Annotated in this window: 50 protein-coding genes and 1 riboswitch (2 of these 51 cut by a window edge); of the genes, 31 read left to right on the top strand and 19 right to left on the bottom strand. The window is 35.5% G+C overall.

Annotated features, from left to right (window positions below; all coding sequences use genetic code 11):
• The 7 genes from ACHRV5_RS02765 to ACHRV5_RS02735 form a co-directional block, all read left to right on the top strand.
• Nucleotides 1-273, top strand: the end of a protein-coding gene (locus ACHRV5_RS02765) for a S1 RNA-binding domain-containing protein (RefSeq protein ID WP_047777419.1). Its footprint begins 585 nt before the window's first position; 273 of the gene's 858 nt are visible here — the last part of the coding sequence; the start codon falls outside the window, past its left edge; it ends in the stop codon at nt 271-273.
• Between the two features lie 1,098 nt (nt 274-1,371).
• Nucleotides 1,372-2,205 carry a 1,4-dihydroxy-2-naphthoyl-CoA synthase gene (locus ACHRV5_RS02760; protein ID WP_035681238.1) on the top strand — a complete coding sequence of 278 codons (834 nt, stop codon included), beginning with the start codon at nt 1,372-1,374 and terminating at the stop codon, nt 2,203-2,205.
• 207 nt (nt 2,206-2,412) lie between these two features.
• A complete protein-coding gene (gene menA, locus ACHRV5_RS02755) occupies nt 2,413-3,375 on the top strand; it encodes a 1,4-dihydroxy-2-naphthoate octaprenyltransferase (RefSeq protein WP_047777421.1) in 963 nt (320 codons plus the stop codon).
• A gap of 28 nt (nt 3,376-3,403) precedes the next feature.
• The gene (locus ACHRV5_RS02750) at nt 3,404-4,081 is read left to right on the top strand and encodes a metal-dependent hydrolase (protein ID WP_047777423.1); all 678 of its coding nucleotides are present in this window, start codon (nt 3,404-3,406) and stop codon (nt 4,079-4,081) included.
• Between the two features lie 79 nt (nt 4,082-4,160).
• Entirely contained in the window at nt 4,161-4,685 is a 525-nt protein-coding gene (locus tag ACHRV5_RS02745; protein ID WP_395425657.1) for a DUF2199 domain-containing protein, read from the top strand.
• A gap of 4 nt (nt 4,686-4,689) precedes the next feature.
• On the top strand, nt 4,690-5,895 hold the full coding sequence (locus ACHRV5_RS02740) for a tetratricopeptide repeat protein (RefSeq protein WP_395425838.1): 1,206 nt from the start codon (nt 4,690-4,692) through the stop codon (nt 5,893-5,895).
• A gap of 549 nt (nt 5,896-6,444) precedes the next feature.
• Nucleotides 6,445-7,491: an o-succinylbenzoate synthase gene (locus ACHRV5_RS02735; protein WP_395425837.1), complete on the top strand. Its 1,047-nt coding sequence runs from the start codon at nt 6,445-6,447 to the stop codon at nt 7,489-7,491.
• Nucleotides 7,492-7,538: 47 nt separating this feature from the next.
• Here the strand turns inward: ACHRV5_RS02735 and ACHRV5_RS02730 are convergent, their stop codons facing one another.
• Together ACHRV5_RS02730 and ACHRV5_RS02725 are read right to left on the bottom strand one after the other, a co-directional pair.
• Nucleotides 7,539-8,090 (bottom strand): hypothetical protein, encoded by a 552-nt coding sequence (locus ACHRV5_RS02730; RefSeq protein WP_047777426.1) that lies wholly within the window; start codon nt 8,088-8,090, stop codon nt 7,539-7,541.
• A 19-nt stretch (nt 8,091-8,109) separates the two neighbouring features.
• Nucleotides 8,110-9,015, bottom strand: a complete 906-nt coding sequence (locus ACHRV5_RS02725) for an OmpA family protein (protein WP_395425656.1) — start codon at nt 9,013-9,015, stop codon at nt 8,110-8,112.
• A gap of 199 nt (nt 9,016-9,214) precedes the next feature.
• Between ACHRV5_RS02725 and ACHRV5_RS02720 the strand changes: the two genes are divergently transcribed.
• Together ACHRV5_RS02720 and ACHRV5_RS02715 are read left to right on the top strand one after the other, a co-directional pair.
• Complete coding sequence (locus ACHRV5_RS02720) at nt 9,215-9,688, top strand: CYTH domain-containing protein (RefSeq protein WP_395425655.1); 474 nt, start codon at nt 9,215-9,217, stop codon at nt 9,686-9,688.
• Between the two features lie 7 nt (nt 9,689-9,695).
• Entirely contained in the window at nt 9,696-10,664 is a 969-nt protein-coding gene (locus ACHRV5_RS02715; RefSeq protein ID WP_395425654.1) for a YpdA family putative bacillithiol disulfide reductase, read from the top strand.
• A gap of 430 nt (nt 10,665-11,094) precedes the next feature.
• Here the strand turns inward: ACHRV5_RS02715 and ACHRV5_RS02710 are convergent, their stop codons facing one another.
• Together ACHRV5_RS02710 and msrA are read right to left on the bottom strand one after the other, a co-directional pair.
• Entirely contained in the window at nt 11,095-12,663 is a 1,569-nt protein-coding gene (locus tag ACHRV5_RS02710) for a YdiU family protein (RefSeq protein WP_395425653.1), read from the bottom strand.
• A 102-nt stretch (nt 12,664-12,765) separates the two neighbouring features.
• Nucleotides 12,766-13,299: a peptide-methionine (S)-S-oxide reductase MsrA gene (gene msrA, locus ACHRV5_RS02705; RefSeq protein ID WP_395425652.1), complete on the bottom strand. Its 534-nt coding sequence runs from the start codon at nt 13,297-13,299 to the stop codon at nt 12,766-12,768.
• Between the two features lie 182 nt (nt 13,300-13,481).
• On the opposite strand from msrA, the gene ACHRV5_RS02700 reads away from it, so the two are divergent.
• On the top strand, nt 13,482-14,969 hold the full coding sequence (locus ACHRV5_RS02700) for an aminotransferase class V-fold PLP-dependent enzyme (protein WP_395425651.1): 1,488 nt from the start codon (nt 13,482-13,484) through the stop codon (nt 14,967-14,969).
• 68 nt (nt 14,970-15,037) lie between these two features.
• Here ACHRV5_RS02700 and ACHRV5_RS02695 read toward each other — a convergent pair whose 3' ends face one another.
• The 6 genes from ACHRV5_RS02695 to ACHRV5_RS02670 form a co-directional block, all read right to left on the bottom strand.
• Complete coding sequence (locus tag ACHRV5_RS02695) at nt 15,038-16,780, bottom strand: APC family permease (protein WP_395425650.1); 1,743 nt, start codon at nt 16,778-16,780, stop codon at nt 15,038-15,040.
• A 144-nt stretch (nt 16,781-16,924) separates the two neighbouring features.
• Nucleotides 16,925-17,395: a nuclear transport factor 2 family protein gene (locus ACHRV5_RS02690; protein ID WP_395425649.1), complete on the bottom strand. Its 471-nt coding sequence runs from the start codon at nt 17,393-17,395 to the stop codon at nt 16,925-16,927.
• Nucleotides 17,396-17,447: 52 nt separating this feature from the next.
• Nucleotides 17,448-17,972, bottom strand: a complete 525-nt coding sequence (locus tag ACHRV5_RS02685; RefSeq protein WP_395425648.1) for a hypothetical protein — start codon at nt 17,970-17,972, stop codon at nt 17,448-17,450.
• Between the two features lie 11 nt (nt 17,973-17,983).
• Nucleotides 17,984-18,457, bottom strand: a complete 474-nt coding sequence (locus ACHRV5_RS02680; protein WP_230002073.1) for a hypothetical protein — start codon at nt 18,455-18,457, stop codon at nt 17,984-17,986.
• Between the two features lie 6 nt (nt 18,458-18,463).
• Nucleotides 18,464-19,141, bottom strand: a complete 678-nt coding sequence (locus ACHRV5_RS02675) for a peptidoglycan DD-metalloendopeptidase family protein (RefSeq protein WP_395425647.1) — start codon at nt 19,139-19,141, stop codon at nt 18,464-18,466.
• Between the two features lie 9 nt (nt 19,142-19,150).
• Nucleotides 19,151-19,816, bottom strand: a complete 666-nt coding sequence (locus ACHRV5_RS02670; RefSeq protein WP_395425646.1) for a spermidine synthase — start codon at nt 19,814-19,816, stop codon at nt 19,151-19,153.
• Nucleotides 19,817-19,881: 65 nt separating this feature from the next.
• On the opposite strand from ACHRV5_RS02670, the gene ACHRV5_RS02665 reads away from it, so the two are divergent.
• Entirely contained in the window at nt 19,882-20,433 is a 552-nt protein-coding gene (locus ACHRV5_RS02665) for a 1-acyl-sn-glycerol-3-phosphate acyltransferase (RefSeq protein WP_395425645.1), read from the top strand.
• A gap of 84 nt (nt 20,434-20,517) precedes the next feature.
• On the opposite strand, the gene ACHRV5_RS02660 is transcribed toward ACHRV5_RS02665, so the two are convergent.
• Complete coding sequence (locus ACHRV5_RS02660; protein WP_395425836.1) at nt 20,518-20,994, bottom strand: helix-turn-helix transcriptional regulator; 477 nt, start codon at nt 20,992-20,994, stop codon at nt 20,518-20,520.
• A 313-nt stretch (nt 20,995-21,307) separates the two neighbouring features.
• Between ACHRV5_RS02660 and ACHRV5_RS02655 the strand changes: the two genes are divergently transcribed.
• The 4 genes from ACHRV5_RS02655 (at nt 21,308) to ACHRV5_RS02640 (ending at nt 26,256) form a co-directional block, all read left to right on the top strand.
• Nucleotides 21,308-22,462, top strand: coding sequence for a M14 metallopeptidase family protein (locus ACHRV5_RS02655; protein WP_395425644.1), 1,155 nt, complete (start codon nt 21,308-21,310; stop codon nt 22,460-22,462).
• Nucleotides 22,463-22,539: 77 nt separating this feature from the next.
• On the top strand, nt 22,540-23,019 hold the full coding sequence (locus ACHRV5_RS02650) for an Lrp/AsnC family transcriptional regulator (RefSeq protein WP_007805990.1): 480 nt from the start codon (nt 22,540-22,542) through the stop codon (nt 23,017-23,019).
• A 90-nt stretch (nt 23,020-23,109) separates the two neighbouring features.
• Complete coding sequence (locus tag ACHRV5_RS02645; RefSeq protein ID WP_395425643.1) at nt 23,110-25,695, top strand: phosphoenolpyruvate carboxylase; 2,586 nt, start codon at nt 23,110-23,112, stop codon at nt 25,693-25,695.
• Between the two features lie 45 nt (nt 25,696-25,740).
• Nucleotides 25,741-26,256 carry a DinB family protein gene (locus tag ACHRV5_RS02640; RefSeq protein ID WP_047777456.1) on the top strand — a complete coding sequence of 172 codons (516 nt, stop codon included), beginning with the start codon at nt 25,741-25,743 and terminating at the stop codon, nt 26,254-26,256.
• Between the two features lie 511 nt (nt 26,257-26,767).
• On the opposite strand, the gene ACHRV5_RS02635 is transcribed toward ACHRV5_RS02640, so the two are convergent.
• Nucleotides 26,768-27,169, bottom strand: a complete 402-nt coding sequence (locus ACHRV5_RS02635; protein ID WP_395425642.1) for a glyoxalase — start codon at nt 27,167-27,169, stop codon at nt 26,768-26,770.
• Nucleotides 27,170-27,239: 70 nt separating this feature from the next.
• Here ACHRV5_RS02635 and ACHRV5_RS02630 point away from each other — a divergent pair, with 70 nt between their 5' ends.
• Both ACHRV5_RS02630 and ACHRV5_RS02625 read left to right on the top strand, forming a co-directional pair.
• Nucleotides 27,240-27,623, top strand: a complete 384-nt coding sequence (locus tag ACHRV5_RS02630; protein WP_047777460.1) for an acyl-CoA thioesterase — start codon at nt 27,240-27,242, stop codon at nt 27,621-27,623.
• 14 nt (nt 27,624-27,637) lie between these two features.
• Nucleotides 27,638-28,069 (top strand): hypothetical protein, encoded by a 432-nt coding sequence (locus tag ACHRV5_RS02625; RefSeq protein ID WP_047777462.1) that lies wholly within the window; start codon nt 27,638-27,640, stop codon nt 28,067-28,069.
• A 471-nt stretch (nt 28,070-28,540) separates the two neighbouring features.
• On the opposite strand, the gene ACHRV5_RS02620 is transcribed toward ACHRV5_RS02625, so the two are convergent.
• The gene (locus ACHRV5_RS02620; protein WP_047777464.1) at nt 28,541-29,797 is read right to left on the bottom strand and encodes a mechanosensitive ion channel family protein; all 1,257 of its coding nucleotides are present in this window, start codon (nt 29,795-29,797) and stop codon (nt 28,541-28,543) included.
• Nucleotides 29,790-30,077, bottom strand: coding sequence for a DUF3817 domain-containing protein (locus ACHRV5_RS02615; RefSeq protein WP_047777466.1), 288 nt, complete (start codon nt 30,075-30,077; stop codon nt 29,790-29,792). Before ACHRV5_RS02615 ends, ACHRV5_RS02620 begins: the two co-directional genes overlap by 8 nt.
• A 103-nt stretch (nt 30,078-30,180) precedes the next feature.
• On the opposite strand from ACHRV5_RS02615, the gene ACHRV5_RS02610 reads away from it, so the two are divergent.
• From ACHRV5_RS02610 to ACHRV5_RS02545, 14 genes are all read left to right on the top strand, one after another.
• Nucleotides 30,181-30,714, top strand: a complete 534-nt coding sequence (locus ACHRV5_RS02610) for a DUF6155 family protein (RefSeq protein ID WP_395425641.1) — start codon at nt 30,181-30,183, stop codon at nt 30,712-30,714.
• Between the two features lie 108 nt (nt 30,715-30,822).
• On the top strand, nt 30,823-32,361 hold the full coding sequence (locus ACHRV5_RS02605) for a DEAD/DEAH box helicase (RefSeq protein WP_047777470.1): 1,539 nt from the start codon (nt 30,823-30,825) through the stop codon (nt 32,359-32,361).
• A gap of 269 nt (nt 32,362-32,630) precedes the next feature.
• Nucleotides 32,631-33,965 carry a DEAD/DEAH box helicase gene (locus ACHRV5_RS02600; RefSeq protein ID WP_395425640.1) on the top strand — a complete coding sequence of 445 codons (1,335 nt, stop codon included), beginning with the start codon at nt 32,631-32,633 and terminating at the stop codon, nt 33,963-33,965.
• Between the two features lie 86 nt (nt 33,966-34,051).
• Entirely contained in the window at nt 34,052-35,311 is a 1,260-nt protein-coding gene (locus ACHRV5_RS02595; protein WP_395425639.1) for an NAD(P)/FAD-dependent oxidoreductase, read from the top strand.
• A gap of 477 nt (nt 35,312-35,788) precedes the next feature.
• A riboswitch (cobalamin riboswitch) is annotated at nt 35,789-35,996 on the top strand.
• Nucleotides 35,997-36,112: 116 nt separating this feature from the next.
• The gene (locus tag ACHRV5_RS02590; protein WP_395425638.1) at nt 36,113-38,161 is read left to right on the top strand and encodes a TonB-dependent receptor; all 2,049 of its coding nucleotides are present in this window, start codon (nt 36,113-36,115) and stop codon (nt 38,159-38,161) included.
• Nucleotides 38,158-39,303, top strand: a complete 1,146-nt coding sequence (locus ACHRV5_RS02585) for a DUF5074 domain-containing protein (protein ID WP_395425637.1) — start codon at nt 38,158-38,160, stop codon at nt 39,301-39,303. The genes ACHRV5_RS02590 and ACHRV5_RS02585 overlap by 4 nt, the downstream gene beginning before the upstream one ends.
• A gap of 12 nt (nt 39,304-39,315) precedes the next feature.
• Nucleotides 39,316-40,602, top strand: coding sequence for a cell surface protein (locus ACHRV5_RS02580; RefSeq protein WP_395425636.1), 1,287 nt, complete (start codon nt 39,316-39,318; stop codon nt 40,600-40,602).
• A 37-nt stretch (nt 40,603-40,639) separates the two neighbouring features.
• Nucleotides 40,640-41,887: a hypothetical protein gene (locus tag ACHRV5_RS02575; protein WP_395425635.1), complete on the top strand. Its 1,248-nt coding sequence runs from the start codon at nt 40,640-40,642 to the stop codon at nt 41,885-41,887.
• A 4-nt stretch (nt 41,888-41,891) separates the two neighbouring features.
• Entirely contained in the window at nt 41,892-43,121 is a 1,230-nt protein-coding gene (locus ACHRV5_RS02570) for a hypothetical protein (protein WP_395425634.1), read from the top strand.
• A 77-nt stretch (nt 43,122-43,198) separates the two neighbouring features.
• Entirely contained in the window at nt 43,199-44,146 is a 948-nt protein-coding gene (locus ACHRV5_RS02565) for a DUF4465 domain-containing protein (protein WP_053004275.1), read from the top strand.
• Nucleotides 44,147-44,984: 838 nt separating this feature from the next.
• On the top strand, nt 44,985-45,479 hold the full coding sequence (locus ACHRV5_RS02560) for an SRPBCC domain-containing protein (RefSeq protein WP_395425633.1): 495 nt from the start codon (nt 44,985-44,987) through the stop codon (nt 45,477-45,479).
• 65 nt (nt 45,480-45,544) lie between these two features.
• On the top strand, nt 45,545-46,180 hold the full coding sequence (locus tag ACHRV5_RS02555; protein WP_395425632.1) for an MgtC/SapB family protein: 636 nt from the start codon (nt 45,545-45,547) through the stop codon (nt 46,178-46,180).
• A gap of 226 nt (nt 46,181-46,406) precedes the next feature.
• The gene (locus ACHRV5_RS02550) at nt 46,407-47,600 is read left to right on the top strand and encodes an imelysin family protein (RefSeq protein ID WP_047777481.1); all 1,194 of its coding nucleotides are present in this window, start codon (nt 46,407-46,409) and stop codon (nt 47,598-47,600) included.
• Nucleotides 47,601-47,665: 65 nt separating this feature from the next.
• Nucleotides 47,666-49,075 (top strand): di-heme oxidoredictase family protein, encoded by a 1,410-nt coding sequence (locus tag ACHRV5_RS02545; RefSeq protein WP_395425631.1) that lies wholly within the window; start codon nt 47,666-47,668, stop codon nt 49,073-49,075.
• Between the two features lie 570 nt (nt 49,076-49,645).
• On the opposite strand, the gene ACHRV5_RS02540 is transcribed toward ACHRV5_RS02545, so the two are convergent.
• The 5 genes from ACHRV5_RS02540 to ACHRV5_RS02520 form a co-directional block, all read right to left on the bottom strand.
• Nucleotides 49,646-52,072 carry a TonB-dependent receptor domain-containing protein gene (locus ACHRV5_RS02540; RefSeq protein ID WP_395425630.1) on the bottom strand — a complete coding sequence of 809 codons (2,427 nt, stop codon included), beginning with the start codon at nt 52,070-52,072 and terminating at the stop codon, nt 49,646-49,648.
• Entirely contained in the window at nt 52,053-53,420 is a 1,368-nt protein-coding gene (locus ACHRV5_RS02535; RefSeq protein WP_395425629.1) for an HTTM domain-containing protein, read from the bottom strand. Before ACHRV5_RS02535 ends, ACHRV5_RS02540 begins: the two co-directional genes overlap by 20 nt.
• A gap of 2 nt (nt 53,421-53,422) precedes the next feature.
• Nucleotides 53,423-54,538 (bottom strand): imelysin family protein, encoded by a 1,116-nt coding sequence (locus tag ACHRV5_RS02530; RefSeq protein WP_395425628.1) that lies wholly within the window; start codon nt 54,536-54,538, stop codon nt 53,423-53,425.
• 55 nt (nt 54,539-54,593) lie between these two features.
• The gene (locus ACHRV5_RS02525) at nt 54,594-55,838 is read right to left on the bottom strand and encodes a DUF4856 domain-containing protein (protein ID WP_395425627.1); all 1,245 of its coding nucleotides are present in this window, start codon (nt 55,836-55,838) and stop codon (nt 54,594-54,596) included.
• Between the two features lie 386 nt (nt 55,839-56,224).
• Nucleotides 56,225-57,671, bottom strand: the final stretch of a protein-coding gene (locus ACHRV5_RS02520) for a hypothetical protein (RefSeq protein ID WP_395425626.1). It continues 7,097 nt past the right edge of the window; the window shows 1,447 of its 8,544 coding nt (coding positions 7,098-8,544); its start codon lies beyond the right edge, outside the window; it ends in the stop codon at nt 56,225-56,227.

Genomic DNA, 57,671 nt, shown 5'->3' with positions numbered 1-57,671 from the left:
GGTTTTATTAAAAATATCCGTCCTGACAATAAAATTGATGTAGCCTTGCAAGTGCAGGGATATCAAAGCATCGAACCTAATGCAGATAAGATTCTGGACGAATTGCGAGCCAATCGTGGATTCTTGCGTCTGAATGACAACTCGCATCCGGAAGATATTAAAACTGTATTGAAAATGAGTAAAAAAACCTTCAAAAAGGCTATTGGAGCTTTGTACAAAGAGCAACTCATTGAAATTAAAGAAGACGGTATTTACCTGATAAAAGAGAGTTAAAACCTTACGTTTAAATTCCAAATAAAAAAATCCAAATCCCAATACTATTATAGGGGATTTGGATTTTTTTTGTTCTGAACGAATTGATTAAAAGACCTATTTCTTGCAACCCTGTCATTTCGACGAAGGAGAAATCACACGCGCAAATCACCAAAGATTGGCGATTTTCTATACGGAATTTTTGGTGTGATTTCTCCTTCGTTGTTTAGGCTCGTATGGCTAGAGAATGAAAAGTTATTTTTTAGATTTTAGAGAATAGTGATTAGAGGAATGTTATTTCTCGCAAAGACGCTGAGTCGCAAAGTTAAAAAAAAACAGAAGAAAAACATGGCGACTCTGCGACTCTGCGAGATTTTCACTTCTCCAAAAGTTTTTGTACTTGATCAAATACTGGTAACAAGAAAGGCTACTCATTACAAGTAGCCTTTCTCTTTTTTATTCTAGTTTTAAAAAAAATTGTAATTAAAAAAAAACAGAAATAAAATAATTCGAATCCATTAAAAAAATAATAGCTTTAAAAATTTTAGAAATTACTTCTTTATATGGGTATGTCTTTAAACAATTGATACATTCATTTTAAAAGCAAAAAATCAAATTCACGGCTAAGCCATTGGTTGTATAGAATAACTTTTGGAAAGTATTTAATTAGTATTTTTTCCTCTTTTCGTATTCATTTTTGTACTAACACGGATACATTTCCAGCATTTAACCTTAGGTGTTACTATTTCCTCCTTGAAGTTTTAACAAATGCATAAATCATTTGCTCATTAATTATTGGTTTACTAATAAAAACCGTAAAAAAATGAGCGACAAATTTTTTAAATTTTCTCAAAAAAAGTCATTTTTTAGGTTAATAAATCAGTGAAAGAAAATCAATCAAATAACAACAAAATAAAATGTATCTTGCTGATTATAAGGGTGTAAAATTACTTATTTTTTTTTAAAACAAATGTTAAATAGTGTTATTTTTTGTAGGGAAATACCAATTGTTAACATTTGGAGCCGGTTTTAGTAAACACCAAAAACCAAATAGAGTAGGTAAAAATGTAAAAATGGTTTATTTTTACACTATAAATTATTAAAATTAAACAAATAGAAATGGATTGGATCACTGCCAGAGAATTTGAAGATATAACCTATAAAAAATGTAATGGAGTTGCAAGAATTGCTTTCAACAGACCAAATGTTAGAAATGCTTTTCGTCCAAAGACAACTTCAGAATTATACCAGGCTTTTTACGATGCACAAGAAGATACTTCGATTGGAGTAGTGTTACTTTCTGCAGAAGGACCTTCGACTAAAGACGGAGTGTATTCTTTTTGCAGCGGAGGAGATCAGAATGCTCGTGGACACCAAGGGTATGTAGGAGAAGACGGTCAACACCGTTTGAATATTCTTGAAGTGCAGCGCTTAATCCGTTTTATGCCAAAAGTGGTTATTGCTGTTGTTCCGGGATGGGCAGTGGGTGGCGGACATAGCTTACATGTTGTTTGCGATATGACTTTGGCAAGTAAAGAGCATGCTATTTTCAAACAAACCGATGCCGATGTAACGAGTTTTGACGGTGGTTACGGATCTGCGTATCTTGCTAAAATGGTAGGTCAGAAAAAAGCACGTGAAATCTTCTTTTTAGGACGTAATTATTCTGCTCAAGAAGCAATGGATATGGGGATGGTAAATGCTGTCATTCCACATGACGAACTGGAAGATACCGCTTATGAGTGGGCACAGGAAATTCTTCAAAAATCACCGACTTCTATAAAAATGCTAAAATTTGCGATGAATCTAACGGACGACGGAATGGTTGGACAACAGGTTTTTGCAGGAGAAGCAACTCGTTTGGCGTATATGACAGAAGAGGCAAAAGAAGGAAGAAATGCATTTTTAGAAAAAAGAAAACCAAATTTTGGAGAAAACAAGTGGTTGCCATAATAAATTTTAGATTTCTGATTTTAGATTGTAGATTTTTTGAATCCAATAATCTAAAATCTACACTCTAAAATCTAAAGTAATAAAAAGTGGTTACCATAATACATTTTAGATTTCTGATTTTAGATTGTAGATTTTTTGAATCCATAATTTAAAATCAGAACCCAATAATCTAAAATCTACACTCTAAAATCTAAAATAAAAAAAAGAATGAAACATTGGATTGAAGCCGCAAGATTGCGCACGTTGCCATTATCAGTTTCGGGAATTATAGTTGGAAGTATTTACGCTTTATCCAACCCAACAGAAGCTATAAATACACCAACAGAAGTTTTTAGTTGGAAAATTTTAGGTTTTGCACTTCTAACAACGCTTGGTTTACAAGTTTTGTCCAATTTCGCAAACGATTATGGTGATGGAGTAAAAGGAACGGACAATGAAGACAGAGTAGGGCCCAAAAGAGCGATTCAGAGTGGTGTGATCACCCCTCAGGAAATGAAAAAAGCGATAATAATCACTTCGATTTTAACTTTATTATCTGCGATTACCTTAATTTATTTTGCTTTCGGGGAGTCGAATTTTGGTTATTCTATCTTTTTTCTTTTGCTTGGAGTTGCCGCTATCGTTTCGGCTATTCGTTATACAGTAGGAAATTCAGCCTATGGATATAAAGGTTTCGGAGATGTATTTGTTTTTGTCTTTTTCGGATTAGTAAGTACACTGGGCGTTAACTTTTTATATTCTAAAGAAGTTGATCCGCTTTTGATTCTGCCAGCCATTTCGATTGGTTTATTGAGTGTTGGAGTGTTAAACCTGAACAATATGCGTGACGAAGAATCAGATCGTAAATCGGGTAAAAACACGATTGTAGTTCAAATGGGGGGCAAAAAGGCAAAAAAATACCATTTCGCATTGATTGTTACAGCAATGATTTTAGTAGTCGTTTTTGCTATTTTAAGTGATTATAATTTTGATCAGTACCTGTTTTTATTGGCTTATATCCCCTTAACAAAACATTTGATTACGGTTGCCAAAAATCAAGAGCCTAAATTATTAGATCCGGAGTTAAAGAAATTAGCCTTGAGTACCTTTCTTCTTTCTTTGTTGTTAACGGTATGTATGATTTCTTTAATCTCAGACATTATTGTTAATCTTTTCTTAGGCGGAAGATAAAAGAAGTTCAACTTAAATTTTTATAAAAATGAAAATTACTTTTTACGGACACGCATCATTAGGAATTGAAGTTGGAGGAAAACATATTATTGTTGACCCTTATATAACAGCGAATCCACAAGCTTCTGATATTGATATAAACACATTAAAAGCAGATTATATATTGCTGACACATGCACATGGTGATCATGTTTTAGATGTTGAAGCTATTGCAAAGCGAACCAATGCCGTTATCGTTTCTAATGCGGAAATTGCAAATTATTATACCAAATTAGGTTTCACTGCTCACCCGATGAACCATGGCGGAAGCTGGAAGTTTGATTTCGGAAAAGTGAAATATGTAAATGCGATTCACTCAAGCTCTTTCCCAGACGGAAGTTATGGTGGAAATCCGGGAGGTTTTGTAATTGAAGGAGAACATAAAAACATCTATATCGCCGGAGACACAGCGCTTACAATGGACATGAAATTAATCCCGCTGCGAACCAAATTGGACTTAGCGATACTTCCAATTGGGAATAATTTTACGATGGATGTAGAAGATGCTATAATCGCATCAGACTTTGTAGAATGTGATAAAATCCTTGGTTACCATTTTGATACATTTGGTTATATCGAAATTGATCACGAAGAATCTATTCGTCAATTTTTTGACAAAGGCAAAGATTTAATGCTGCTTGAAATCGGAGAATCAATCGAATTGTAAAATTAAAATGCTACTCGTATTAGCGATTTTTCGAGGAATTAGAAATCAAATTGAAGCGTTTATTCAATTAAAATAATAAATGGATAGTACAAAATTTACTTGTGAATGTTGCGGAGAGCAGCATGAGGGTTGGCCGGCACTAACGTATATTTCGCCTGATGCCTATTCTCGTCTTTCTGAGGTTGATAAAGAAGAAATAGCGGTGATTGATGAAGACTTTTGTGTCATTAAATCTCCGGATCATGTAGGGAGATTTATTCGTTGTGTATTATTTCAGAAAGTAAATGATCATTGTGAAGATCTGGAGTATGGATTTTGGGTTTCTTTGAGTGAGAAAAGTTTTCAGGACTATCTTGATAATTTTGACAATGAAGAGCATGAAACAGAATATTTCGGATGGTTAAACAACGTTTTGCAAGACTATACTTTTTCAGAAAGTGTTCCAACAACCGTAGTCACTCAGAAAGGGAACTGCAGACCGGTAATTTTTCCACACAAAGATTACGATCACCCCTTTGTTAAAGATTTTTACGAAGGAATTACAAAAGCAGAGGCCGAAAAGCGAATTCAGAATATGATTAATACCAGTGAGCAAAATGCTTAAAATGATGACTAAAAATATAATACTGCTTTTCGTTTCTGTTTGTTCTTTTTGCAATATTTACGCTCAAAAAGACGGCTATTGGGATAAAGAGCGTGCAACTACAAAAGAATTTTTGGTTTCTGCCGGTGACCGAATGACGGTAAACACCGAAGATTTTCCTGTCGGTACAACTGAGATTGTCTATAGAATAACACTTTTAGACAAAAATCAGGAAATGGCCAGTAGCTTGGTTTCGGTGCTAAAAGCGATACCGGATCCTTACGGAATAGGACAGGGTTCAGCAGGAGCTGTTTTCTTGATGTCAAAAATCTCAGGAGATGATCAATGTACTTATTCGATTTTCACTTCGAGCGAAAAAGCAAAGAAGTATGTAAGTGACGGGAAAACCGATGCTGCTTGTTTTGCTCAGGTCGAACCGGTTAGCAAAGATGCAAAACGCCTGTCTTTGGACAAATCTTCTTGTTTAAAAGAAAATACGACTACAATCTGGTTTGGTTTTGAAAGTAAAAATTGGATTTTAAGTCAGAAAATCGTTTTAGAAGTCGTGCCTTGGGTAGATACAAAGCTCAATCGTGGCTGGAATCAGGATAATAAAAATGAAATTATCAGTTTGTGTAAAACATCCACAATGGCTCAGAAAATGGCCAATTCGGATGATTTTTGTGTTTGCATACTGAATAAAATAATGAAGCAATATCGTTATGCTGAATTTCAAAAGTTATTACCAATTGAAAGAACCAAAGTATACAAAGACTTTGGAGCGGCCTGTTACAATGATGCAGGAATCTCTAAAAATGTTTACAGTGATTTGCACAAACAGATTGCCACTTTGATCAAACAACAGAAGTACAACGAAGCCATTCCGAAATTGAATGGCATAATCAACGACGGAAAAGCAACCGCATTAGATTATGCTTCAATTGGGTATTGTTATATTTTAACCAAACAATACGCAAAAGCAATTAAGTTCCTGAAAGAAGGTGAAAAGTTAGACGACACAGAGTTAGCGGTAAAACTGAATCTGGCACACGTATACCTTTTAAGCGACGATTACAGTTCAGCTAAGTCTATCTACAAAAAATATCAAAATCAGAACGTAACAGACAGCTTAAGCTGGACAGATAAAGCAAAGCTGGATTTTACAACTTTCCAGAAAGCAGGCATTAAATCAGAAGATTACGAAAGAATTTTAAAGCTTTTGACTAATTAAATTTCACCATATAAGTAATATAAGAAAATATGAGTTAAGTTTTCCGCCAACAATTAAATGAACTTATATGACTTACATGGTTTAAAAAACACAAAGCGTTTAGCCAATTAAATTTCACCATATAAGTGATATAAGAAAATATAAGTTAGTTTTTTCGCGAACAATTAAATGAACTTACATGACTTACATGGTTAAAAAACACAAAGCGTTTAGCCAATTAAAATTTCACCATATAAGCGATATAAGAAAATATAAGTTAGTTTTTCCGCCAACAATTAAATGAACTTATATGACTTATATGGTTTAAAAAACACAAAGCGTTTAGCCAATTAAAATTTCACCATATAAGCGATATAAGAAAATATAAGTTAGTTTTTCCGCCAACAATTAAATGAACTTATATGACTTACATGGTTTAAAAAACACAAAGCGTTTAGCCAATTAAAATTTCACCATATAAGTGATATAAGAAAATATAAGTTAGTTTTTCCGCCAACAATTAAATGAACTTACATCACTTATATGGTTCAAAAAAACACACACAGTATATTGAAAGCCACCTACCACAAATACACGCTAGAGTTTAAGCGCCCGTCCGGAACCTCAAGAGGCATTATGACAGAAAAAGAAACCTGGTTTATTGTTTTGGAAGAAAACGGTAAAAAAGGAATCGGGGAGTGCGGAATCTTAAGAGGCTTAAGCGCAGATGATCGAGACGATTATGAAGAAAAACTAAGCTGGGCTTGCGAGAACATTCATTTAGGTGAAACGAAACTTTGGGAAGCCTTATTGGAGTTTCCTTCCATACAATTTGGAATTGAAATGGCTTTTTTGTCCCTTAAAAGTGATCATCCATACGTACTGTTTCCTTCTGATTTTACTAATCATACAAAGTCAATTCCAATAAATGGTTTGGTTTGGATGGGAGAGCCGTCTTTTATGAAGCAGCAGATAGAAGAAAAACTGGCCGATGGTTTTAATTGCATAAAGCTCAAAATCGGAGCGATTGATTTTGATAAAGAATTAGAGCTGTTACAGTTTATCCGAAGTCATTTTTCTGCAGAACAAATCGAAATTAGAGTAGATGCCAATGGTGCTTTTGGATTAAGTGAAGCTTTAGATAAACTAAATCAACTAAATAAATTTCAGTTACATAGTATTGAGCAACCTATTAAAAAAGGAAATGTAAAGACAATGGCTGATTTATGTAAGGTAACACCATTTCCAATTGCATTGGATGAAGAGTTAATTGGAGTATTTTCAATAGAAGAAAAAGAAAGACTGATCCAAAAAATCCAACCACAGTATATTATTCTTAAGCCTAGTTTTGTTGGGGGTTTTAGAGGAACACAAGAGTGGATTACGTTGGCCGAACGATACAATATTGGCTGGTGGATTACATCGGCATTAGAAAGTAACATCGGACTGAATGCAATCTCACAATGGACGTTTTTGCAAAATTCAAAAATGCCACAAGGTCTAGGAACCGGCGCACTGTATACCAATAATTTCGATTGTCCATTAGAAGTTTTAGAAGGGCAATTGTGGTATAATAAAGACAAGAACTGGTCATCTGAATTTTTCGATAAAGCATAAAAAAAACTGGCCGGAAGCCAGTTTTTAAGGTTATATAAATTGTGGTTTTATTCTTTTCCTCCAATATGACTGTCTTGCCAGTCTTTTAATTCCTGCCATTTTCCTTGGTAGGCAAGTAGCGCTTGTTTCGCCCAACTACCCGGGTTATGTATGGCATAATTTTCACCTGCAGCATCCAAAATAGATTGCAATTTTTCGGTTGTTGTTGCCGATAATTCTTGCCAGGTTTTGATTCCGGCATTATTAAACAAGGTTTCAATTTTTGGTCCAATTCCCTCTACAACTTTAAGATCATTCTCCTTTACTTTTTTGCCAAAAACGGTTGCAGCGAGCTCATTGTCAAATAACAACAACGGAGCGGCTGTAGCGGCAAAGGATTGTGCTGTACTGTTAATAGTTGGTTTAGCAGCCAAATCAGCTTCCAGAGTAGCGATACGGGCATTCAGATTCTTGGTATTCGCTTTGCAGGCATCCAAATCAGCTTGTAAAGACAATGCTAGTGAATCATCATTTTTTGAGTTCATTCTTCCTAGTAAGTAACCTAAAATTCCACAGATTAATCCAACTAGCGCAGGTATTAAGATACAAGGTATATTCATGATCGTATATTTTGATTAATTATTTTATTGTAATTACAGTTCTTCTATTAGATGCCTTACCTTCTCGGGTACCGTTATCGCCAATTGGTTCATCAGGTCCTTTTGATTCCGTTTCGATTTGCGCACCAATACCATTTTTGGACAGATAGTTTTTAGTGAACTCAGCTCTTTTTTGCCCCAAAGCAACATTCGAATCACGATTTCCCACATTGTCCGAATGACCAACAATTAAAACCACAGCGGCTTTATCATGTGCTGTATATTTGGCAATATCCGCTACTTTTTGCTTTTCATCTGCACCTAGTATATTACGGGATTTACTGGTACTAAAATGCAGCGTTAAAGGATCCGTATTGATTTTTTCTTTCAAAAGGCTCCACTCGTCCGTAGCGACCGCAGTGGTGTCTGCAACTTCAAATTTATAGGATACCGGACCAAAAAGCGTATCTGAATTGGTTTGCCATTTGTCCACAATTTCACCTTTGGTATCCAATTGAGATCCTGTTAAGCCTTTCGTTACAAAATAATTTTTGACATCATTTGCCCTGGCTACTCCAAGATTTTCAAATTTAGTGGTATTGGTTTCGTCACTTGTGGCATAACCGGTAATGGTTATTTTTTGCTTTGGATTTGAAGTTAAAAACGCTTTTAGTTTTTCAATTCCAATATTTACAGAATCGCCAATGGGGACCAGTACTGCAGCATTGTTTTTAAGGAATTTGATATTATCAGTCGTGTGATAATCAATTCCCGAGCCATTTAGAACAAAGGGGACAAGAGAGGCCTCCGGAGTCGTTACAATTGGTTTTTCGATAGGATCAATTGTTTTGGGTTTCGTACAATTGCAACAAAATTTCAAGTACAAAAAAGTACCCAAAATAATGGTTATTGCAATGCCTAATAGATAAAGTGCTTTTTTAGACATAAGTATGAAGTTAAGATTCTATCAAATTTAACCAAAAAAATAATACGTAAAGCATTAACAATCAGTTATTTTAATGTTTTGTTTTTGATTGCGAGGGAGTTAGGATAAAAACGATATAAAGTAAGGAGTTTGTGATTTGTCAATTTTACTACTGAATTAAATTAAGTAACTTGCATTGAAATTTAATTGAAATATTAAAATGATTGAAATCGAAAGAAAGTTTCTTGTAAAATCGGATGATTTTAAAGAACAGGCTTTTACTCAAAATAAAATTGCTCAGGGATATTTAAGTTCAATCCCGGAAAGAACAGTTCGTGTTAGGATTAAAGGTCAAAGGGGATTTATTACTATTAAAGGGATTGGTCATCAAGGCGGAATGTCCCGTTTTGAGTGGGAGAATGAAATTCCGATTGATGAAGCAGAGGAGTTGCTCAAACTTTGTGAAAAAGGTAAAATTGAGAAAACCCGCTTTGAAATAAAAGCAGGAAATCATGTTTTTGAAGTGGATGAATTTTATGGTGATAATGAAGGATTGGTAATGGCTGAAATTGAATTACAGTCAGAGACGGACTCTTTTGAAAAACCGGAATGGCTGGGTGAGGAAGTGACTAATGATCCAAGATATTATAACGCTTATCTGAGTAAAAACCCTTTTAAAACTTGGGAAAAGTAATTGCTTTATGGCAGAACAATACGATTTGATCATTGTGGGAGGCGGTCCGATTGGTCTGGCCTGTGCTATAGAAGCCCAGAAGAAGAATTTGAGTTATTTAATCATTGAAAAAGGAGCAATTGTAAATAGTATTTTTAACTATCCTTTGTACATGACTTTTTTTTCGACAGCAGAAAGGTTGGAAATAGGAGGCATTCCATTTAACTGTCTGCCACCAAAACCGGGTCGTCAGGAGGCTTTGGAATACTATCGAAATATTCACCGCTATTTTAATTTTTCAATTCATTTATTTGAAAGAGTCACCGAAATAGTAAAAGAGGGTGTCGAATCATTTAAAATTAACACGGATAAAAAAGTATACCAATCAAAAAACGTCATTATTGCAACCGGATTTTATGACATTCCGATTAAAATGGAGGTAAAAGGGGAAGAGTTACCCAAAGTTCGTCATTATTATAAAGAAGCACATGAATATGCTTTTAGAAATATTCTAGTAGTCGGTGCGAATAACTCTTCTGTTGATGCGGCTTTGGAATGTTGGCGTAAAGGAGCCAATGTTACAATGGTAATTCGCAAAAACGAGATCAATAATCGAGTAAAATATTGGGCAAAACCTGATATTGAAAACCGCATTAGTGAAGGAAGCATTAAAGCTTATTTTGAATCGAATATTACGGAGATTAAAGAGAACACGGTTGAAATTGAAACTCCAAACGGAAAAGTAATTATCGAAAATGATTTTGTATTAGCATTGACAGGTTACAAACCGGATTTGGCTTTTTTGCAAAATGCAGGCATTCAACTGTCTGATGATGCGTTAAAGACACCAACTTACAATCCGGAAACAATGGAAACAAATGTAAAAGGATTATTTCTGGCCGGAGTGGTTTGTGGAGGAATGCATACACATAAATGGTTTATTGAGAATTCCAGAGTTCATGCCAATCTTATAATTGATTCTATTACTTCGAAGTAAAAAAGGAGTTAAACACGAATTTCACGAATTGGCACGAATTAATTAGTTTAAGCTGTGAGATTCTTGATGAAAAAAAATAGCCACAGATTAAAAGGATTTAATGGATTAATCATTGGAATCTTTTAATCTGTGGCAGAAAAAGGTTTGACACGGATTACACTAATTTTCACTAATCAGGGTTGAATAAAAAAAGAAATTAGTTTAATTCGTGAAATTCGTGGCAAAAAAACTTCAAGGTTATAAAGAGGTTTAAACTGATTATTTGTGCTAAAAAAATGCCACAGATTAAAAGGATTTAATGGATTAATCATTGGAATCTTTTTAATCTGTGGCAGAAAAAGGTTTGACACGAATTACACTAATTTTCACTAATCAGGGTTGAATAAAAATAGAAATTAGTTTAATTGGTGAAATTCGTGGCGAAAAAAAATTAAGAACTACAAGAAAGCATGGAGCAACCTACTTTAGAACGAGCCCAATCTGGTCTTTTGGCAAACCATTTCTCCATTTCCGGTTGTTCGTCATATGGTTTTTGAAGTAGGGTATACAACTCGTCGACCAATGAAAAATCACCTTTGTCTGCTGCATCAATGCTTAGTTGTGCCATATAATTTCGCAATACATATTTCGGATTAATGCGACTCATTTTTGTGGCGCGATCTTCATCTGAAATGACTTCTGTCGCTAATCTTTTTAGATATAACGAAAACCAAGCCGTCCAATTTTCTAAGATAGTATTGGTAATTTCTTCCGGAATATAGAAGGCATCTTTAATTTTTGCAATTGCATTTTCAATTGAATCCTCTTTTTTTATGAGGCTTAAATTTCTAAAAAAGATCGTCATATCCGTTTCAGATAACTGTAAAGTTGCTTCTAAATTAGCAATTAATTCACTATCAGTTTCGGTTGAAGTAAACAAACCTAGTTTGCTTAAAAACATTGTTTTGTAATCGGAATCAAACTCATTTATAAAAGACTCTAAAATGTCTTCTAGAGGTTTGGCTTCATTGATTAACGGATAAAGCGCATTGGCCAATTGGTACAAATTCCATTGAGCGATTTGCGGTTGATTGCCAAAACGGTATCTTCTGTATTGACTGTCTGTTGTATTTGGTGTCCAATTAGGGTCATAATTTTCCAGCCAGCCATACGGACCGTAGTCAATGGTGATTCCGTGGATGGACATATTATCGGTATTCATCACACCATGTACAAAACCAACTCTTTGCCAATGTAAAATCATTTCACGTGTGGTGTCGGCTACTTTTTGGAAAAACTGCACATATTGTTCTTTGGGATCTCCTTTAATTTCGGGGAAGTAATATTTGATCGTATATTCTACAAATTGTTTCAGGTTTTTCAATTCATTGCGAGAAGTAAGCAATTCAAAACTTCCAAAACGAATGAAAGACGGAGCAACGCGACAAACAATAGCTCCTTTTTCAAAAGCAGGATTTCCATTGTATAAAATATCGCGCAAAACTTCATCACCCGATAACATTAAAGAAAGCGATCGGGTAGTAGGAACACCTAGATAATACATGGCTTCTGCACACAGATATTCTCTGATGGAGGAGCGCAAAACCGCCAGACCATCAGCAGTTCGGGAGTAAGGTGTTATTCCTGCTCCTTTTAGCTGAAGCGTAAAAAAAGAATTATCATGTTCAACTTCTGTTAAGTTTATAGCACGACCATCACCCAATTGCCCGGCCCAATTCCCAAATTGATGTCCTGCATACGCCATTGCGTAAGGACGTGTTTCAGGAAGAATTTCTTTTCCTGAGAATGCGTTTAAGAAGGATTCTGATTGAATTTCGTCTTCAGAAATTCCAACCAATTCAGCTACAGATTTTGAGGCATGAATCAGTTGTGGATTCGATGGTTTTGTTGGATTTACATAGGAAAAAAGCGCATTGGCAACCTGACGGACTTCATTTGTCTCGTTAGGATCTGCGGGTAATTCTGCTGTAAATCGGTTGTTTATTTTTAAATTTTTCATTTCGTATTATCTTTCTTTTTTTGTCACCGCGTAAAAGATTATTAGGATTTTCAACAAAGGGAAAATAAGTTTTACCGGTGTAATCTGGTGGTAAAAGTCGTATTAGCCAATCAATTTATCAGCGTACATCTTTTTTAGTTTTTGTACTTTAGGGTCAATCACCATTTGACAATACCCTGCTTCTTGATTTTCATTGTAGTAATTCTGATGGTAATCTTCTGCTTCATAGAATACTTCAAAAGGTTTCAACTGTGTTACAATTGGATCCGCAAAAACGGGTTTTACTTCTTCAAAAACTTGTTCTGCGATTTCTTTTTGAGTGTCATCATGGTACAGGATAATAGAACGGTATTGTGTTCCGCTATCACCTCCCTGACGGTTTAACGTTGTAGGGTCGTGACTTGTCATAAAAACAGTAATCAAGTCATGGTATGAAATTATGTCAGGATTAAAAGTTACCTGAATTACTTCGGCATGACCTGTTCTTCCGGTGCAAACTTCACGGTAGGGTGGATTCTTAATAAAACCATCTGAATATCCTGATTTTAGGGATTCTACCCCCTTTAAACGCTGAATTACGGCTTCAATACACCAAAAACATCCACCACCAAAAGTTGCTACTGCTAAATTTTCCATAAAAAAGTATAGTTTAAGTTCTTATTGCCCTATTAATCCGATAGAATATTATGATAAATTTTTATAAAAAAGACTATTTAATTAAAGATACTAAAAGGTTATCTAATGTTTGAAGTTTATAATTGATAAATTCTCAGTTCTATAAAAAAGCAATATATTTGCAATCAAATACAGGCACACTAATGAATAGCAAAAATAGTACCATCAGTTTAGAAACATATTTTCAGGATTTTAGAAAGCATATTGTTGGTGTTGACCAGGAATTTACTTCTCCATACGGCAAAAAACAGATCATTTATACCGATTGGACTGCCAGTGGAAGGTTATATCGCCCTATAGAGGAGAAACTTTTGAATGAATTTGGTCCTTTTGTTGCCAATACGCATACCGAAACGACCGTGTCAGGTACTGCCATGACAAAAGCGTATCATCATGCCAGAAACATCATTAAACGTCATACCAATGCGAATCAGGACGATGTTCTGATTACGGATGGAACAGGAATGACAGGTGTTGTCAATAAATTTCAACGTATTTTAGGTTTAAAAATACCTGAAAATTTAAAAGATTGTACCATTGTACCTGCAGAGAAAAAGCCGATCGTTTTTATCTCTCATATGGAGCATCATTCGAATCAAACTTCTTGGTTAGAGACAATCGCAGATGTAGAAATTATCCCATCTTGTGAGAAAGGGCTTTTTTGTCTGGATAATTTGGAGCAATTATTAGAGAAATATAAGGAAAGAACAATCAAAATCGCTTCAATTACGTCATGTTCTAATGTGACGGGGTTAAAAACTCCTTTTCACGAAGTTGCAAAATTAATGCACCAGCATAATGGTGTTTGTTTTGTGGATTTCGCCTGTTCAGGACCTTATGTTGAAATTGACATGCATCCGGAAGATTCGGAATCTTATTTAGATGCCATTTTCTTCTCTCCGCATAAATTTTTGGGAGGACCGGGGACTTCAGGTGTTTTGATTTTCAATAAAAAACTATACAACAACATGATTCCGGATTGTCCGGGAGGTGGAACGGTAAGTTGGACAAATCCTTGGGGCGAACACAAATATATTGATAACATTGAGGATCGTGAAGATGGCGGTACTCCTGGATTTCTACAAGTAATCAAAACGGCTTTGGCTATTGAGTTGAAAGAAGAAATGGGAATAGAGAACATCTTGCAACGTGAACACGAAATTGTTGATTTTGTTTTTAATGAATTAGATGCAGTTTCGAATATCAAAATCTTAGCAGGACAACATAAAAACCGATTGGGAGTTGTTTCTTTTTTTGTTGAAGACCTTCATTTTAACCTTGGCGTAAAATTACTGAACGACAGATTTGGAATTCAAACCAGAGGAGGATGCAGTTGTGCCGGGACTTACGGACACTTTTTATTGCATGTTGATCAGGAAACTTCGAATAAATTAGTCAATGAAATTACCATTGGTGATTTGATCAAAAAGCCGGGATGGATCAGAATGTCTATTCACCCAACTACTACCGATGAAGAGATTGCTTTTGTTTGTAAAAGCATTAAAGAAATGGCAGAAAACCATAAAACATGGGCTCTAGATTACTCTTATAATAAAAACACAAATGAATTTATCCATAAAGACGCGACTTCTTTTGAAGATGAATTAGTGGCGGGATGGTTTAAATCTTAATAATAAAAAATATAAATATTTAAATCCGGCAGGTTTTTGAAACCTGTCGGGTTTGATATTTTTAACAACTACATTATTAGACGTACTCCACCTAAGTCGGAGACGCGGTAAGAAAATTTATTTCCGGGGGAACCTATGAACATGAAGTTCTTTGGGATTTTCCATTTTTCGGATAGTTCATCTATAATTTCTGGGCCAAATACACCTTCAATTTCAAGGTATTCGATATCAATTTCGTCGTAAGCACGATCTAAAACTTCTAAATCTTTTCGTAACTCCTCATTACTTGTCATGCCGTTTGTAACGTGTACAATTTTAAGTTTTTTGGTTGTTTCGTTTCCTTCCACATATTGCAGCACTCGATTTAGAATAGCAACGTCATCACCTTTGGTAAAAAAGACAAATTCCTGTGAGTTAATCTTTAAGCTCATTTTATGCAGGTAACGGTTACTTACGATAACCATTTTTCTTAATGGTTGGTAAAAATACTCTAAACCTTCAATCAGAACCCGAATCAAGAAGATACGGTTTAACATGATTCCAATAAACAACAAGGACGGCACCATATATTTCAAGAAAGTATAAAACGAATTGATGTTCAGTTGCATATTACCTATAAAGGCCGCAATAATACTTGAAACTGCGATAACCACAACAATTCCTCTGGCGCGTTCGGGTCTTGGTAACTTTCTTCGCTTAAACTTTAGCAGTAAATTTCCAATTCCAAATAAAGCCATAACAGCTAAAAAAGAGAAGGTATAAACACCGGCCAACGACTCTAAATGTCCGTTTGTTACAAATAAAACGGATATGCAAAGAACCAAGAAACTGATTACGATTCGGTAATGAGAACCTCTTTTATTTTGCTTGAGGAAATAATTGGGAAGAATACGATCTAAGGTCATTCGATTTAGTAATCCTGAAACCCCAACAAAAGAGGTTAATACGGCACCACAAAGCACTAAAACCGCATCTATTGAGATCAACCACGCAAGCCACGAACCTCCGGTTGTTTGTCCCAAATACGCTAAAAGAGATTCTTTGTTTGAACCAACTTCGGCTAATGGAATGATACTTATCAATAAAAGTGCAATCACAGGATTGAAGAAACTCACAATTGCCCACATGTTTCTCAAGGTTTTTGGAAAAACTCCCGGTTTTTGTTCTTCAACAAAATTTGCAGAACTCTCAAAGCCTGAAATTCCAAGCATAGCTGCCGAGAAACCTAGGAAAAGCGCCGTTTTTATGTTTCCATAAGCTATAGGCGTCTGCCAATTGAGGTGAAAGGTTTCTAATCCATTGTTCAGAATAAACCACAACGATGCCAGAACAAGCAAACTTAAGGTGACTAAATGTGTTATAAATATGATTACGGCAACAAAGGCCGATTCTCCAATTCCTAAAATAGCGAGTCCGGTAAAGAGTACCAAAACAACAATCGTGGCGGTGATGATTTTTAAACCGTCAAATATCCCATGCAGATAATGCATTCCTTCTGATGCTGAAATAACAGCAGTTGCCATGTACGATAAAACAGTCAATGTCGCCGCGAGAGAAGCCAAGCGTTTGGTTGACGTGTTTAATAAGACGTTGTAAGCCCCTCCGTTTAAAGGAATCGCACCCACCACTTCTCCGTAAATTTTTCTGAAAAGGAATAAAACAACTGCAACAATCAGTAACGAAATCCAGGCAAATTGCCCTGCATACAAAATGGTTAATGCCGATACATATAAGCAGGAGGAACTAATGTCATTTCCGCATATTGCTGTTGCTTGTAATTGATTTAATTTCTTGTGTACAATTTCTTTCATAATTAGTCATTAAGATTAAAAAACACAATTAACTTGATATCAAGCAGCAACAAGAAATAAAACTTTAAAAAAGGCGGATATATTAAATGAAGTTCAAAATAATTTTTAGCTATTGTGAATTATGTAATGCACAATTTAACTAATTTATTTGGATTCCTGAAACTTTTTAAGCGATAACAAAGCCTGTTTTCTTATTTTGTCCTGAAAAAAACCTGTCCAACCCAGCAGAAGACCTGTGAAACCAAACGCTTGTTTGGACCATTTCCAAACATCAAAATTGTCGGTATGTTTGATGATTAAACCATCTTGAAAAATAAATTCAGCTACTATTTTATTGACTACAGTTCTGTTTGTTTTGCTGAAATTATACGTAGCAACCCAATTGGCTGAACCCGAGAATTCATCTGCTTTGATGTTCGAAAATTCAATTTTAATATTGCCTTTACTTCTTGAAAGCAGCATTTCCCACATTGCAGAAACTTGTTCTTCTTTTAATAAGCCAAAAGCTGGGTCAATAAAATGTATTTTTGGATGATAACATTCGCTCATTGTTTTGTAGTCAGCATTTCCAAAAGCAGTATAGAACTTAGCGATTAAGTTTTCGTTTGAATTCATTTTTTTAGTACAATTAGAGCATAAATATAAGACTTATTCTATTAAAGTATATTTACAAAACGCTAATTTCTTTTGCAGTATCGTATGATTTTTTTGAAGTATCAAAAGCAGTAGAAAAATAAGCCATCTTATTCACTGTTGTAAAATGCCCGGTCTGATTCCCAAAAACATCGGTACCTCCAACAATTATAAATCGGATAGACTTGATATCTGTTTTCTTTAATTTTAGCATTTCTGCGGGCGTAAAATAATAGTAAGAAGTTGTTTTACCGGCTGTTGACTCTTTTACGTTTTTGTCCACACACGGAATAACATCTCCATTAGCCAGATCTACATAAACACCACCCAAAATTCTTGATTTTTCATTAGCGGTATCAATTGATAGTTTTAAAATCCCTCCTTTTTCTGTTTTCGCAAGCTGGACTTTTGTCTCACCCGTAAAAGCATATTTTTCGCAGATAAAGGTATATTCTTGTGTAGCCGGAAAAGGTTTAGAACCATTTACTATCATCGTTTCCTGAGCATTTGCAAAGGCTGATATAAAAAGCAACACAAAAAAAGGCAATTTTAAATTCATACTATAATTTTTTAATCGTTTAATTTAGACTCAAAATTCGCTTCCCAATCCATTGATTTTATGGCAGAAATTAAATTCTCTTCATTCACAAAAACGCGCAGTTCTTTGTTTGCTACTTTTTTAGTGTAAAGGGCATGGTAGCGATAAATGACTTCGTGTTTGGTTTTGTAAACCCCATCTAATTTCAAATCAACAAAACTTCCGTAATACTGACGAAATCGCTGACAAGTTTTTGTCAATCGTTCTTCGGTTGTATTTTCCATTACCGATTGGGTAACTTCAGTTCCATTAAAAGGCTTAAATTTAGAAGTGTTACAAGTTTCTAAAACTCTTTTCCCCAAATCATACGCTTTTTTCTGTTGATTAGAATTCATTTCAGAAGCTCCCACTTTTGTGATTTTCAAATCTTCAGTATCTCTTTTGATTGTTTTAGATTTACATCCGACCAATAAGGACAAACATATAATCAATATTGCTTTCTTCATAACTATTTATGTTATTTTTAATAATAAGTTAGGGTCGGGGCAATTTTCTATGTAAAAATTTAAGTCGTTTATATTGCAAACTCCGGGGTAATCGCCATTGTAATTTTCAATATTGTTTATAATTTGAAAATGCAAATGTGGCGCATAATCCCCATTAACAGTCGAACTTCCAAAAGTCGCTAAATAGTCACCTTTTTTGAAAATGTCCCCAACGGTAAGGTTTTCTATACTTTCTAACGATAAATGTCCGTATAAAGTATAAAATTTTTCATTTTCGACTTCGTGCTCCAAAATAATAGTAGGGCCATAATCGCCCAAACCAATATTGTTTTTAAAGCTGTGAATTTTTCCGTCAAGCGGAGCAATGATCTTTGTTTCCACTTTTCCCCATAAATCCAATCCAATATGAATGTTGCGTTCGGGGTTTGAGCCGTCTTTAAAAATACTGCTTCTTTGGTATAAATTTCGCCCTTCAATATAACCGCCGAAGGCGATCTCTGCATTATTTCTTTCCAAATAATTTGAAATAAAATCTTCAATTTCTTCGACATTTGAAGGCTTATTTTTAACTAATTCTTTGTTAGTCACAGATAGATCTAATGGAATGTATTTTGAAAAATCAATACTGGCGTCAATGACTTTTGTTGGAGGCAAGGCTTTTAAAATAGAGACTAAGGTTTTCATAAAGGTAAATTAGGCAACTTTTTCGATGATTATTAATTCGTTATGAACTTCAATTCGGGGTAACATTTTTGAGGTAAACAATTTAGTATTTATTTCCGAAATGTACTTCCTGTTTCTTACATTATGTGCCTCGTCGAGAATCATGGTATTAAAAAGTACAAATCCACGATCTTTTAAAAGCGAGCAAATTCGGTTGCTAAAGAAGCTTTCAAACAGAAAGTTCGGCATTTTTATATCTTCAAAAACATCAATAATAATAAGGTCGTATTTGTCTTTTGTTTTTAAAACAAATTCGAAAGCATCATCAATAATAAGGTCAAGCTGTTTTATTTGATTCAGGTTAAAGTATTCATTGGCAATCTGAATCATATCCGGATCAATTTCAACACCGGTAATTTTTCCGTCGTATTCAATTTCATCAATTAAAGTTTTGATGACACTTCCGCCAGCTACTCCCAGAACCAGAATATGCTCCATTTCAAGAATTGTTTTATAACCAATATTTCGCAGACCATACCTTAAAATACGCTGTAAACTGCCATAAGAATAATTGGTGTTTTCAGAATCTAAAACCAATTCTCCATTAGTCCAGGTCACTTCGATTATTTTACTTCTTGCCGATTTTTTCCTGAAAATTTTTATTGGAATCAGATAACTGATTATTTTTTGAATCATTTTGTCCTCGTTTTACTCAAAAATAACATTTAAATCTTTTATTTTGTGCCAAACAATAGAATTTAATGAAGAAACAGTTGTATAAATTTATCTTTTTTAAGCTAATGGGCTGGAAGATAGTAGGGATTGAAAATGCTGAAGTAAAAAAATGCATCTTGATGGTAATGCCGCATACAAGCAATCATGATTTTTATCTAGGAATTTTCACCAGAGGAATTTCCGGATTGGAAATGAATTGGGTTGGGAAGAAAGAATTGTTTCGATTTCCGTTTGGCTATTATTTTAGAAATGTAGGCGGAGAGCCCTTAGATCGTTCCGGAGGATTAAACAAAGTAGATTCTATAGCGGCTATTTTCGAACGTAAAGAAGTCTTTCGTTTGGCTGTTGCTCCGGAAGGGACGCGAAAAAAAGTTACAGAAATTAAAACAGGTTTTTATTATATCGCGCTTAAAGCGAATGTACCGATTGTTCCCGTAGCTTTTGACTGGGGAAGAAAAGAAGTGAATTTAGGAAAACCTTTTTTCCCGACCGGAAATTATGAGGACGATTTACAGGTTTTGAAAAAACATTACGATGGAGTCGTAGGTAAAATTCCTGAAAACGGATTTGTACTCTAAATTGGCGCTATTTTTCAATCTGCGTGAGAATCGTTTAAATGAAAAATATTTTTAAAAATTTTCAAATACAGCATAATTTTTTAATTACGGGACATATACTTTAAATGTTCCGTTTTTATAAAAAAATATAATTTTTTCAATTTCGTCTTCTTCCAGATCAGAATTTGAAGTTTTAGCGACTGCACTGTATTTTTTTTCTTCTTTAGGAGCAGGTTCAGTTTGGAGTCCCGAAAACAAATCAGCTGAAAAGAGATTATCATTCGATGGAATAGGAGTGTGCATTTGCTCCGTTTCCGAAACAACCTCTGTTGTATTGTTTAGAGATTCATTTTCTTTTTTAGGGAAATTTCCTGTCCCGTTTAAAATCCAATACAGATCGACCTCTGGAAAAATGGTTGAAATTTTTAATACAAAATCAAGACTCGGTTTGTTTCTTCCGGAAAGCAGGTGAGACATGCTGGAACGTTGCACGCCTATTTTGTCGGCAAATGCAGAGGCATTTAATCCATAATAATCAAGGAGTAGTTCCAGTCTTTTTACAAAATCATCGATGTTTACCATTGTAAATTTCATTAAAGAGGTTAACTATTTACAAATGTAATTAAAAGGAATCAGACCACCTATTTTACAGTTGGAAATTAAAACAGAAAGGTAAAAATATATAGTTTATTGCTTTATGTTAAGTGTTTTAAGTTGTTGATTTTTAAACATTTAGTCGTAATAATTAACACTAGAAGTAATTGATAATATTGGAGTTGCAAGATTCATAAACAAATTGATAAATTGTGTTTACATTTCTAAATTTATTCTTTTTTCGATTATTTACAATTGTAAAAATAAAGATGTTTACTTTTGTAAACTAATCATAAAGACAATGAATTTAGAAGAATTATTTAACCAATACAAAGAACAATCAATAGAAGGTCGTTATTTGACTTTAGACCATATTCAGCCTTTATTAGATAAGCTTAATACGAACAATCAGGTTAAGGTTATTGGCAAATCCGTTTTGGATAAACCGATCTATAGCTATGAAATTGGGACGGGTAAAACGCGGATTTATCTGTGGTCTCAAATGCATGGAAATGAAAGTACAACAACAAAAGCACTTTTTGATTTCATCAATGTCCTTAACAGCGGATCTGATATTGCGCTTAGAATGCTTGAAACATTTACTTTTTATTGTATTCCAATTCTAAATCCTGACGGAGCGGCACTTTACACACGTGAAAACGCCAATAAGATAGACCTTAACCGTGATTCTCAGAATCTTACGCAGCCGGAGAGTATAGTACTTAGAAAAGTATTTGAAGAATTTAAGCCGGATTATTGTTTTAATCTGCACGATCAGCGTACTATTTTTGGAGCGGGAGATACCGGAAAACCTGCAACTCTTTCTTTTCTGGCTCCTTCTTATAATGAAGAAAGAGAAGTAAATCCCACCCGATTACAGGCGATTAATTTAATTGCCGGTCTAAACGATGTTTTGCAGGAGTATATTCCAGGACAAATCGGTCGTTTTGATGATTCATTTAACATAAACTGCATAGGAGATACGTTTCAATTTTTAGGTGTACCGACGATTTTATTTGAAGCAGGCCACTATAGAAACGACTACAGCCGCGAAATCACTCGGAAGTTCCTATTTTTCTCACTTTTTTTAAGTTTTAAAATACTTTCCGAAAACGATTTAGTTCATAACAGATTTTATGATTATTTGAATATTTCACAAAATAAAGTCGTTTTTTATGATTTTATGTATAAAAATGTCAAAATAAATTATGATGGTATTGAAATAATTACGAATTTTGTCGCACAATACAGAGAAGAATTGATTGGAAATAAGATTGAGTTCAATGCCTATATAGTTGAAGTAGGTGAATTAGAGAATTATTTTGGACATTTTGAATATGATGCTGAAGGAGCGAGTTATTCTGATGACTTTAATAATTTTCCGAATTTGAATCAAAAAGCAGATTTTTATTTAAATAAAAATATTAAATTTGTTAACGGGTTGATAAAAACTTAGTTTTTATGTGAATTTGTTATTTTTTATGCATATTTTTATACTTTGTAATAGCAATTAGTAATATTAATTAAAGAATTATGAGTAAATTTCGTTTAGATGAAGTAGATCACCAGATTTTAGATATGTTAATAGACAATACGAGAGTTCCGTTTACTGACATTGCAAAAAAACTATTGATATCTGCTGGAACAGTACATGTTAGGGTAAAAAAAATGGAAGACGCGGGGATAATAATGGGATCTTCTTTAGCCTTAGATTATGATAAATTAGGGTATTCATTTATTGCTTATGTGGGTGTATTCCTTAATAACACGTCACAAACTAAATTTGTATTAGAGCGAATCAATCAAATTCCATTCGTAACTGTAGCTTCAGTTACTACGGGAAAATTCAATATTTTTTGCAAAATCAGAGCAAAAGATACCAAGCATGCAAAAGAAGTAATCTTTATGATCGATGATATCGAAGGAGTTTACAGAACAGAAACAATGATTTCATTAGAAGAAAGTATAAACGATAAGAAGCGTTTGATGCATACTATTTTTAAAAATATGTAATACTTTCTTGAATGCTATACTAAAATATAACCTCAAGTTTATTCTTGGGGTTTTTTTATGACTAATTAACCAACCAACTACAACACAATTATGTACACGTTACCTAAAATTGAACGTTTTAATCAGGACGTTCTCTCAAAATATCATATTTATAATAGTGTTTTTATAACATTACCTTTTGATTCTATTGATAATACAGGTGTTTTACTGCCTTTATTTACAGAAACTTGTGAAACGGGTTTTAAAAAACAGGAAACACCAAAGGAAATTTTTGATTTCTTTTCTAATAAGTATTTAAGTAACGGCTCTGAGAGTGAAAAAATCGACTTAATGTTTCGATTTATTCAATACATAGAACGTCAAATTGTACTTTTTGACGCTATTGAAGACGCCGCTTTTCCCGAAGTAAACAATATGGAAGGTCGCGGATCGCTTCGTGATATTAAAGAAAGATCAGACGCGAAAGAGAAAGACGATGAACTTATCGAATTTCTTGAAAATTTCAACGTCAGAACGGTTTTAACAGCGCATCCGACACAGTTTTACCCTGGACCTGTTTTGGGGATCATAAACGATTTAACAGAAGCGATTCGATTGAATGATTTGCTTAAAATCAAACAACTTTTAGCACAGCTTGGAAAAACACCTTTTATTCAAAACGAAAAACCAAATCCTTATGATGAAGCGGTTAGTTTGATTTGGTATCTTGAAAATGTTTTCTACGAAACTTCAGGTGAAATCGTTCATTATTTGCAAAAAAACCTCCTTCATGGTGAAGCCATTCAAAACCAATTAATCAAACTTGGATTCTGGCCGGGAGGGGATCGTGATGGAAATCCTTTTGTAACAACAGAGATTACTTTAAAAGTAGCAGAACGTTTGCGAACTTCTATTTTAAAGTGTTACTATGTTGAAATGAGAAAACTAAAAAGAAAGCTAACGTTCTCAGGTGTTGATACTTTGGTAACGGAACTTGAACATAAACTTTATCGTTCTGTTTTTTATTCTAAAGGTGAAATCTACATCACACTAGAAGAATTATTAGCACAACTGAATAAAATCAGAAGCATCATTATAGAAAAACACCAGTCGTTATATTTAGATGAATTGGAAGCTTTTTTGGTGAAAATTAATCTGTTCGGATTCCATTTTGCAACTTTAGATATACGCCAGAATAGTAAAATTCACAATGTTGTATTTAAAGATGTTGTAGATCATTATTTAAATTCAGGATCAAAAGTATTCCCGGATAATTATTTTGACCTGTCCGAAAACGAAAAAATAGTAGTGCTGTCACAGGTAAAAGGAGCGTTAGATCCGAATGATTTTGAGAACGAAATCACAAAATCTACTTTAGAATCGGTGCAAACTATAAAAGCCATTCAAAATGCAAATGGGGAGTCAGGTGCTAATCGTTATATTATCAGCAACAACGAAAGTGCTTTGAATGTAATGGAAACTTTTGCCATGATTCGCTTAAATAACTGGGAGAATCCTACTGTTGATATTATACCGCTGTTCGAATCTGTGGATGATTTACAAAATGCCCATGAAATTATGGAGCAATTGTATACTAATCCGGAATATGCAAAACATTTAGAAGCAAGAGGAAACAAACAAACAATCATGCTTGGCTTCTCTGACGGGACTAAAGATGGTGGTTATTTAATGGCAAATTGGAGTATTTATCAGGCAAAAATCGCTTTAACAGATATTTCAAGAAAATACAATGTCAAAGTAATTTTCTTTGATGGTCGTGGTGGACCTCCGGCACGTGGTGGTGGAAAAACACATAAGTTTTATGCTTCTTTAGGGCCGAAAATTGAAAATAACGAAATTCAAATCACAGTACAAGGACAAACGATCAGTTCTAATTTTGGGACTTTAGATTCTTGTCGTTATAATATTGAAAACTTATTAAGCGCAGGAGTTACCAATCAGGTTTTTAGTAAAGAAAAAAATGAACTAAGTGCCGATGAAACTGCGATTCTGACTCAATTAGCCGAACTGGGATACGATAAATATTTAAGCTTCAAGAATCATCCTAAATTTATTCCGTATTTGGAAAAGATGAGTACTTTAAAGTATTACTCTAAAACCAATATCGGAAGCCGTCCATCAAAAAGAAGCAAGTCAGAGCAATTGGATTTTGCTGATTTACGTGCTATTCCGTTCGTGGGTTCATGGAGTCAGTTAAAGCAAAATGTACCCGGTTTTTTTGGAGTAGGAGCGGCCCTCAAACATTTTGAAGATACGAATCAGTGGGATAAAGTATACGATCTGTATCACAATTCTTTGTTCTTTAGAACCCTGCTTGAAAATAGTATGATGTCTTTGGCGAAATCATTTTTCCCATTGACGGCTTATATGAGAAAAGACCCTGAATTTGGTGAATTCTGGCAAATCATTTACGATGAATTCGTAGAAACGAAACGCCTTTTGCTTAAAATAGCAGATCATAAAACGCTAATGGAGAATTACCCTGACGGTATAGCATCCATTCAGATCAGAGAACGTATTGTTTTGCCTTTGCTAACGATACAGCAATATGCCTTGTTGCGTATTAACGAACTGAATAAAGAAAACGGAGGGAATGAGGAGTTGATCAAAGTATACGAAAAAATTGTTACGAGATCGCTTTTCGGAAATACAAATGCAAGTAGAAATTCAGCGTAACAATAGGAGTGAAAAATTGATTTAAAAACAAAAAAAGTATAGAAAATGAATTCAAGCGAATTATTAGAAAACGAATATTCAGGCGGGTTTGCAGCTTACGTCCGCGAAGCCGGAGAGGTGAATTTGATAGAAGAATTAGAAATTTCGCTTCATGCTTTTATCAAATTTGTACAGAATATCCCAATGGATAAATTTGATTATCGTTACGCAGAAGGGAAGTGGACAATCAAAGACATCATTCAGCATATAATTGACACGGAGCGTATTTTTGCTTACCGCGCTTTGCGATTTTCAAGATACGATAAAACGCCATTGCAAAGTTTTGACGAAAATGAATATGTGGAAAACACCAATTCCAACGGAAGAAGTATTCAGGATTTACTAACTGAATTTTCGGCATTGCGACATTCAAATTTGTTATTTTATAAAAGTTTGTCCGCAGAGCAGCTTAAAGCTATCGGAACGGCTTCAAATAACCTGATCTCAGTTCGTGCGTTAGGTTTTGTAATAATAGGGCATCAGAAGCATCACCAGAACGTTTTTCAGGAGCGTTATTTGTAAATGATATTATTTTAAAAAGAAGAGCTGTCTCGAGTAATGAGACGGCTTTTTTTTTGCCACAAATTTCACGAATTGGTACGAATTATTTTTTTTGCCACAGATTAAAAAGATTAGCACAGATTGTTTAATCATTTTAATCCCTTAATCGGTGGTTATTTTTCTTTGCCACGAATTTCACGAATTAGCACTAATTGTTCTTTTTTGCCACTGATTAAAAAGATTCGTACAGATTGTTTAATCATTTTAATCCCTTAATCTGTGGCTATTTTTTCTTTGCCACGAATTTCACGAATTAGCACGAATTATTTTTTTTGCCACAGATTAAAAAGATTCGCACAGATTATTTAATCAATGTAATCCTTTAATCTGTTGCTATTTTTTTCTTCGCCACAAAATTCAAGGCTTAAGCGAATTAATTCGTGCCAATTCGTGAAATTCGTGTTAAAAACAACAATCACAGTTTTAACCTGAGACGTGAAACCTGAAACCTGAAACAAAAATAACCTTTCCGTTAATTCGATTGCAACTCAAACAGCTGCACCTGGCTTTTCAAACGATCAATCACTAAATTCATCATTCTTTTATTCAAGCTGGAAGAATTCTGAATGTAGGTATTGTATTCGTCAACTGTGAAGAAAGCAATGACCATTCCTTTTAGAGAATTTCTAAATTTGATGTCTTTCTGAATGGAGTTTTCGATGGTTTGCAATTTTTTTTCGACGGTATACGAATAAAAATCAGCTTTGTTTTTATTCACATAATTGATAAAAACGGCTACAAAAAGATCGTTTTGGAGTTTTAAAACCGGTCGGATGGTCTGATTTTGGAACAGCTCATCTGGTGAAGACTGAGCACTTACTATTCCTAAAGTTTCGCCTCTGAATTCTTTTAAAAAAGTATCTCTGTCCATCATGTTTTTTCTTTAAAATTAACGAAAAAATCCCGTAATAAAAACCTATTTTTGTTAATATACTATAAAATTTATGAGATTTCACACCAGAAAGTGGGTTAAACCCGAAGATCTAAACCCTAACGGGACTTTGTTTGGCGGACAATTATTAGCATGGATAGACGAAGAGCTGGCGCTGTACAGCATTATTCAATTAGAAAATCAGAGAGTTGTTACGAAACACATGTCCGAAATAAATTTTAAGAGTTCAGCTAAACAAGGTGACATTGTGGAGATCGGAATTGATGTAGTTAAATTCGGAACTACTTCTTTGGTTTTGAAATGTGCAGTAAGAAATATGATGACGCGTGAAATCATCATTACAATTGACAATACCACAATGGTTAATCTGGACGAAAACGGAAAGCCGTTGGCACACGGAAAAACACAAATTGAGTTTGTAAAAGATCGTTTATAATAAAAAATTAAGTAATGGTAAAAGCCCTTAAAATTGTTTCTTTATTAGTTGTTGTCGTTTTATTATCCTGCAATTCAAAAGAAGGGCAGGACTCGTACAGAAGTGTTTTATACCGCGCTGTAAACAACAAAGACACTGCAATTCTGCGGTTAAAAATGAATAATAAGAGATTTTATGGGCGATACGAAATCTTGCATTACAAAATCGGAAAAGACTCCGGAGATGTAAGAGGAGATATTAAAGAAAATATCTTGCGCGGAGATTACCATTACATCACCTTTGGAGGCAGTTGGAAAAGGGTTCCTTTGGCACTTCTTAAAAAAGACAACAAACTAATCTTAGGAAGTGGAGTAGTAGGTACCTATATGAATCTCCCTTGTTATGTTCCCGATGTACCGATAGATTACAAGAACGGAAGATTTGTCTTTGAAGAGATAAAACAGTAAGGAAAGGTTTTTAAATTTTAAACCATATAAGTTATATAAGTCCATTTAAGCTTTGCGCTTATTTTTGACTCCGGTTAATATAAGTTCATTTAAGCTTTGCGCTAATTTTTTGACTCCAGTTAATATGAACTTATATGACTTATAGAGAAATAAGATTAGAGAAAAGGCAAGGTTTTTAAACCATATAAGTTATATAAGTCCATTTAAGCTTTGCGCTTATTTCTGGCTTCATTTAATATAAGTTCATTTAAGCTTTGCGCTAATTTTTTGACTCCAGTTTATATGAACTTATAGAGAAATAAGATTAGAGAAAAGGCGAGGTTTTAAACCATATTAGTCATATAAGTCCATTTAAGCTTTGCGCTTATTTTAGACTCCGGTTAATATAAGTCCATTTAAGCTTTGTGCTTATTTTAGACTCCAGTTAATATGAACTTATATAACTTATATGGTTTAGAAAAAAAAAAATACTTACTCGAAATGCCCTATCTTAGAAGGAAGCTCGAAGATTTCAAGGTCAAAATATTCTACAGAAGCCATGACGTGGTCGAAAATATCGGCCATGATGTATTCGTAATTGGCCCAACGTTTATCACTTGAGAAAGCGTATATCTCTAACGGAACACCGTGAGCAGTAGATTGCAATTGACGGCACATCATATGCATGTCTTTATTAAGTCCTGGATGCGTAATTAAATACTGCATGATGTATTTGCGGAACAATCCAAGATTCGTCATGTTTCGGCCGTTTAGCGCTAAAGTTTTATCTATACCGCGTACATCATTGTATTTTTCAATTTCAGCTTGTCTGCTTTCGATATAAGGGCTAATCAGCTGTACTTTTTTCATCTGATTCAGATCTTCATCGTTCAGAAAACGAATGCTGCTGCTTTTTATCAAAACATGCCTTTTGATACGTCTTCCATCTGATTTTTGCATCCCGCGCCAGTTCTGAAAGGAATCGGAACTCAAAGCGTAGGTTGGAATTGTGGTTATGGTATTGTCGAAATTTCGAACTTTTACCGTAGTCAGGTTAATTTCAATAACATCACCATCAGCGCCAAATTTATCCATTGTAATCCAGTCACCAATTCGAACCATGTCGTTTATGGCTACCTGAACACTCGATACAAATCCTAAAATAGTATCTCTGAATATCAAGATGATAATCGCCGAAAGTGTTCCTAATATGGTCAGTAATTCGCCTTGTTTTATTCCAAATAATTTCGAAATAATAATAGCAACACCAAAAATCCAAAGCACAATCATGATGACCTGAACAAAACTGTCAATTGGCTTGTCGCTGTATTCCGGTTTTTGCTTTAAATAATCGCGTAGGGAATTAAAAATGGTTCGGACGATCCATAAGCCCAGCAAAACGATATAAACCCCAACAATTTTTCCAAAAATAGATTCCCAGTATTCGTATTTATCTAAGATTACGGGAACGGCTTTAAAAATGAAAAAAAACGGAATTAGATAAGCGGTATATCTCGTTGTTTTATTCTGAATTAAATAATCGTCAAATTTTGTTTTGGTGCGTTGCGCAAAAACAGCTGTCAGCGTTACCAAAAGAAATTTGGCGGCATAATAAATAATATAAGCCAGTACCACCAAGATGATGATATTAAAAATCAGGCTGACATAAGACGCAAAGTTGCGACTCATTCCCCAATCTCTAAAAACAGGATATAAAGAATTAAATATTTTATCCAAAAGTTTATGCATTGTGCTCTAAATATTTTTTTTCAATATAAAAAGTTCCAAAAGGAATTAAAGAAGCGATTAGAATGATTGCGAAAGTTTTTAAATCCCAGTTTTGAGATTTTTTCAATAAAAAGGCTAAAACAACATAAGCAATAAATAACACGCCATGTCCCATTCCGAAAGGGCGTACTATAGTGTGATAGAGTTCCGGATTGTTTGTTTTAAGAAAAAGCATATTGGCTATTAATACTAAAAAAGAGATTCCTTCTAAAATTGCGGTAACTTTAAAAATCTTGAGCATGTATTTGTTTTTTGAGTTTATAGAGGCAAAATTAAGTATTATCGTCGGCATTATGAGTATGAAACCCAAAAGTAATTTACTTTTACAATCTTAAACTTTGATAATGAGTAAACGTGATTTAAAAAAATACTTGGCAGAATTAAATAAAGAACAACTCGAAGAACAAATTATCGAATTGTATGAGAAATTCAGTCCCGTAAAAACCTATTATGATTTTGCTTTTAATCCAAAAGAAGATAAGCTTTTACAGGAGTGTAAGGTTAAGATTTCACAGGAATATTTTCCGATAAAAAAGCCACAGGCCAGGAGGCGGCCAAAAGCTAAAATGCGTCGCTCTGTGGCACAGAAATACATCAAACATTTTATATCACTTGGAGTTGATCCGTTTGTAATTGCAGATGTGATGCTGTATAATATTGAAATCGCACAAACTTATTCCGCTCAAAACCCGATCAAGCAGGAATTGTTTTTTAAAAGCATGTTGAATTCTTTTGAACAGCTCATACATTTTACCATTTCTAATGGTGTTTTGAGTGAATTTAAGACCCGAATCGTTTCTGTTTACCAAGAAACAATGCAACAAAAGTGGAAAAACAGCTACGAATTTGAGATACTTTTGGAGAAAATCGACCAATAAAAACACTTCCTATAAAAAATCTTATTAAAAAGAATCATTTATTTTAAGTTAAAATAAGATGAAAAACTGTTTTTTAGGTGTACTTTTGCAAAAATCCAAAAATTTACAATGTCTCAAAACACTTTAGAAATAGAAAGAGAAGAGAAAAAAGAACTTTATGCATACCAAAAAGGTGACATCGATGCCATTTTTGATCGTTTAGACAATGCTCCTACTCAACATCATTTATTATATCAATTACCGACCGGTGGAGGAAAAACAGTAATTTTTTCTGAAATCGTTCGTCGCTATTTGGCTAATAATGATAAAAAAGTAGTTGTTTTAACCCACCGTATCGAGCTTTGCAAACAGACTTCGAAAATGCTGAAAGGCTTCGGAGTTTCCAACAAAATCATCAACAGTAAAGTAAAAGAATTACCGGATCAGAACGATTTTTCTTGTTTTGTGGCAATGGTTGAGACTTTAAAAAACCGTATCAACGACGAGAAGCTACACCTTGACAACATTGGTTTGGTTATTATCGATGAGGCACACTACAACTCATTTCGTAAGTTATTAAACTCATTCAAAAATGCTTTTATTCTTGGAGTAACAGCAACTCCTTTGAGTTCGAATATAAAATTACCAATGCACCAAAGTTACAATGAACTTATTGTGGGTGATACCATTAGTTCATTGATTGACAAAGGATTTTTGGCGCGCGCTACCACATACAGTTATGATGTAGGTTTAACGTCGCTTAAAGTAGGTATTAACGGAGATTACACCGTAAAATCATCTGACGATTTATATACCAACACCATCATGCAGGAAAAACTCTTGCATGCCTATACAGAACGTTCGTTAGGAAAAAAGACGTTGATTTTCAATAATGGTATTCATACGTCATTGTACGTATATGAAACGTTTAGAGAAGCAGGTTACGACATCAGACACCTTGATAATACAAGCAGTTCTGAAGAACGTAAAGATATCTTACAATGGTTCAAAAAGACTCCGGACGCGATTTTAACATCGGTTGGAATCTTGACCACAGGTTTTGATGAGCCTACGGTTGAAACTATTATCTTGAACAGAGCAACAAAATCATTAACTTTATACTACCAGATGATTGGTCGTGGATCTCGTAAATTACCTGGTAAAGACGAGTTTACAGTAATCGATTTGGGTAATAATGCGGCTCGTTTTGGTTTATGGAGTGAGCCGGTAAACTGGCAACACATCTTTAAATCCCCAGAGTTTTACCTTGAAAACCTTCGTGATGATACGGAAATTGAATTGTATTTCAAATACAGCATGCCACCGGAATTACGCGCAAAATTCAGTAAAACCGCAGATGTAACTTTTGATGTTGATGAAGAACACAAACTAATCATCAAGCAAAACTTACGTTCAAAAGTAGTATTAGACAAATCATTAGAGCAACACGCTTCAATGTGTGTAGACAATACAGAAACTTTGCAAGAAGCAAAATCTCTTGGTAAAGAATTGGATGACGATATCGATTGCCGTATTAAACGTTACGCAAAATGTCTGAGTCAATGTAGTAAAAACTACCGCGAATGGCTGGTTGACGATTACAAACTAAAAATGGTCCTGTTAATCGGTAAAAAATACCGCGAGAAAATCATGAACGAGCCGGATTGAGAGTAGCGAAAGTTTCTTAGTCTCAGTTTCAAGTTTCAGGTTTCAAGTTTCAGGTTTCAGGTTGTCCCGCTGAGCGAAGTCGAAGCGAGCGCCCCTCAATTGGAATTTGGAATTTAAAAAATTGGAATTTCATTCAAGAATAAACCATTAAGGTATTTAGAAAAATTAAGTTCAACGCTTAATGAAACTTAATCCCTTAATGGTTCAATAATTTAGAGACCATAGGTAAATCCGGAATCTAAACTCATAAATTTAAAATTAAAAAAAACATGTCTAAACCATTCTCAGAATTAGGAATTTCAGCGCCAATTTTAAAAGCGTTAAGCGAATTGAATATTGTTGAGCCAACAGAAATACAACAAAAAACGATTCCGCTTCTTTTGGCCGAAACTCACGATCTGGTAGGTTTAGCCAAAACCGGAACCGGAAAAACAGCAGCTTTTGGATTACCATTATTGCAATTGATCGATACCACATCGCCAATTGTTCAGGCTGTTATTTTGGTGCCAACAAGAGAACTTGGACATCAGATTTTCAGAAACCTGGAAGACTTTGGAAAACACATTCCAAATCTTTCTATTGCAGCTACTTGTGGTGGAATTCCAATAAAACCACAAATGGAGCGTCTTGCACAACCAACCCATATTGTTGTAGCAACTCCGGGACGTTTAATTGATTTGATTCAACGCAAAGCTGTTGACTTAAAACAAACAAAATTTTTGGTTTTAGATGAAGCGGACGAAATGGTTTCTATTCTAAAAGAAAGCTTAGACGAAATCATTGCCGAATTGCCAAAAAAACACCGTACTTTATTGTTCTCGGCTACTTTGCCCGGAACAATTAAGCAACTGGTTCAGAATTATTTACACAAAGATGTAATTCAGGTTAGTGCCGATATGGAGACAATTGGTAATCAGGGAATTGATCACGAATATATAGTGGTTGATCCGATTGAAAAATTGGATGTCCTGATGCACTTTTTGAATTCGAGAGAAGGGGAACGTGGTATTATTTTCTGTAAAACTAAAGCAGCAGTAAATAAACTGGCTAAAAATCTGGCTATAAACCGTTTTTCTTCAGGAGCACTTCACGGTAGTTTGTCACAAGGAATTCGTGATAGAATTATGGAGCAATTTCGTGAAGGACACATCAATATTTTGGTTGCTACAGATTTGGCTGCCAGAGGAATAGATGTAAAAGAAATCTCTTATGTAGTCAACTATCATTTACCGGATACTTACGAAGCTTACGTTCACAGAAGTGGAAGAACAGCCAGAGCGGGTGCAAAAGGACTTTCTTTAACTGTTTTGCAAGAGGAGGAAGTGGCTGAAATTGCTGAATTTGAAAAAGAATTGGATTTAAAATTCATTGAATTTAAAAAGCCAACAGCAGTAAGTTTAGAGGAAAACAATACACTTCTTTGGGCAAAACAAATTTTCAAAACCAAACCGAATCATGATCTTTCTGCTGAATTAAAAACAAAAGTAAAAACTGTTTTTCATCATTTAACCAAAGAGGAGTTGATTGAAAAACTGTTAGCAAATTATGTTTTGCAGAACAAAATCGATGTAGTTGAAAAACCTGTTAAAAAATTCAAAAAGTAAGATATGTTGGCTTTGTAGCTGTTTAATTATATTGTACTTTTAAGGTGATTTTAAAAGAAAATTATCTTATTCGTAAAACAATATATATGAAAATAGTCATTATTGGAGGTGGGTTTGCAGGTATAAATCTGGCGAAGGAACTTGTAAATCAACCTCAAATTCAAGTTACACTTGTAGACAAGAACAATTACAATTTTTTCCCACCACTAATATATCAGGTTGCAACCGCTTTTCTGGAACCTTCCAGCATTAGTTATCCCTACAGAAAGTTTTTTGCCGGCAAAAAGAACCTTCAATTTCGTCTAGGAGAACTGGTTTCTGTAGTTCCTGCAGAGAATAAAGTAATCTTAAACAATGGCGAATTGAGCTACGATTATCTGGTTTTTGCCACAGGAGCAGAAACTAGTTATTTTGGCATGGAAAACGTGATGAAAAACGCCATTCCGATGAAAACCTTAAATGATGCCATCGAAATGCGAAATACGTTGCTTAAAAACCTCGAAAAAGCCGCTATAACCAAAGACATCCGCAAACGCCGTAAATTACTAACGATTGTGGTGGCAGGTGGAGGACCTACCGGAGTGGAAGTTTCAGGAATGTTTGCTGAAATGCGTAAAAATATATTGCTCAAAGAATACCCGGAATTAGAAACATCTGCCAGTAATGTCTATTTAGTAGACGGGGGAGATGCTTTATTGGCTCCAATGAGTGTAGCTTCACAAAAAGATACTTTAGAAGCGTTAACCAAACTGGGAGTTGTCGTAAAACTAAACAGCCGTGTTACCGATTATATTAATGATACCGTGCATTTTGCTAACGGAGAAACGATTCAGACCAAAAATCTAATTTGGGCAGCCGGTGTTTCGGCTAAACTTTTTGAGGGTATTCCAACAGAAAGTTATGGTCGTGGCAGACGTATGGCAACGGATCAATACAATAAAGTGAATGGTCTTGAAAATGTATATGCCATTGGTGATACTGCTATTTTAGCAGGAGATCAAAAATTCCCCGACGGACATCCTCAGGTAGCTCAGGTTGCCATTCAACAAGGGTTAAATCTGGCGAAGAACTTTAAAGCGATGGTTCACAAGAAGCCTCTTAAAGCTTTTACTTACAACGATAAAGGCTCGATGGCCATTATAGGAAAAAATAAAGCTGTAGTAGATTTACCAAGTCCAAAATGGCATTTTAAAGGATTTTTTGCCTGGATTATTTGGTTGTTTATACACTTAATATCGTTAATTACTTATAGAAACAGACTGAATACGTTCTGGAACTGGATGGTGGCTTATTTTGCACGAGATCAATCTTTGAGAATGATTATCAGACCGGATAAGAGGAGTTAAATTTTAATATTTTGAAATTCCAAATTCCAAATTCCAAATTCCAAACGCTAATTTGTTTTTCTGTCATTTCGAGCGAAGTCGAGAAATAGCACCAGAAACTCTGCACAGTTTGTCATCCTGAGGAACGAAGGATCTACGTTTGCTGAATCCATACCGTTGCGCTTTACTTTACGGAATTACTCGTGAAGATACTTCGTCCCTCAGTATGACAAAATTGCGAAAAATAGAGAATGGAGCAACTTGTGTGATTTTTAGTATCTCGGAATTGACAATAGTGTGAATTCCAAATTCCAAAAATTTAAAAAGCCGGAAACTTACGTTTTCGGCTTTTTGGTTTTATTTTTTTTGTTGTTTTCTACTTATTTGGATTCAATAAGATACCAGTAATTAAAAGTCTTTTCACTCGGAAGATGTTTTTATTTTATTAGGGTAAGAGCAATTGTATTAAATAGTTCTTAATATTATAAAGATAATTGTATATTTGCCGCAGATTTTGGTCTATTTTTCTAAGTTTTTTTAGAGAATAGTTAAAAGGGAATCAGGTGTAAATCCTGAGCAGACCCGCTACTGTAAGTTCTATATAAGTCTTTAAACGTTTCTAATGCCACTGTTTGCTACAGCGAATGGGAAGGCTGTTTTAAAGATAGAATAAGTCAGGAGACCTGCCATAATCACATAGTTTAAGACTTTCGTGGTATAAAGTTGAAGAACAAGAATATTCCCTGCTATTTTTATAGACGGAATGTGTCTTATTGCTTCTTGTTATTTACATCTCTGAAAGTTTATTTAATAAAATCAGTGATGCATAATACCACAAAAACGCTTGTATTCTTTTTTATTGTATTGATCCCGTTTTTACCTCAAGCTCAGGTAAAAAAGGACAGTTTACGGGTTTTAAAAGAGGTCGTCCTAAAATCAAAACCTTTTCAGGAGGTAATTCCCGTACAAACGCTTTCAGGAAAATTACTCGAAAACCTGGCCAGCCATAACGTTGCCGACGCACTTCGATATTTTGCAGGAACCCAAATCAAAGACTATGGCGGACTTGGTGGCCTTAAAACGGTTGATGTACGTAATATGGGAACTCATCATGTAGGTGTTTTTTATGACGGAATTCAACTGGGCAATGCACAAAACGGAGTTACAGATTTAGGGAAATATTCCTTAGACGACATGGAATCTTTAACCATGTACAACGGACAAAAAAGCGAAATATTTCAATCTGCCAAAGACTTTGCTGCTGCCTCTACGATTTACTTAAGAACGAAACGACCAGTTTTTGAAGGTGCCAAAAAAACGAATCTTTTAGTCCGTTACAAAACGATGTCTATCAACTATATCAATCCTTCATTCCGATGGGAGCAGAAGTTGAGCGACAAAGTAAGCATGAGTGTTAGTTCAGAGTACATCAAGTCTAATGGGCAGTACAAATACAGATACACCAGAAACAATCAGGATGGTTCTTTGGCTTATGATACTACAGCGACCCGAATGAACAGTGATATTGAAGCTTTAAGAGTAGAATCAGGGCTTTACGGAAAAATAAATAAAGGTTCCTGGGATGCCAAGGTGTATTATTACGATTCAGATAGGGGAGCACCGGGAGCTATTGTGGCGAATAAGTTCAAAGACGGTTTCAGGCAATATGATAAGAATTTTTTCGCTCAGGCTTTTTTAGTGAAAGAAGTTAGCGAGAAGTATAAATTTCAGGCCAGAGCAAAATACGCCTACGATTACACACATTATGTTGCCCGAGATACGACCCGAATTTTAGGAGAAACAGTAACCGAAGGCGCCCAATCTGACGATAGTTACTACCAACAGGAAATCTATTTTTCTGCCGTTAATATGTACAGTATAACACCAACGTGGGATGTTTCGTTGTCCACAGATCTGCAATACAACCGATTAAACGCAACACGAAAAGGAATTCAAACCTTATTTTCTTATCCGCAACGTTATACCGCCTTAGTTTCTCTTGCCAGTTCCTACCGACTTGGAGGGCTTAAAGTCTTGGGAAGTCTTGTAGGCACGCATGTACAAGAAGAGGTGCGCTACAATGCAAAAGCTCCGGATAAAACAGAAGCAACACCTGCGTTGTTTTTGGGTTACACTCCATTTAAAGGACATGATTTTAATCTAAGAGCGTTTGCAAAACGTATTTTCAGAATGCCCACTTTTAATGATTTGTATTACACCATGGTTGGCTCCAGTACTTTGAGACCGGAATATATGAACCAGTACGACCTTGGTTTTACCTATAATTTACCGGTAGGGAAAGGTTTTTTTGATGCCTTTTCGATTCAGGTTGACGGTTATTATACCAATACCAAAGATAAGATCGTAGCAGCACCAACCGGAAATTTATTCCGCTGGATGATGACCAATATCGGACAAGTTAAAGGAAAAGGAATAGAATCTGTTCTGAATATGGGAACTCATTTTAACAAACTAAACTTAGTCGCCAATCTGACTTATACGTATTCTGAAAGCAGAGATTATACAAAATTCGCAGGCTTGGAAATTTCATCTTACGGAGACCAAATCCCCTATACGCCTTGGCACAGCGGATCCGGAATACTAAACGCCAACTATGAATCATGGAACTTTAATTACAGTTATATCTATGTTGGCAAACGTTTTAATGGAAACGTAAACAACATAAAGGTCAATGAAGTACAGCCTTGGTACACCCACGATTTTTCGGTACAGAAAGCTTTCGCAGTTAAAAATTATAAAATTAAGGGGACTGTAGAAGTCAACAATGCATTGAATCAACACTATGAGGTGATCTACAATTACCCGATGCCGGGTCGTACGTTTAAATTTATAATAAGTATTGCGCTATGAAAAAGAACCTTTCAAAAATACTGCTAAGTTTATTTATCGCTCTTGCTTTTACTTCCTGCAGAGAAGACGAAACCATTTTTTTATCCTCAGACAAAAATGTTGCCGCACCAAGAAATGACGGGAAAATAGAAGGTTTTTACCTCCTTAACGAGGGTAATATGGGCATGAACAGGGCCAGTATAGACATCTTTAATTACAGGACCGGAAACTATACAACCGATATTTATTCTGAACGCAATCCGACAGTTGTAAAAGAGTTAGGAGACGTAGGTAATGATATAAAAATATACGGCAACAAGGTTTACGCCGTGATAAACTGCTCGAACAAAATAGAAGTAATAGACAAGTGGACAGCAAAACGCATCAAAAAAATTGATGTGCCCAATTGTCGTTATATGGCTTTCTACAAAAATAAGGCTTATGTGAGTTCCTACTCAGGCCCCGTGGCTATTGATCCCAATGCCGAGATAGGCTTTGTAGCCGAGATCGACACTACGACATTAGAAATAAAAAGAAAAGTAAAAGTAGGCTACCAACCGGAACAAATGGTCGTACACAATGGCAAATTGTATGTAGCAAATTCGGGAGGATATCGCGTACCTAATTACGACAGAACTGTATCTGTAATTGATCTGGAAACCTTTACTGAGATCAAAAAAATAGACGTGGGTATAAATCTCTTTAGTATGCAAATAGACAGTCGTGGTGATATTTATGTGAGTTCCCGCGGTGACTATTATGATACACCTTCAAACCTTTTTGTTATCGACACCAAAACTGACGAGAAAAAAATGCAATTGGATTTTCCGGTTTCCGGAATGTGTATCGTTGACGATTTACTCTATTTCTACGGGGTTTCATGGAGTTATCTCACCAATAGTAATAAGATAAGTTATGGCATATTAGATACGAGAACTAAAAAGATCATCAGCAATCAGATCATCACAGACGGAACAGAGAAACAGATTATGATTCCGTATGGACTTCAGGTAAATCCGGAAACCAAAGAAATATACATTTCAGACGCTCAGAATTATGTGGTGACAGGGTACATCTATTGTTTCACGCCGGAAGGTAAATTAAAATGGAAAACAACAGCAGGAAATATTCCCGCGCATATTGCTTTTATATTAAAAAACTAAAACAACCAAATTATGTTAAAAATAGCTTTAAAACAGTTCCGATTGGTGTTGCTTTTGCCGGCAGTATTGTTGCTGGTAAATTGTTCCGGTGGTGACGAAAGTAAAGAGGATGGGAATACAGGCCAAGATGATTCCGGGTATAGCGTACAAAGGGCTGCAATAGTAACGGTAACTTCTAAAGGGATTGTAAGCACAGAAGCCACCTATAGTTGGAGTGTAACCACGGCACCATCAGAAAATTATTCTTTAGCTAACGCAACTGAAAAAGAAGCCTTATTCGCAGCAACAGAAACGGGTACTTACGAATTAACAGTAACTATAAACGATAAAGGGAATGTACAGACCCAAAAAGTGAAAGTAAATGTAAGTAAAGAAGCGAAAGAATTTAAAACGTATATCGCCAAAGTATTTGATTTTAAACCCGCTCCGGGACAATTCATAAACGATTTACCAGCCGCCAACGACGGAGAACCTTTTGAAAAGATCCTGAGCAGAGCCAATAGTTATCTGGTTAAGAAAAATGGGGATCTGCTTTCGCTGGGTGCCTTTGGAGGTTACATTGTTTTCGGCTTTGATCATACTATTGTGAACATAAAAGGCAAACGTGATTTTAGAGTATTAGGAAATGCATTTTGGGCAGAAGCGAATCCAAAACCAGACGCTACTATGCGCGGAGGAAGCAGTGAAGCAGGTGTAATAATGGTTTCTTATGATAAAAATAAAAACGGTCTTCCTGACGACGAATGGTACGAAATAGAAGGAGCAGGTCATAAATTGGAGAAAGCAATTCACAATTACGAAATCACGTATTTCAGACCCGATCCAAACAAAATACCAGTTCCGGGTGGTACTACAGGCAGTGTAGGATTTGTAGATATGGAATACATCTACTGGAAAGACAATCAGGGAAAAAGCGGGTATCTAGTACAAAACAATGCCTACAATCATTCTTTAGATTACTGGCCAAAATGGCTTAGAAATCAGGAGTCCATCACTTTTAAAGGCACCAGATTACCGGATAATGCCGTTGATGAAAGTGGTAAAGGAAGTTACTTCGTGCAATACGCCTTTTTATATGGCTATGCAGATAATGCTCCAAACAATGACAATGATTCCGGAATAGATATTGACTGGGCGATCGATAAAGACGGAAAGAAACTTCATCTTCCGGGGATTGATTTTGTAAAAGTTTACAACGGTCTTAACCAGCAAGCCGGATGGTTGGGCGAAACTTCGACAGAAATAATGGGTGCCACAGATTTGCATCTTTTGGGTGAAAATATCGCAACCAGACCTTAAACAAAGAATATAAACCAAAATTATTATATCAGAAATTATGAAAAAAAATGTTAGCCATTTATTGTTGCTTGCCTTTGCCTTCTTGTGCATAGGATGCAGTAACGATAATGACAAAGCTGAAGCAGAGGTTGCAAACCCAATAGCAATTACACTTCAGGATAAGTATGAAGTAGCAGCGTTTAGTGTTTTAGATATTACAGCTTCCGCTAAAGGCAGTGCTCCGACTTATGAATGGGTAATGACAAAAAATCCAGTCAATCAAAAGACAGATTCTATCGTTGGAAATACAAAAGACCTAAGATTTATTGCCATATACGCTGGGGCATATGAATTTACTCTAAACGTAAAAGAAGCAGATAAAAAAGCAAGTAAAAAAACGATTGTAAACGTAACCAATGAAGTTAAAAATTACAATCCTTATATAACTGCTATTTATGATTTTAACCCTGCACCGGGCATGTTTGCCAATGATTTGTATACGACCGGATTCACTAAAGCTGACGTAATGAAAATTGCCTTGGGAAGGATAAACGAAACCAGTGTTGGTTATCCGATTGATTTAGGTGGATTTGGAGGATCAATTACAGTTGGATTTGACCATACAGTTGTAAATGTTCCGGGACAAAAAGATTTTAGAGTTTACGGAGGTGTTTTAACCGATAAAGGAAATCCACCAGCACCCGGACTTATTTATATCGCCTATGATAAAAACAAAAACGGAAAACCGGACGAGGACGAATGGTTTGAAATCGCAGGAAGCAGTCACACTAAGGAAACTACCATCAAGAATTTTAAAATTACTTACCATAGACCGGCAGCAGGCAAACCTGTAGTTGTAAGTGGTCCTAATGATCCTTTTTCTGATCGTGAACATTTATTCTGTGAAAACAATCAGAACGAATCGTACTACCTGCCAAGAGCTAAAACTAAAAAAGAATACTACCCAAGCTGGATTGCCGAAGGAACGACTGTTTTTGAAGGAATTAGATTGAATGTTGATTTCAAACCGGTACGTCCTACACAGACTACTTTATGGAATTTCACAGCTCCTGAGTGGGGTTATGTGAATGCAATAAACCCGGATATAGACATTGATTGGGCAGTTGATAAAAAAGGAAATAAAGTAAATCTTCCTGGTATAGATTTTATAAAAGTAGTGAACTGTGTAAGTGAACCAATGGGATTATGCATTCAACAGTCTTCTATGGCTACTAAATTTTCTGGAGCAGGAGATCTTCATTTGTTAAAAAAATATAACCTAAAAAGAGTAAAAGAAAAAGAATAAGGATATGAAAAAATATATAAAATATAGTTTGTATGTGTTGGCTTTCAGTGCTTTTTTCGGCTGTAGTTCCGACGACCCAAAAGAGGATCCAGTAAGCGTTGATCCAAAACCAGCTGTGGATCCCACCATCAAATTAAGCTTAAAAGCAGATTACACCGTAGAAAGATACAAAGCAGTAGAGGTAAATCCCGAAGTTGTAATCGAAAACGGTAATGGACTTACTCCACAATACAAATGGACTTTAAAAGTAACTGATAAAGCCGGAGCGACTAAAGATTCGGTTATCGGTGATGCGAAAATTTTACATTTTATAGCTCCTTTAGCAAACAACTACACCGTAGATTTCACAGTAACAGTAGATAAAGTAGTCAAACAAGCTTCGACTAAAGTTACGGTGTCGGAAACGGGTAAAACTTACAATTCAAAAGCATTAACGCTTCTGGATTATTTGCCTTCTCCGCACTATGGTATGGATAATTATGAATTTGCAACAAAGGCAGAAGTTTTAGAAAGGGTTCGCGAAGAACTTATGGAAGAAAGCGTGATCCCCCTGGGTACTTTTGGTGGTTCTATTAGTGTTGGTTTTGACCATACGGTAATTAATGCCTACGGAAAACGTGACTTCACAATTAAAATGAACAGTAGTTCAACTGTAAAATTTACTCCTGTTAGCGTATACGTTGCCTACGATGCTAATAAAAATGGACTCGCTGACGATAATGAATGGTATGAAATTGCAGGAAGTGAATACCGCAAATCTTCAACCGTTAAGAATTATGAAGTGACTTATCACAGACCTAATCCGGATAAAGTGCCTGTAGCAGGGGCTTTAGACTGGCAATTTGACAAAGAGTATCTTAAATGGAGCGACAATAAGAGCGCCAATGGCTTTATCACAAAAACAGCAAGAGGGGAGTATAACAATTACTATCCGCAATGGGTGGGAGATTCTTATACGGTAAAAGGTACAAAAGTGTCTTTGCCTGTAAAAGATGTAAGTGACGGTTCAGGGAAAGCATTTAATGTAGGCACTTTTGAGTGGGGTTATGGTGGAATTAAAGACCCTTCAATTGATATTAGCTGGGCTGTTGACAGCAACGGAAACAAAGTGCATTTACCGGGAGTCGATTTTGTAAAAGTGTATGTGCCGACATTAATAGAAATCGGAGCTTCAGATTTACTGACCAATTTCTTTAAAGAAGTGGAAGATTTGAATTTTACTACGGGCAAATAATTTAAAGAGCTCCCTATTTTAAAGAAAAAGATTTCAATACAATTAATCATGAATATTAACCTTAATTTTTATAAATAATGAAAAAAGTAGTTTATTTTTTGACCGTAGGATTGCTTTTAGGGCTTTCGTCTTGTAACAATGAAGACGATACCTTAATGAATGACAGCTCAAGTGCTGTAAAATACAATACAAGTGTAACAGGAAAGAAAGCGGTTACAGATCCTGCAATAGGAACCACAACAACTCTTAATCTTACAAGTGCCTTATTAACCAACGGTACAACAACAAGCGGTGGTAAATACTGGGAGAATACGTATGTATCTAACACTAAACTTACTGTAGACATCTTTACATTTGCTCACACTGCCGTATCATCAGGATATAATTACTGGGATGGATTTATCGTGTCAAACGTAAATAATATTACCAATTTCGGATCAGGAGCAGGTTCAGGCGGATCTAATGGCTGGGTAGCGAATCAATGGGGAACTATGGCAGGAAGTGGTTCAGGAACTGCTGGTACAATTGCTGCAGGAACTCCGGGAACAACAGGAGATCCATTTATTTTAGCGTACTGGTCTAGTTATACAGATCCTAAAAATCCGGCAGGTACTACTTTTAGCGAAGCTAATTTCTCTAACTGGATTAAAATTGGTAACACAGCATCATACCAGGTGAAAGGACTAAAAGTAAACATGCACCCATGGCCTTACTACGGTTGTCTGTACGGAGATGGTTTCGCAAGAGCTTTTGCATCAGGAGATCATTTTGAATTGTTAATCTATGGAGTTAATGCAAGCGGAGTGGTGACAAGCCCAATCGTACGCTCATTAGCTGATTATACTGGAGGATCTTTAGTAATGCCAACAGGTTGGATCAATGTAAGCACATCAGATCTTCAAAGTTTAGGGAATGTTAAATACCTTGTTTTCCAAATGGCTTCAACTGACTCTGATTTAGTATACGGAATGAATACAGCAGCTTATTTCTGCTTAGACAAACTTTCTGTAAAACGTGTGAACTAAGAAACACATCGTTTTTATTGCAAAAACCATTTCAAGATTTTATTTTGAAATGGTTTTTTGCTTTTAAACAATTCTCAGATTGCATTTGAGAATTAGTAATCATCTATGGTCATTTTTTTGTTTTTGTCACAGATTTTACAGATTAAATGGATTTGACTCTAATCAATCCTATCATCCGGATTGAAATGGAATAGTATGATTAATCGCAGTTGTAGTTAATTATTATTTTTTGAATCTGTTACCATTTGAATTGCCTCCTGCTTTAGCTGGAGGTAAATGATTTAGGGGTTTAGAGTTGGCTTTAGCCGAAAGAAACACAGTATATTTTGGCTAAAGATATTTAATGTTTGATCTTAAGTATACTCCTCAGGAATAAAGACAATGTCATTTAGTTGAGATACTTTTTCACGCAGATTCTGCAGATTTTGCGGATTTTTTTATGTCATTTCGCTAAAATCTGCGTGAGACTTTTTTGATAATTCTTAACATTCTACTGTTCTGAAGATAAATCAGCAAACAGTAAAAAAAATCCTTTTAATCTGTGACTCGAGCAATAGTGAACAGGCGAAGCAAATCTGTGGCAAAAAATAATTGGTGCCAATTCGTGAAATTGGTAGCAAAAAGATTTACATTTTCAAATTACACCATGCCTGTATTTCAATAAAATGCTTTATTTTTAATCTTTATTTTGTAAGACAACTATTTGATCTTAGGTAAAATGAATTTAAATATTTAGAAGATTTAAGGTTCGGAGTTACTCTGTTTTCAAGGATTGTTTTTGTGCTTACAGATAAAAGCGGAATAAAATTTATTAAGTAAACTAAAACTATTTTTAGATATGGAAAATTTTGATTGGACATCCTTTACAAAAAAAATTGCGATCAAGGCTGATCTCGCTACGATTTATAATGCCTGGACCAAGTCCGGTGAATTGGAAAAATGGTTTCTCAAAGAAGCTGATTTTTTTAATGCAACTGACGAGACAATAGATAAAAACAGCAATGCATCTCAAGGAAACGGGTACGAATGGTTGTGGTATCTTTATGATGATAACATGAAGGGAACCCTAAAATCAGTTAATGGAAAAGACCAATTGCAATTTACCTTTGAAGGAACGTGTTTGGTAGATGTTAATTTGAGTAAATTTAATGGCTATACCATAGTCGAATTAAAACAACACAACATTCCAACGGATGATTCTTCTAAGAAATTTGTCAGATTAGGCTGTTCAAATGGTTGGCATTTTTACTTGTGTAACCTGAAATCAGTTTACGAAGGCGGTCTGGATTTACGTAATAAAGATGCCGATTTGGATCCGATGATTAACAATTAGGATCTATTTTGGTTGTACCCTATGTGAAATGCATTTTTTAATTATTTACTACTAAAAGATAAAAAATGATTTTTGATATTGAGATTTTAATTCGGTTTTTTTTGGCACTCTTATGGGGTGGACTTGTAGGCGCTGAACGGGAGTATCATGGTAAAGTGGCCGGATTTCGTACAACGATTATGATTTCGTTTGGAGCCTGTTTTTTCACCATCATGTCAATTGCTATTGGAGGTTCAGGAAACCCCGATCGCATCGCATCAAATATCGTGACCGGTATTGGGTTTTTAGGAGCGGGAGTGATCTTTCGCGGAAATAATCGCATTAGCGGAATCACTACTGCAGCCACCATTTGGACTGTAGCAGCTGTGGGAATGGGAATAGGAGCAGGCTACTATTTTGCTTCGGCTTGTGCGAGTTTGTCTATTTTATTTATACTGGCCGTATTGCCTTCTTTACAAAAACGAATAGACCGTCTTAATCAATCGCGTAGCTTTTATATTCGCAGTAATAGAGAATCGAATGCTCTTACGCTTTGTGAATCAGAAATGAAGGCCCTTAAAATTAAATACAAACTGGTACGTCAGGTTCGGGATGGCGAAAAAATACATTTAACCTGGATGTTACATGGGAAAGCAGAACATCTGACTGCTTTTTTTGACGGTATGTTTAAAGCAGAGTATATCGATTTTATGGAATCTTAAAGGATTGTACGATTTATACTTACGAGGATTTTTTAAAGATTTATCAGAGCAACATTAAAATAACATTAGAAGATAATTAGAACAAGATTAGAAGTTTAGCTTCCGGATCGTGTTGCTTTTTTGTAAAAGTTTGATAATAAGCTGTTTTAAGAAAGTGTTGGCCACTCGCTTTTATTAAAAATTATTTTTACATTTGTTTAACTTTAACTATTCTAAATAAAAACAAATGAAAAATGTATACCCTAAAGTTGCTCTTGGTTTATTGGCCGGATTAACTTTTTTTGCCTGTAGCAATGATGATAAAAAGGAGAATAACGATACTAATACTCCAACTGCTGTTACAAAAAAACAGGTGATTGCAAATTATGCAGATATCGTATATGCCAATTACAAAAAAGCATATGATGATGCGGTACTTTTAGAAACAGCGATTACCACTTTTACAACTACTCCGACAGCTGCCAATTTTACAGCTGCAAAAACAGCATGGAAAACTTCAAGAGAGAGTTACGGGACTACAGAAGCATTTCGTTTTGCAAACGGACCAATTGATGATGATAATGGACCGGAAGGACTTTTGAATTCATGGCCTTTAGATGAAAACTTTATTGATTATGTAGACGGAACTCCAGCTTCAGGAATCATTAATAATACAACTGATTTCCCGGTTTTATCGAAAAAAGTTTTAGCTGATGAAAATGCTTTAGATGAAGACGAATTAAATGTAAGTGTTGGATATCATGCTATCGAGTTCTTATTATGGGGACAAGATTTAACACTACCATCAGCCAATTTACCAGGGCAAAGACCTTATACAGATTATGTAACGGGCGCTGGAGGAACAGCTGCTAACCAAGGCCGCAGAGCTGATTATTTGAAATTTTGCGCTGATTTGCTAACTGATAATCTGGATTATTTAGTACAACAGTGGAAAGTAGGAGGTGTATACAGAGTTAAGTTTTTGGCTTTATCGGAAGATACAGCTATAAAAAATATTTACCTGGGAATTACAACTTTAGTTCTTACTGAATTGCCTGTGGAACGCATGATTACAGCTGTAGAAAACGCAAATCAAGAAGACGAACATTCTTGTTTTAGCGATAATACACACCGAGATATTGTTCTGAACATGCAAGGCGTTATCAATGTATATCAAGGTAAATATGGAGCTATTGATGGCCCGTCTTTAGAAGATTTAGTAAAACAAGCCGATAGTAAAGTTTACGATGATACCGCAACGGCAATAGCTGCATCAACTACAAAAGTGGGTGCTATTTTGATTCCGTTTGATTTAGCGATCTCGGGAGGACCGACATCTGTAGAAGGTGCAAAAGTAAAATCTGCTGCGCAACAATTGCAAAATTTAGGAGCTAATTTATTGGCCGGTGCTGTAAAAATTGGTATTATCGTTAACGGATAATCAATTTTAATGATTAATTAAAACAAAAAGTGTTCCTTTGCAGAACACTTTTTCTGTAAATAAAGATGAAGAATTTTAAAGCGTATTGGTTTGTTATTGTTTGTATTACACTTTTTAGTTGTAGTGATAATGATAACAATAATGAAGAAAGTTATATTCCTTTAACGGCTGAAGATGGTGAGCAGTTTTCTGGTGGTGAAGCAACCGTTTTTAATACCAGTGAGGAGGCCTTTGGTTTTTTCATGCCTACACTTACTTTTGACCAACAAACAGATTTTGGTGTCGGAAATTCATTTTTCAGGCAAAGCTGGGTTACCGCACCTTCTTCTACTACCGCTCGTGACGGTTTAGGCCCCTTTTTTAATGCTCATTCCTGTTCAAGTTGCCATTTTAAAGATGGACGCGGCAGACCTCCCTTGTTTGATGGGGAAGACAGAGCCGGATTGCTTTTCCGCATTTCAGTGGCAGGGCAAGATGCTAACGGAATTGGTTTTCCTGACCCGGTTTACGGTTCGCAATTGCAGGACCACGCTATTTTAGGTCAAACAGCTGAAGGTCAGTTTACCATTAGTTATCAACCTATAAAAGAGACTTTAGACGATGGGACTGTAGTGACGTTACAAAAGCCGATTTACACCATTACCAATTTAGGATATGGCCCATTAGCTACTGTTCAAATTTCACCCAGAATTGCCAATCAGATAATTGGTTTAGGATTGCTTGAAGCGATTTCTGAAAGTACAATTTTAGGTTTTGCCGATGAAAATGATACGAACGGTGATGGAATTTCCGGAAAACCCAATTATGTATATGATTTCGCCAGTAATTCAAGCAAATTAGGACGATTTGGATGGAAAGCCAATCAGCCCAATGTAAAACAACAGGTAGCTGCTGCTTTATCAGGAGACATGGGAATTACATCGAGTTTATTTCCTTACGAAAGTGGACCAAAAGGAGTTGATTTAACAACAATTCCGAACGGTGGAATGCCTGAAATTACAGAGATTAATTTAGACCGAATGGCGATGTATTCCAGTACTTTGGCGGTTCCGGCAAGAAGGAATTATACTGATCAAAACGTATTGAAAGGCAAGAAAACGTTTGAAACTATTGGGTGTACAAGTTGTCATATTCCAAAAATTCAAACCGGTACCACGCATCCAATAACCATTTTACGCAATCAGACGATTCGTCCTTATACCGATCTTTTATTGCACGATATGGGAGCTGGTTTAGCAGATAATGCAACCGATTTTAAAGCATCGGGATCCGAATGGAAGACTCCTGCTTTATGGGGAATTGGATTAATTAAAATTGTAAACGGTCATACCAATTTACTGCATGATGGAAGAGCCAGAAATGTAGAAGAAGCTATTTTATGGCACGGTGGAGAAGGGCAGAAGGCCAAAGAGAAGTACAAGAAATTAAGTGCTTCAGAAAGAGAAAATCTGTTAGCCTTTATTAATTCATTATAAAAAAACATCCGCAAGATCAATTGATTCTGCGGATGTTTTTTTTAGTTACCGATTCTATTGAGAAGTTTTGGATGCTATGTTTCTATGTGTCAAAAATATTACGCTAATTGGTTATGATTTTTCTTTAACACATAGAAACATAGATCTTGATTTACAATTTGATGTGTTTAAAGAGAATCATAATTTTTACACATAGCTTATGTGATTTTTTCTAAGTGTAACGCCTTTTTAAGCTTTGTGAACTATGTCTCTATGTGTTAGAAATAAGCGCGCCAATTGGTTATAAAATTTTCTTTAACACATAGAAACATAGATTTTGATTTGCAATTTGATAAGTTTAAAGAGAATCATAATTTTTACACATAGTTTATGTGATTTATTTTAAGTGTAACGCCTTTTTTTAAGCTTTGTGAACTATGTCTCTATGTGTTAGAAATAAGCGCGCCAATTGGTTATAAAATTTTCTTTAACACATAGAAACATAGATTTATGATTTGTTTTAAGCGTAACGCTTTTTGTTAAGCTTTGTGAACTATGTCTCTATGTGTTAAAAACAATTGTACCAACGGTTTAAAATTTAAATTCTAAAGTAGTATAAAACGTCCTTGTGTCAGAAGGGATAATTCCGGGGCCGGGATAACCTGTAGCACGACGCGTAAAATATTTACTGTCTGTAAAATTCGTAATTCCCGCTTCCAATTTCCAGTTTCTCCATTTATAAGAACTGGAGAAATCTGCAACAAAATAAGCAGGTATCTGACCCGTAATACCATCACCGATATTATTCTCTCCTGTTTTTAAATTTTCAGCATCTGTATATTGCGAAGTAACATAAGTGATTTGGATACTGGACTTGAAGTTTTTATATCCAATCCCGCTACCACTTTTAATATTAAAAAGAGGCACAAATTCTACCGAATTACCTTCAACCCCAGGTACTTCTGATTTTAGGTATTTTGAATTTGTTACAGCTACATTGGCAAAAAGATTCCACGACCAATCTGGATTTTCGTTTAGGAAGGTATTGGTTAAATTCCAATCAGCCATAGTTTCAAAACCATAGGTAAAGGCAGTTCCAATATTGTCACGGACGCGCACATACGCACCACCTATTTCGGCAGGATATTCCCCAATTTTATCATTATAGTACAAACCATAAATACTAGAGTCAAAATTAAGTATGTTTTTATACTTGCCACGAATACCAATATCTGAAGTAAATCCTTTTTCGTCCGAAATATCAGGAGATATGTACTGACCTGCATTAACGGTTCTAATATCATTAAAAGTAATTGAACGATAGTTCTGTGATATATTACCATAGAATTCAATACCGTTTTGTGGTTTGTAACTCAATCCAACACCAAACAAAACAAAATTCCTGTCTTTTACATTGTCTTCGTATTTGGTCTCATCTAAAAGGACATTTCCGGCAAGATCAAGATTTATTCTTCGGAAGGAACCGACCGCTTTTGTTTTTATTTTTTCTATTCTAAAGCCTGGCGTAATAGAAAAACTTGGTGAAATTCTAAAGATATTTTCTCCGAATAAAGAATAGTTTAGATTCGGAAAACGATAATCGGATTGGTTTGGATAAAGTGGAAATTCATCCGTTGCCAGATTAAAATTGGCGTCGCTACCTGAGCTACCCGGGCCTTGAATTCCGGTATTATTAGATTGATAATATTTGGCTCCAATTAAAAAAGTACTTGTATTTCCTTTTATTTGATATTTTTGAAGATATCTGACTTCTGTACCCCAATTCACAAAATCTCCTTTAATTAAATCCCGAACTGTTCCTTCCTTATCATTCGTTGAAATACGATTTGGACGGAATCCTACCGTTTTTCTACTGGCATCCAGACCAAATAGCTGTATAGAGAAGTCGGCATTATGGTTAAAATGATGTTTGAAACGCAAAGCAAATAAGTTCCAGTTGACACCGAACCAATTTCGGGCTCTGTTACTTTGAGTAGGGTCTTCATTAAACATTTTATCTGTTAGTCCGCCTGCCTGCTGTGCGAGGTAAGTAAAATAGGTGTAGTCAAAATGTAAGGAAGTATTTTCGGTAAACTGATAGTTTAAATTGGCAAAGAAGTTTTTACTGTCAAATCCGGAGTTCGGTCTAAAACCATCGCCTTGTTTGTAGTTGTAAAAACTGTAATAGCTGAATTTTCCATTTGTTCCGCTCAGACTTGTAAAATTAGTAAACAAACCATAAGAACCAATGGTGTTTCGGGTCACAAATTCGAATGGTTTTTTAGTTGGACTTTTTATTACAAAATTCACGAGTCCTCCAAATTGAGTTCCGTATTGTAAAGAGGCGGCACCACGCACAATCTGAATTTCTTCCAGTGCTTCGGTAGGAGTTGCATAATAACTCTCCGGATAACCCAGTACATCAGCGCTAATGTCGTAATCGTTCTGACGGGTATTAAAGTTCGCCGTTCTGTTTGGATCTAGTCCACGGCCCCCAATACTTAATTGCAGACCTCCATCTGAGCTTTCATTAATCGTAAGACCCACAACCTGTGCATAGATCTGACGAGGGTTGTTGGCCGCTTTGTTTGCGGTTATTTTATCCAAAGAAATTACTTCTGTTTTTTTTCCGGCGTAGATGGCTGTTCCTTCAACGTCTTTGAGTTTACGTAAGGCAAAAACTTTATCTCTTTCTTTTTGTACGACTACTTCTGAAAGATTGGTCATTTTATGAAGAACAATTTTAACTGTCGTAGTTGGTGCGGTAAAAGGTTCGTCTAAAGCGGCATAGTTTTCCTTGTAAAATAAAAGCGTGTAATCTCCGGGATTTGGAACTGTCAGGGAAAAATGCCCTTGCTTGTCGGTATATACTTTTTGTGTGCCAACAGTTGTAAATACTTCGACATAAGGCAATTTCTCACCATTTTGATCTGTTACTGTTCCTGCTATTTGTGTTTGTGCAAAACTACTAATCGTAAAAAGCAGTACTATAATAAGGTTAAAGTCCTTTAATTTCATCGTTGAAAGGTAAGATCCATGTTTTATGATGGAATGATTCATATTCTTTTGCGAGATCGATATTGGGATCAATGTATTGTTTGCTTAATCTTCCGTTGAGAGCAACATAACTGTCTACTCTGACTTCGGGATTGACAATACCTTGTTTTTGATAATAATCATGTAGAAAGTGGGCATACTCGAGTATAAAGTCGGGTTGGAATGCCATTTGTTTTTCCTGAAAAGACGTCAAGAAATGACGGTTATTTATCTGGATTGTCTTTTTTGTAAGACTGTCGGTTACGGTAAATTGTGTATAACCGGCTTTTTCCATTAGCATTACGCGCCAGGAGAAGCGAAATCCTTCTTCAGTCCAGAATAGTTCTCCGGGATAGAAAAGATAACGGAAAGGGAATGTCAATTGAAAAACCAGAAAGATTGTGAGTAATGCCAGTTTTGTTTTATAGAGAATAGAGAATGTCGGTTTTTTTTCTTTGCCATTGTCAAAAATGGTATAATCTAGTTTGAAAAATCGGCTTATAAAAACCAGAACTCTTTTGTGAAAACTACTTTCAAAAAAGAGGAGGGAACTGATGATCATTACATAAGGAAATACACCAATTGGAAACAAAATTTTGGTTAAAATATGAAAGACAACAACCAAAACAAAAGCAAAAAGGCGTGTGCGTCTGTACAATAATAAAAACGGAATGGTGAGATCGTATAACATCCCGGTCCAGCTAAAAGTAAAATGCACCCAATTCTGATTTAAAAAACCGCCAATCAGAGGCAAATTATGATTGGTTGGCAGCCAAATTTTTAACGGCATAGCCTGAAAGAGCCAATCTGAATTGAGTTTGGCTAAACCTGCATAGAAATAAACAATAGCCAATAACAGCTTTAAAATATCAGTGTTCCAACGTGGAATTTTCTCAAAAGCCAACTTAGGATTCCTAAAAGCATCTAGTGAAAAAGTTGCATTTGCAGGCAAAAAAATCAAAACGAAGCTAATGACCGAAATAAAATAGTAATGATTAAGATATGTGGTCTTATCCATCAATTCGATATAGGTAAAGCTTAGAAAGAAAACGATCGTTGAGAAGCGGTACAAAAAGCCTACAGCCACAAAGACAGCGGAGATCAGAGCACTGATAAAAAGAAGGTAAGTTAATGTTCCGAAAGGTTTTATCCACTCAAATCCGTAATAGGTGAAGTGAAAAAGAGGCTCGATATAAAATTTTTCGACCCAGCCATAACTCATAAACCGGAGCAAACTAAGAAGCATCATTAAACCAAACGCTAGCCTGAAAAAAGCTAGCGTTGTGGCCTGAGTTGTTTTATTAATATAGTTTTGGATATAATGAGTCATAATTAATCTCCATCACCATCTACATAATCAATTGTAATATTCAATGCCTGCATCATATCTAATTTGGTGTAGATTACATTTTTTTGCAAAGCATCATAAGAGGTTAGCATTTTTGTATTGTCATTTATAACCTGTTGAGATAAACTATTGCTTAGCGCCTGATTGGTTGTATAAATAGTAGCAAACTGTGTGTTGATGATATCGCTTAGTTTTTTTCCATCACGTGTGGCATTCACAAAATCCAAATACGATTTTAGTGATGGGCCTGTGGTTTCAGATGCAAAATATTTTCCGTTGAAAAAATCTTGTGATGCTTTTATACCAATATTCAATAAGTCTTTCGAAACATCATTTTTGTAATAAGCTTCTACTTTTTCAGGGAAAGTTGTTCCATTGGAGAATTTTCCTGCAGGAATACCCAGTTTTCCGGTTCTCACATCTTTCTCAAAATTCTTTACAAAATTATTGGTAGTTTCCGCTACAGAGGATCCTACTGAGGTTCCGTTACTTTTGATGTAAGCTTCACGATATCCGGATTTCCAGTCGGTAAGAACTGCATCACTATTTTGTTTTAATTTAGTAATAACCGCAGCTAGGTAGGTTTTATACTTGGCTGCATTTGCATTAGTGGTATAAAAAACAAGAATACCGGCATCATCGCTAGCCAGACCATTCAACAGATAATCTAAACCCGGAAAGCCCTGTCTGCTGTATTGCGAAAGTAAATCAAGGTTGTAGGTTCCTGTGATATTGGCATTGATACCATTGACATCTGTAGGGTAGGTATTGCTCATGGCATTAAAATTAATATCAAGCGCTTTACCAAAATTATAAATTGCGGTATACTGAAATGCTTTGTAGGCATCAAGCCATGCAGCACGAACTATTTTTAGGTTTGCATCATTTGGAGTGGTATTAAAAGCGGTAGCTGCGGTCTGCAATGTGGCTACTTTTGTTTGATAGTTGGTGTAACTCGGGATGATGATATTGTCGGCCCAATTGGTCAACATTGCTGTCCTGTCGAAGTTACTCTCTCCTCCGGTATCCTTATTATCATTACTTGAAGAACAGGCATAAATACCAACAATAAGACCTAGAATTAAAACTATTTTTTTCATAATCGTAAATTTTCAATATAAAAGCTATTTTATTGAGAGTCAAATTTATGTAAAATTAGTTTACTTTTGAAGCTTGCGCTACAGTAAAACCAAATTTTGTTGCAATTTGAGTAGAAATCTCATCTAGTTTTGGAGATAGTCCGTCAATATCCCATAAACCGTTTGTACCGCTTAATAATTTAGCCAACATGGCATCCACTTCAGCTTTAGTAAAGTACGGACTGTTTGTACCCGGTTTGTTTGTATAACGCAAACTCATGATAAATCCATAACCTTCAGATAAAGAGTGTAATGCTTTTGCTCCTTTGTCCCCTGCAGTTAATTTTGCTTTTCCGTCTTGAAGGTAGTAAACTGCACGTACAGCAGGAACTATCGATAAGTTGGTTTTAATAATGGCAATCTGCGCATCACGAACGGCATAGTCATTGGCGATAATGGCAGCTCTACCGGTTCTGAAAGCCAACTCAATAGCCGCTTTTGTTTTGTTGAAATCAGCATCAGCATTTACCTGATTAATATAAGAGCTCCAGTATTTAAAAACATTAGGCGTAACAGTAAGATTGTCAGTGCCGTAAATGTATCCGTAAGCCTCATCCCATGCATGTTCCATTGTAGTGTACTTAGTTCCGGCTTCTAATACTTTTTTAGTATTGTTGTCTTTATTTGAAGCCTCATCCAGTTTGTTTGTACTCAAATAGTTGTTCAGAATCTGATCTAAAAGACAAGCTCCCATCAAACCTTTCAATAAAAGTTGTTGTGGTTCCATACCGTTTGCAGCAAATACTCTTTTGCTTGTTCCGTCCAGATAAACTCCTGCAACACCTGGGGCTGCGGTAGTACCTTGTGTTCCTGCCTGAGCATCTGCAAATGAATTTTCAAATACTTCACGTACAGCAACCTGCTCGGCACTTGAACCACCTCCTTGGTTTAGTACAAAATAATCTTTAGATGCGGCTGTTTTGTCTTTTAATTGTTTTCCGGATGCATTTAATCCTGCTCCGGTGAAACGTGCATTCTTGTTAGAATACATATCAGATAAAAAGGTTTTGTCAGCCACAGTTCCGTTAGTTCCGGCATTTTTGATATAATTACCCAATTCATCAAGCATTACTAAACGAGTTGTTTGTCCTGAATAATCAACAGATGTAGCACCTTCTCTTGTAAAAGTGTAGGTTGCCGGTACCGTGTAAGGAGCGATGCCTTGTTCTTGCGGTTTATTATCGTCATCGTTTGAGCAAGAAACTGCTGTAAGCATTAAAGTCGAAAAAGATCCAAGTAAAATTAATTTTTTAACATTCATTTTTATATTTATTTAGATTGAATTAACGTATATGATTTGCAAATATATTTTAAAAATGCTATGAAGCAAAATTATTAAGAACTTATTCGTCAGCTTGTTGCTTGTTAGACGGGAAATGATGCGATCTGGATTTTGAAAATGATTTGTGCTTTGGTGCTTCGAAAGAGGTGTAATTCAACACTTTTATTCGAGGAATTAATGAAGTTAAAAAGGATGAAAAATACTTGTATGATTATAGTTCGTGGGACTAGGTTTACAGGTATTAAAATTAATTGCATGAAAAGGATTCTATGTTATGGAACAACATTTTTTGAGTACTCCATAAAAAGCAAAAATCCCAAAAGTATATTTGAGATTTTTGCTTTTAAAACAATAGTAAAAAAAGTCTACTGTGGTGTAATATCTGTTAAAGACAATGTAAACGGAATCTGTAATATTGGAACATAGCTGTCCGTTACTGAATAAGCTGTTAACATGAACGTAAATGTTCCGGCATTACTTTGTGGAGTACTGTTTAGCATCCAGGTGTTTATTCCTTCGGTGATCATGTCGGCGATAGCTTTTCCGTGATCCGCTACAGTCAATGTAGTAGGAGTAACCAGTAAAACCGGTACGTCTACAGAGAAGGTTGTAGTTGGAATGACATAGGTATAATCGCATTGCATTTTTATGGTGAATTCCGTAACAGCTGCATTGATATTTTCTGTTAAAGAATCGAACAACGCCAGCATCTGAACATTAAGGGTACGCGTTGGCTGTACCGGATAAGTAGTAGTTCCGATGGTATTAATAGCTATTGCGTTATCGGCATTTAAGAACGGAATCAATTTATTATAGAACATCACTTGCGGAGTCTGATAGATAAACAACGGATTAGTTGTTTCCCATGTTCCATCCTCATTTTGCAATAATTCTTCGTTTCTGATTACGGCGACACTGCTCCAGGCATTTTGCGCACTTAAGATATCAAGACCATTGATTAAAACAGTTCTTGAAGGATCATTGTTTCGGTCATCATACATCAAATAAACTTTCTCACCGGAGTCATTTAGTTTGTAATACAGGAATTCATTTTTCTTGCCGTCTACCAATCCAATACTATAACCATTAATTCCGACATTGATTTCGACATCAGCAGATTGTGGGTTATTGTAATCAACAGTGACAATTAGATGATCCGTTCCATCCTGAGGACTTTCGGTGATGGTATAGGCCAACGTAAATGGTGGTGCAGGTGCAGGTGTACCAACCATTGCCTTCAAGAATTGGTTTCTTGGATTGACCTGATTGGTTAGTGACCATTGTTCTGCTACTTCATTTACGATATCTATAAAGGCGAGCATAGCATAACGAGCATTAATTGCCAAAGGTGAAGTTGCTTCTAAAGTTGCAGGTGTAAGAAGTGCCAGGTAATTATCAAAATCAGCACTAATTTGCGGATAGGAATCAATAAACTGAGCTAATGCTTGGTATAACGGCAGATTCGGTGTATTTGCAGTGGCATAATAGCTCTGATTTTCATCGGTAACATTAAATTGAATTTCAGTTACTATGGTATCCTGTGCTGCAGATGGGTTTTGATACGTGTAATAGTACTCCCAAATACGAGCGTTTTGTATCGTTATGGCTTCCTGTTGGTTGGATTCGTTCACAGGATAATCAAAGTTCTGCGCAGATATTGACGGTGGTGTCGGATAGGCACGCAATGGTACCGGTATTGTGGTTTCACCAACATCGGTCATACCTGCCAATGGGCTGTCTTTGTGATCGATATCTCCATCAAGCGGAATAATAAAAGTCAACCAGGAAGAAGCAAGATAATCATCTAAATCC

The organism is Flavobacterium sp. FlaQc-52 (assembly GCF_044007495.1).
Taxonomy (GTDB): Bacteria; Bacteroidota; Bacteroidia; order Flavobacteriales; family Flavobacteriaceae; genus Flavobacterium; species Flavobacterium cupriresistens.
The sequence above is the reverse complement of the archived record's forward strand: the minus strand, read 5'-3'. Positions and strand labels throughout refer to the sequence as shown.

Bases quoted from the DNA above. Each gene is read 5' to 3' on its own strand.
- ACHRV5_RS02725 (WP_395425656.1), bottom strand. From the start codon at position 9,015: ATGTCTAAAAAAGCACTTTATCTATTAGGCATTGCAATAACCATTATT.
- ACHRV5_RS02565 (WP_053004275.1), top strand. From the start codon at position 43,199: ATGAAAAAAGTAGTTTATTTTTTGACCGTAGGATTGCTTTTAGGGCTT.
- ACHRV5_RS02535 (WP_395425629.1), bottom strand. From the start codon at position 53,420: ATGACTCATTATATCCAAAACTATATTAATAAAACAACTCAGGCCACA.
- ACHRV5_RS02555 (WP_395425632.1), top strand. From the start codon at position 45,545: ATGATTTTTGATATTGAGATTTTAATTCGGTTTTTTTTGGCACTCTTA.
- ACHRV5_RS02750 (WP_047777423.1), top strand. From the start codon at position 3,404: ATGAAAATTACTTTTTACGGACACGCATCATTAGGAATTGAAGTTGGA.
- msrA (WP_395425652.1), bottom strand. From the start codon at position 13,299: ATGGAAAATTTAGCAGTAGCAACTTTTGGTGGTGGATGTTTTTGGTGT.
- ACHRV5_RS02670 (WP_395425646.1), bottom strand. From the start codon at position 19,816: ATGATTCAAAAAATAATCAGTTATCTGATTCCAATAAAAATTTTCAGG.
- ACHRV5_RS02615 (WP_047777466.1), bottom strand. From the start codon at position 30,077: ATGCTCAAGATTTTTAAAGTTACCGCAATTTTAGAAGGAATCTCTTTT.
- ACHRV5_RS02630 (WP_047777460.1), top strand. From the start codon at position 27,240: ATGAGATTTCACACCAGAAAGTGGGTTAAACCCGAAGATCTAAACCCT.
- ACHRV5_RS02620 (WP_047777464.1), bottom strand. From the start codon at position 29,797: ATGCATAAACTTTTGGATAAAATATTTAATTCTTTATATCCTGTTTTT.
- ACHRV5_RS02645 (WP_395425643.1), top strand. From the start codon at position 23,110: ATGTACACGTTACCTAAAATTGAACGTTTTAATCAGGACGTTCTCTCA.
- ACHRV5_RS02720 (WP_395425655.1), top strand. From the start codon at position 9,215: ATGATTGAAATCGAAAGAAAGTTTCTTGTAAAATCGGATGATTTTAAA.
- ACHRV5_RS02675 (WP_395425647.1), bottom strand. From the start codon at position 19,141: ATGAAAACCTTAGTCTCTATTTTAAAAGCCTTGCCTCCAACAAAAGTC.
- menA (WP_047777421.1), top strand. From the start codon at position 2,413: ATGAAACATTGGATTGAAGCCGCAAGATTGCGCACGTTGCCATTATCA.
- ACHRV5_RS02635 (WP_395425642.1), bottom strand. From the start codon at position 27,169: ATGATGGACAGAGATACTTTTTTAAAAGAATTCAGAGGCGAAACTTTA.
- ACHRV5_RS02540 (WP_395425630.1), bottom strand. From the start codon at position 52,072: ATGAAATTAAAGGACTTTAACCTTATTATAGTACTGCTTTTTACGATT.
- ACHRV5_RS02665 (WP_395425645.1), top strand. From the start codon at position 19,882: ATGAAGAAACAGTTGTATAAATTTATCTTTTTTAAGCTAATGGGCTGG.
- ACHRV5_RS02700 (WP_395425651.1), top strand. From the start codon at position 13,482: ATGAATAGCAAAAATAGTACCATCAGTTTAGAAACATATTTTCAGGAT.
- ACHRV5_RS02650 (WP_007805990.1), top strand. From the start codon at position 22,540: ATGAGTAAATTTCGTTTAGATGAAGTAGATCACCAGATTTTAGATATG.
- ACHRV5_RS02590 (WP_395425638.1), top strand. From the start codon at position 36,113: ATGCATAATACCACAAAAACGCTTGTATTCTTTTTTATTGTATTGATC.
- ACHRV5_RS02690 (WP_395425649.1), bottom strand. From the start codon at position 17,395: ATGAATTCAAACGAAAACTTAATCGCTAAGTTCTATACTGCTTTTGGA.
- ACHRV5_RS02600 (WP_395425640.1), top strand. From the start codon at position 32,631: ATGTCTAAACCATTCTCAGAATTAGGAATTTCAGCGCCAATTTTAAAA.
- ACHRV5_RS02730 (WP_047777426.1), bottom strand. From the start codon at position 8,090: ATGAATATACCTTGTATCTTAATACCTGCGCTAGTTGGATTAATCTGT.
- ACHRV5_RS02545 (WP_395425631.1), top strand. From the start codon at position 47,666: ATGAAGAATTTTAAAGCGTATTGGTTTGTTATTGTTTGTATTACACTT.
- ACHRV5_RS02605 (WP_047777470.1), top strand. From the start codon at position 30,823: ATGTCTCAAAACACTTTAGAAATAGAAAGAGAAGAGAAAAAAGAACTT.
- ACHRV5_RS02550 (WP_047777481.1), top strand. From the start codon at position 46,407: ATGAAAAATGTATACCCTAAAGTTGCTCTTGGTTTATTGGCCGGATTA.
- ACHRV5_RS02530 (WP_395425628.1), bottom strand. From the start codon at position 54,538: ATGAAAAAAATAGTTTTAATTCTAGGTCTTATTGTTGGTATTTATGCC.
- ACHRV5_RS02715 (WP_395425654.1), top strand. From the start codon at position 9,696: ATGGCAGAACAATACGATTTGATCATTGTGGGAGGCGGTCCGATTGGT.
- ACHRV5_RS02660 (WP_395425836.1), bottom strand. From the start codon at position 20,994: ATGGTAAACATCGATGATTTTGTAAAAAGACTGGAACTACTCCTTGAT.
- ACHRV5_RS02580 (WP_395425636.1), top strand. From the start codon at position 39,316: ATGTTAAAAATAGCTTTAAAACAGTTCCGATTGGTGTTGCTTTTGCCG.
- ACHRV5_RS02585 (WP_395425637.1), top strand. From the start codon at position 38,158: ATGAAAAAGAACCTTTCAAAAATACTGCTAAGTTTATTTATCGCTCTT.
- ACHRV5_RS02575 (WP_395425635.1), top strand. From the start codon at position 40,640: ATGAAAAAAAATGTTAGCCATTTATTGTTGCTTGCCTTTGCCTTCTTG.
- ACHRV5_RS02655 (WP_395425644.1), top strand. From the start codon at position 21,308: ATGAATTTAGAAGAATTATTTAACCAATACAAAGAACAATCAATAGAA.
- ACHRV5_RS02570 (WP_395425634.1), top strand. From the start codon at position 41,892: ATGAAAAAATATATAAAATATAGTTTGTATGTGTTGGCTTTCAGTGCT.
- ACHRV5_RS02625 (WP_047777462.1), top strand. From the start codon at position 27,638: ATGGTAAAAGCCCTTAAAATTGTTTCTTTATTAGTTGTTGTCGTTTTA.
- ACHRV5_RS02640 (WP_047777456.1), top strand. From the start codon at position 25,741: ATGAATTCAAGCGAATTATTAGAAAACGAATATTCAGGCGGGTTTGCA.
- ACHRV5_RS02525 (WP_395425627.1), bottom strand. From the start codon at position 55,838: ATGAATGTTAAAAAATTAATTTTACTTGGATCTTTTTCGACTTTAATG.
- ACHRV5_RS02710 (WP_395425653.1), bottom strand. From the start codon at position 12,663: ATGAAAAATTTAAAAATAAACAACCGATTTACAGCAGAATTACCCGCA.
- ACHRV5_RS02680 (WP_230002073.1), bottom strand. From the start codon at position 18,457: ATGAAGAAAGCAATATTGATTATATGTTTGTCCTTATTGGTCGGATGT.
- ACHRV5_RS02740 (WP_395425838.1), top strand. From the start codon at position 4,690: ATGACTAAAAATATAATACTGCTTTTCGTTTCTGTTTGTTCTTTTTGC.
- ACHRV5_RS02745 (WP_395425657.1), top strand. From the start codon at position 4,161: ATGGATAGTACAAAATTTACTTGTGAATGTTGCGGAGAGCAGCATGAG.
- ACHRV5_RS02685 (WP_395425648.1), bottom strand. From the start codon at position 17,972: ATGAATTTAAAATTGCCTTTTTTTGTGTTGCTTTTTATATCAGCCTTT.
- ACHRV5_RS02560 (WP_395425633.1), top strand. From the start codon at position 44,985: ATGGAAAATTTTGATTGGACATCCTTTACAAAAAAAATTGCGATCAAG.
- ACHRV5_RS02695 (WP_395425650.1), bottom strand. From the start codon at position 16,780: ATGAAAGAAATTGTACACAAGAAATTAAATCAATTACAAGCAACAGCA.
- ACHRV5_RS02595 (WP_395425639.1), top strand. From the start codon at position 34,052: ATGAAAATAGTCATTATTGGAGGTGGGTTTGCAGGTATAAATCTGGCG.
- ACHRV5_RS02760 (WP_035681238.1), top strand. From the start codon at position 1,372: ATGGATTGGATCACTGCCAGAGAATTTGAAGATATAACCTATAAAAAA.
- ACHRV5_RS02610 (WP_395425641.1), top strand. From the start codon at position 30,181: ATGAGTAAACGTGATTTAAAAAAATACTTGGCAGAATTAAATAAAGAA.